Here is a 50,971-nt window from a genome sequence, read left to right on the forward strand (position 1 = left end):
CAATCATACTTACTTGAGTGCCGGGAAACTTAGCAAGCTCAAAAGACGGAGGCGGGGCTGGAGCCACGGATGGCGGAAGCTGCCACCTGAGACAAGGGAGAAATCCCTTTTTTTTGTAGACAGAGGTAGGGGTGATAAGAGGGCTTAATTAGATAGAATAAATATATACATAAGGACATATATTTTATTTAGTAGTTCACAATCGGAGGGGAAAAATGAAATATGCCATTTATGGAATTTCTTTAATATTTTTTAGTTTAATAATTTTACCTTCTATAATAGTTTTTGGTTTTAATTCTCACAAAACTTCCTCAACACCTGCGAGTGAGGTCAAGCTTATTGATGGAGGGAAGCTAGTAAAATTAGACAATTTAGATAATACAGATTTGTACCATACAGTGAATGTCTTTATAACAAATCAAAACAAAATCCAGAAAATGGATTTAGAAGAGTATGTAAAAGGAGTAGTTGCTGCAGAAATGCCTGCAGAATTTGAAATGGAAGCTTTAAAGGCACAAGCTGTTGCAGCGAGGACTTATGCGCTCTCAAAAGAAATAGCTTTGGGAGGTAAGGGCTGCGAGTTACATCCGGGGGCTGATGTGTGCACCGATTCTGAACATTGCCAAGCATGGCAATCTGAGGGGGAGCTGAAGGAAAAATGGGTAGAAAATTTTGATAAATACTATGCTAAAATATCTCAAGCAGTAGAAGATACAAAAGGGCTTGTATTAGTTTACGATGATGCTTTAATTGTGCCAGCTTATCATGCTATAAGTGGAGGAAAAACAGAAAATTCTGAGGAGGTATGGCATAGCAAAATTCCCTATTTAAGAAGTGTTGTTTCTCCTGGAGAAGAAGTAGCATCAAAATATAAAACTACTGTTGTGGTATCAAAAGAGGAATTTATAAATAAATTAAAACAAAAAGAGCCTTCTTTGAAGTTGAATAGTAGCAATATTTTAAATCAAGTAAAAGATGTAGAAAAAACACAAGCTGGGCACGTTAAAACGTTGAAAATAGGGAATATAACCTTTAGCGGAGAAGAAATAAGGGAGGTATTTAATCTAAACTCTACAAATTTTAGCTTTGAGGCACAAGGAAATAACATTGTAATAACTGTCATAGGTTATGGTCACGGAGTGGGAATGAGTCAATATGGGGCAAATGCATTGGCAAAACAGGGTAAAAAATTTGATGAAATATTGAAATACTATTATACAGGAGTAGAAATAGTAAAAATCGAAAATTTATTAAAAATACAGCACTGATAAAGTGCTGTACAGACTGTAGACAAACTTTCGTAAAGTAGATATTTTGCATAAGGAGCGACTTGTTACAAAGCGGTAACAAAACTTAACAAGACCGAGGGTGGAGGCAGGGCCGAAGCCATGGATGGCGAAGGCGGGCACCTTAAGGCATGGATGCCGATTGTGCCCGGTACCCTGCCGGAACCTAAAGGTCGAGCTTTAGTTTTGTCACTTTGGAACATCGGAGCGCCGATGCAAAATATCTACTTTGAATATTTTTTAACTTTGTCAACAAACTGTACAGCACTGATAAAGTGCTGTATTTTTTGTATAAATAATTAAGTTAGTGGTTAAAATACCATTTGGAGGTGAAAATGTGAGAATAAACAGGGAAAATTTAATAAGATTTTTTGATAGAAAGGGTTTTTACATAGTATTATTTTTATCCATAGTAGTGATAGCCGCTACATCAATATATGTTACTAATAATAATTTAAAAAAATTAGAAGAACTCAAAAAAGCACAGCAAGAAGAAATTAATTCGGCTATTGAAAGTGATTGGGGTTATAAAAGAGAACTAGCGCAAGCTCAGGGAAAAAAAGAACAGCAAAATAATTCTACAACTGTTATCAGTCAACAAGAAGAAAGTAACGTATCTGACAAAAAAGAAAATCTTCAACCAGTAACAAAAAATAGTGACGAAGTTAAAAGTTCAGGGAAAAATGATAGTTTAACAAACAGTAAAGTAACAACTGCTATGGCAAGTAATACCTCTACTATAAAAAAGGATAATAGTTTATCTTCTGCGAAATTAGTTTTACTGAAGCCTGTAAATGGAGACATAATATTAGAATTTGCCAAAGATAAGCTTGTATTTTCAAAAACCCTTCAAGAATGGACAACTCATAAAGGTGTAGATATTGGATCAAACTTAGGAGAACCTGTATTGTCAGCTATGGATGGAATTGTGACAAAAGTATATAAAGATCCAAAATTAGGGAATACTGTTGTTATAAAAAATGGAAAATGGGAAACGCGGTATGCAAATTTAGACGATGAGATTTTAGTAAAGGAACAAGAAAAAGTAGTAAGAGGACAGCAAATAGGGAAAATAGGAGTATCGGCAAAGTTTGAAGTTGGAGAAGGCCCCCACTTACATTTTGAACTTTTAGAAAATGGAATACCTTTTGACCCAATAGCATATTTTAAATAAGAACACCTGTTTAAGAAAGACTTGAATATTTTCCGTATTCAAGTCTTTTTTGTTTTTATAAATATTCTAATGGCTTTGTTTTGGCATATACATATTAATGAGATTTGAAAAATTTAAAGGGGGTTTTGGTTTTGAAAGATTACATAGAAGAAAGAACTTTGGAAATATCAAAATACATAATAGAACACAAAGCAACGGTAAGAGAAGCTGCAAAGGTTTTTGGAGTTAGCAAAAGCACAGTTCACAAAGATGTGACAGAAAGGCTTCCTGATATAAATTTTGAATTATATAAAGAAGTGAGAGAGATTCTGAGTAAAAATAAAGCAGAAAGGCATATAAGAGGAGGAAAAGCCACCAAAATAAAATATCAAAAACTGAACAATAAATTTTAAGAAAATAAAAGAGGATTTTGTAAATTTGTAGCGAATTAATAAATTGATAATAAATTAAACATTTCGGCATTAATGTCGATAATTTAAATGGATGCCATTTTTGTCGAAATACATAAGAAAGGTGTGTTTGGATGTTTGCGATCTCTAAGGATATCGGAATTGACCTTGGCACGGCATCTGTCCTGGTCTACATCAAAGGGGAAGGGATTGTTTTAAAAGAACCATCAGTTGTAGCAATTGATAGAACTACTAATAAAATTCTTGCAGTTGGCGAAGAAGCACAAAGAATGGTAGGCAGGACGCCAGGGAATATATTAGCTATAAAGCCTCTAAGGGCGGGAGTAATTTCTGACTACGAGATTACAGAGAAAATGCTTCGGTATTTTATAAACAAATCCTGTGGGGGAAGGTTTTTATTAAGACCGAAAATAATGATTAGTATTCCAAGTGGCGTAACACAGGTAGAAAAAAGAGCTGTCATTGATGCAGCATTACAAGCAGGAGCGCGAAAAGCTTATCTCATCGAAGAACCTATTGCAGCAGCCATAGGAGCAGGATTAGATATATCACAGCCAAGTGGAAATATGATTGTAGATATTGGAGGAGGCACCACTGACATAGCTGTAATTTCTTTGGGGAGTTCAGTGGTGTCTAAAAATATTAAAGTAGCAGGTGATAATTTTGATGGGGCAATTATCCGTTACATGAGGAAAAAGTATCACATCATAATAGGAGAAAGAATGGCAGAAGAAATAAAAATAAATATAGGTACTGCCTATTTTGATGGCAAAGAAGAGAAAATGCTAGTAAAAGGGAGAAGCTTAATATCTGGTTTGCCTCAAAATGTAGAAGTGACTTCCAGTGAAATATGTGAAGCATTAAAAGAGCCTCTTGAAGAAATTGTTGAAGCTGTACACAGTGTATTAGAAAGAACACCTCCTGAATTAGCGGCGGACATAAGTGACAAAGGGATAGTACTCACGGGGGGCGGAGCGTTGCTAAAAGGAATGGACAGGCTTTTAAGGGAAAGGATGAATACACCTGTGTATCTTGCAAATGACCCTATAAGTTGTGTGGTTTTAGGTACGGGGAAAGCATTGGATTCTCTTGAATTATTAGAAAAATCAGAAACTGTAATTGATGTATACAAAATCGATAAATAAGAAGGTGATTTTATGTTAAGAGGGCTTTACACTGCCTCTTCGGGGATGATTACCCAAACTAAGATAATGGATGTTTTGGCGAATAATCTTGCAAATGTTAATACAGTAGGATATAAAAGAGATGTGGTAGTTACTTCCTCTTTTCCAAATTTTGAAGTAACAAGACATGGGGGCGATAACATACCGCCTAACGGGAAAATTGGAAGAATGGATTACGGGGTGTTAGTTGATACTTTTCATACAAATTTTGAAGAAGGGGCTTTTTCTCAAACCAATGGTAAGTTAGACTTTGCGATAGATGGCAATGGCTTTTTTGTGATAGATACCCCTAATGGTCAAAGATACACAAGGGATGGTTCTTTTACTTTATCAAAAGATGGATATTTAGTTACACAAGAAGGATATATTGTAGAAGGGGAAAATGGGCCTATACAGTTGTCACAAGGAGACATTTCTGTTGATGAGATGGGTAATATAATAAACAATGGTCAATTTGTGGACAGGCTTAGAATTGTGGATTTTGATAATTATGATGGTTTAAGAAAAGAGGGCAATAATTTATTTTTTATAGATAACAGTACCAATGTACAGGTTATTCCTGCAACAGGGAAAATAAAACAAGGTTTTTTAGAACAGTCAAATGTGAATTCAGTTAAAGAAATGGTAAATATGATAAGCGTGATGAGAAATTATGAATCAAATCAGAAGGTTGTAATTGCTTTTGATGAGACTCTTGGAAAAGCTGTTAACGAAGTTGGAAAAGTATAAGGAGGGTAAAAGCTTATGATGAGAGCATTGTGGTCTGCGGCATCTGGTATGACTGCTCAGCAACTTAATGTAGATGTCATTGCGAATAATCTAGCAAATGTAAATACTACTGCTTTTAAAAGGGATAGAGCAGAGTTTAAAGATTTAATATACCAAACTTTACAAAGAGAAAATGTTTATGGTGGCCAAGGTAAACCTGTCAATATGCAAGTAGGGGTAGGAGTAAGGCTATCAGCAATTGTAAAAGATTTTACTGGAGGAAGTCTCCAGCAGACAGACAATCCTTTGGATTTGGCATTAGATGGAGAAGGCTTTTTTGCAGTTTTAGGACCTGATGGCAAGGTTTATTATACAAGAGATGGAAGCTTTAAATTGAGTCCTAATGGGAATAATTTGATGCTTGTAACAGCAGATGGGTATCCCGTACTAGATGACAGCGGTAATCCCATAGTTTTTGACAGCACTGAAAAAGATATATCGGTATCACCTATGGGTGTGATAAGCGTAAAAAATCCTGACGGAACTACTCAAGAAGTAGCTACTTTAGGAATCTATAATTTTGTCAATACTCAGGGACTTTTAAGTGTGGGTAGTAATCTCTATGAGCCAACAGAAGCATCAGGACAGCCTGGTACAAGAGATGACTTTGAAGGAAGAATGGGTAAAGTCATGCAAGGATTTTTAGAAACCTCCAATATTCAAATTGTTAAAGAAATGGTGGATATGATTGCGGCACAAAGAGCTTATGAGATAAATTCAAAGGCTATACAAGCAGCTGATGAAATGCTGGGAATTGCAAATAATCTGAGAAGATAGTTATAATTGAAAGGAATGACATTGCATGGAAATAAATCCTATAAGTAATAATGCTGTAAATAAACTGCAAATTGATTTGCGAAAAGATGGAAGTGATTTTGAACGAATAATACAACAGGCAATAAAAGACAAAGACAAGCAAAAACTTAAAGAAGTATGTCAGCAATTAGAGGCGACTTTTATAGGGCTTATGTTAAATGAGATGAGAAAGACAATTCCAGAAGATTCATTGACCGGAAATAGCCTGGCGAAGGATGTTTTTACTTCTATGTTATACGATAAATATGCTGAAATGTTGGCGCAAAATGGTTCTTTTGGACTGGCTGACCAAATATATAATCAACTTTCTAAGAAAGTTTGAAAGGGTGCTTGCCCTTTTTATTTTTCATTTTTTTGTGATATAATCAATGATAAGCCACTGTTTTGTCATATCTTCTAATTCCGCTAAAAAGAGGTGGTTAAAACAGTTGACAAAAATATATAAAAATATATAAAAACCTATTGGATACGTTATATACCTTCCTTATCCCAATTTCTCAAAGTTTGTATTGATACTCCTAATTTTTTAGAAAACTCACCTATTGAATACATTACAATCACCTCAATCATATTATATCTCAAATGTAGTAGAAGTTATAAACAAAAAAAGTTAAAAAAAGTGGTAAAGGAAGTGCTTGAGCGTGAGATTCAAGAAGAATGAAGAAAAAATTATACTATGCAAAAAGATAGCTATACACCCAACAAAAGAACAAATAGAGTGTATAGAGAGGGATAGTAACTTATGTAAAATACTTTACAACACCTATCTACGCCAGAGGATTGAATATTATAACTGTTATGGTAAAACTATAACAATGTCAGAGCAAAGAAGTCAGATTAAATTATTAAGAGAGCAAAATACAGAGTATGCTAAAGTATATGCAAAACATTTACACGCAGTTTGCATAGATTTAGATACAGATTATAAGAATTGTTTAAAGAAAAGAGCAAATGGTAAAAAATCTAAACTTCCAAGATATAAAAATAAAGATTACTTTTACCCATTAAAAACACCGAAAGAATATGTAAAAATAAATGACAATAAAATTAAGTTGGGTTTTTATGAGTTTGATATAGATATTAATGAAATACCTAAAAATTATGGTGAAGTATGGATAATAAAGTCAAGAAATAAGTATATGCTTTCAATAACCTATGAAGTAGAGAAAATAGAAAACAATTCAAACAATATTTTAGCAGTTGATTTAGGTATTTCTAAATTTATAACAGGAATAAGCCAAGATGGTAAAGTTATTGAGATTATAAATCCAAGATACGATAAATACTGGAACAAGAAGATAGATAAAGTAAGGTCAATGAGAGATAAAAAGAAAAAAGGAAGTAGAAGATATAAAAAACTTACAAAAACATTAAACAGGTTGTATGAAAAGAGAAGAAAACAGCAGGAACACTTCATTCATGCAATAACAAAGTATTTAGTATTAAACAATAAAGAAATAATATTAGGCAATCTGTCTCAAGAACAGATGGTAAAAAAATCTAAAATGAAAGCTCTAAACAGAAGTATAAAGGAAAATTGGGGAGTGGGTAAATTTAAGACAGTATTAACATACAAGGCAAAATTGCATGGTGTTAATATTGTCTATATCGATGAAGCCTATACTTCTAAAACATGCTCAAATTGTGGTAGAAAACAAGATATGAATTTATCCAAAAGAGTGTATAAGTGCCAATGTGGTATGGAATTAGATAGAGATATAAACTCAAGCATAAACATATTTAACAAGTATAAAGGGAATAAAGAGTTAAATTACAAAGAAATAAGTCAAGTAACTACTCTACATTTCCGATATGGGAAATTAGTTGCTTGACTTAAAGAAAGGAGTGAACAAAAGTACCGTTGGCTCACGGTATGGCATTGTAGAGAGATGCCATTATGTACACTAAGCCATAAAGGCTTGAGTGTATGAGTAAAACCTATAAATATTGTAGATAATTTTAGATCTTTATAGGTTTTACAGAGCTGAAACATAGGGTGGAAAATAAAGACATAAGAAAAATTCTTCCTCATAGATATCCTTTTTTATTAGTGGATAGAATAATAGAAATTGAAGAAGGTAAAAAAGCTGTTGGAATAAAAAATGTGACAGCTAATGAACCTTTTTTTCAAGGGCATTTTCCAGACAATCCTATAATGCCAGGAGTTCTTATTGTTGAGGCATTGGCACAAGTAGCAGGTATTGCTGTTATGAATATAGAAGAATTCAAAGGTAAATTAGGGCTTTTCACAGGGATTGATAAGTGCCGCTTCAAAAAAGTAGTAAGGCCGGGAGACCAACTTGTTTTAGAAGTTTTAATAGATTCTATAAAGATGGGGCTTGTTAAAGCTAAAGGTGTTGCAAAAGTTGGAGATGAAGTTGCAGCTACTGCAGAGCTTATGTTTATAATGACTGAAGAAGGATAGGAGGCTTAATATATGTCGACGGCTAAAAAAGCTGTAAAAGCAGCTAGCGTCATAATGATAATAACTTTATTAAGTAAAGTATCTGGATTTTTGAGAGAAATAACTTTTGCTGCTAAATTTGGTACTTCTGTTTCCATGGATGCCTACAATATAGCAACTGTTATACCTATGACACTTTTTGTGGCGGTAACTGCCGCAATAGCTACCACTGTTGTGCCAATATTTACCGAATACTTTCAAAAAGAAGGAAAGCAAAAGGCATTTGATTTTATAAATAACCTTTTAGGTGTTGTATTGGTTGCAACAGTAATTTTAACTTTCTTGGGTTTTACATTCGCACCTTATCTTGTAAAATTTGTGGCGCCAGCTTTTACTGGAGAAAAATTTGAGTTGACAGTAAAGATTACGACTATATTATTGCCTACAATGGTGTTGATAGCTGCATCTAATATTTTTACTGGTGCTCTTCAGGCGATGGAACATTTCACTGTTCCTGCCATGATTGGTATACCTTACAATATTATTGTAATAACAGTAGCAATTTTATATGGGGGCAAATTTGGAATTACTGCAGTAGCTTATTCTACAATTATCGCCACTTTTATACAAACATTAGTTCATTTGCCTGTTTTATATAAATTAGGTTACAGATTCAAGTTGAGAGTGAATTTTAAAGATGAAGGAGTAAAAAGAGTCATTTTATTAGCAATGCCTGTGCTTGTGGGGACAGGGGTGCAGACTATAAATGTTTATGTGGATAGAGTGATAGCTTCTTTTTTGCCTGACGGAAGTATTGCGGCATTGAGTTATGCCAATAGGCTTAAGACGTTTGCATTAGGTGTTTTTTCAACATCAATTGCAACTGCTATATATCCTGTTTTATCGCAACATTCAGTAGCAGACGACAAAGAAGGTTTTCTAAAAAGTTTAAATTTTGTAGTAAGTGGTATTTTATATGTATTAATACCTGTATCAGTTGGTGCAATGGTACTCCGAGTGCCTATAATAAAAGTATTATTTGAAAGAGGAGCTTTTGATGAGAAGTCCACATATCTTACCTCAATCGCCCTTTTTTATTATGCCATAGGAATGACTGCGTATGGCCTTAGAGATGTCTTAAGTAGAAGTTTTTACTCTATGAAAGACACAAAAACTCCCATGATAAATGGTGCCATGGCTGTATTATTAAATATTGCACTTAATTTAATTTTGGTAAGATATTTAAAATTAGGAGGACTTGCTCTTTCTACTTCTATTGCAGCCATATTTGCTACTTTTCTTTTATTTACTTCTTTAAAAAGAAAACTTGGTAAAATAGGCGGGAAATACATGTTTATGAGTTTTATAAGGGCAATGTTTGCATCAGTTGTAATGGGGGTTGTAGTGCATTTTGTGTATAATAATATGATTATTAAGATGCCGTCAGATAAAAGAATTTATGAGGTTATAGTCTTGTTTATGACCATATTAATTGGAACTATAATTTACTCTGCCATTGTATTAATCACTGACAAATCTGCCCTCTCTTATTTTAAAAAAGGCATAAAATTTGTAAATTCTAAACTTGTAAGAAATTAATTTAAAAATGAGGTGATATCATGAAATCAAAGGTATATTTTTACAATCTGAGAGCGAATAAAGCCAGCAGTAGTTTGTCTTCCAAAGTAGCGAGAATTTTTGATGTAGCAGGTTTTAAAAACATTATTGATAAAAATGACTTGGTAGCTATAAAAATTCATTTTGGAGAAAAGGGAAACAACGCTTACATCAACCCTATATATGTAAGAAAAGTGGTTGACAAAATTAAAAGTCATGGGGGAAAGCCCTTTTTAACAGATACAAATACTCTTTACAAAGGTAGTCGTTCAAATGCAGTTGACCATTTGACAACAGCAATTGAAAATGGTTTTGCATATGCTGTTGTAAATGCACCAATAATAATTGCTGACGGCATTTTAAGTAAAGATTCTGTAGAAGTGAAAATTGACAAAAAACATTTTGATACTGTAAAAATTGCTTCAAATATTTTTTTTGCAAACTCAATGATTGTAATGTCACACTTTAAAGGTCATGAATTGGCTGGTTTTGGAGGAGCCATCAAAAACTTAGCTATGGGGTGTGCACCTGCGGCAGGAAAACAACAGCAGCATTCAACAGTGCAGCCTGTTGTAGGAAAGGGATGTACCGCATGTCAAATGTGTATCAGGAATTGCCCCGTAAATGCGATATCTTTGGTCAATGGTTCAGCTTATATTGACCCTTCTATATGTATAGGGTGTGGAGAATGCGTGTCCATTTGTCAATATGGCGTGATAAAGCCTCAATGGGGAACTGATATGGATGCTTTTGTAGAGAGAATGACGGAATACGCATATGGCGCTTATTCTACAAAAAAAGACAAAATTGCTTTTATAAATTTTGTCATGAATGTTACACCACTTTGCGATTGTACGCCTTGGAGCGATGCGCCGATTGTCCCTGACATAGGAATATTGGCTTCCTTTGACCCTGTTGCCATAGATCAGGCAAGCTATGACCTTGTGAATCAGCAATTTGGCCACAAAGGCACAGCTTTAGAAGAAGCGGGATATGGCATGAATCCTGGAGAAGACAAATTTAAAGCTTTGCACCCTGAAACAAAAGGAGAACTACAATTAAAATACGGCGAAGAAATTGGCTTGGGTACAAGAGATTATGAACTTATTGAACTAAAATAGCAGGTTAATCCTGCTATTTTTTTTAAAATTTTTAATGATTTTTGACAACGTTTATAGTATTATATTATTAGAGAAATCAACGGGAGATAAAGGAGAGAAATTTAATGGAAAAGTATTTTGTTATAATTTCCATAATTTCGGTGGTAACTCTAATATTGCTTTTATTAGTTCTGATAGCTTTTGTTAAATGGACGGATAAAATTTTTGGAATTGAAAATGAGAAAAAAGGGAAAAATGACAAAGATAAAAAAGAAAAAAATAATTAATATGGCATAAAAAGGAGTGATACTTTGGAAATAGGTTTTAAAAGGAATGAGGTAAAAGGAGTAGTTTTTTACACAATACCTTCTTTTGAAAAGACAGGGCTAGTCAAACACCTTTTTACTACTAGAATTGGCGGTGTAAGCAAAGGCAAATACGCTTTCTTGAATTTAAGCTTAAAAAGATATGACACTAAAGAGGAAGTCTATGAAAATTTTAAAATAATATGTGATATTGGCGGTTTTTCATATGAAGATATGGTTTTTTCAGAGCAAGTTCATGGTGATGTTATAAAAAAGGTGACTTACGAAGATAAAGGCAAAAACTTTGGTGGAAGTGATATCTCTGGTGTAGATGCCCTTATGACTAATGAAAGAGGCATTCCTCTTGTTACATTTTATGCCGACTGTGTGCCTTTGTTTTTCTTAGACCCTGTCAAAAAAGTTATTGCCCTTGCACACGCAGGATGGAGAGGCACAGTAGCCTACATTGGGCCTAAAACAGTTAATGCCATGAAAGAAGAATACGGCTCAAATCCCAAAGATATACTTGTAGGGATAGGCCCTTCTATATACAAATGCTGCTATGAAGTAGGTGATGATGTTGCGAATAAAATTAAAGATGTTATTGATGAATGGGAAAAAGTTCTTGTGAAAAAGGCGGAGGGCAAATGGATGTTGGATTTACAGCTTACCAACTACATTGAACTTATAAATACTGGCATACCAGATGAAAACATTACAGTAAGCCAAATGTGCACCCATTGCAATAGTGAATTTTATTCCTATAGAAGAGACAAAGGCATGACAGGCAGTATGGCAGCTTTTATGGAACTTAAGTAGTTTTTCTTTTATGATATTTGTTCTAGTGTATAAATTAAAGAAATGGTTATTTTTGTTTTTTGTATATTGACTATTTCTATATTGGGTAATATAATCAAATTGAATAATATGATAATATAGTAAATGAAAATAGTGAAAGAGGTGATAAGAATGAGAGTAAATGCTACAGAATTCAAAACAAGAGTTGGTAAATACTTGGAATTAGTTGATAAAGAAGAAATTATTATAACGAAAAATGGACGTGAAGTTGCAAAACTTATTCCAGCAAAAAAAGAAGGTACTCCAAATGCAGATTTTTTGTATGGAATTTTATCTGACTATCCTAACAAAAATATATCTGCTGAGCAAATACGGGAAGAAAGAATAAGAAATAAATACAATTAAAGGGGAGGGAAGATTACCCGTTAAATAACAATATGGATATAATAGGTTAAATGATGAAAGTGTTAATTGATACTAATGTTATTCTTGATGTTTTATTAAAAAGAACTCCCTTTGACGTAGATGCTTATAACATATTAAAATTAGCGGAAGAAAAAAAGATAGATGCTTATTTAGCTGCTTTTTCAATTACAGATATATATTATTTCATAAATAAAAACCTTTCTCACAATGATAGCATAAAAACATTAGAGGCTTTGTTAAGTATAGTAGAAGTAGTGAGTATAACAAAACATGACATAAAGAGAGCAATGAATTTTAAGGAGTTTAGAGATTTAGAAGATGCTCTACAAATGCAATGTTTGAAAAAATTAAAAGGTGATTTGATTATTACAAGAGATGATGAATTCCAAAAAATAACTAATAAAGCAATATCACCAAAAGATTTTTTATCCAATGAGGGCTTAACTTAAAAACCAATACAAATGCTACCATACTTTTTATGCCATAAGACCTATTAAGGTCTTTTTTATTTTATCTAAAAACTTTTGTTCACAACTTATGCAATTTACTAAATATTCCGCTACAATTCCTGCCATATTTATGGTATATTTTTTGCATAATATACATTGAAGGGAGGCTTGTCACTATGATTGAAAGGATTTTTGAAATTATACAAAAAGAGGATAAAAAGAATCCTTTAACAGATGACCAAATAGCCGCAATTCTCAATATTAAAAGAGAAGATGTGACACAATTTAGACTGAAAAATAATATTCCTGACTCAAGAGAAAGAAGAAAACCTTACCTTTTAGAAGATGCAAAAAAAATAATTTCAAAGCACCCAAATATTTCAGATAGAAATTTGACAAAACAATTAAATAATTTAGGATATAATATTTCTCGTTTTGTAGCTACACAAATAAAAAAGGAAATTTTGAAAGATAAAATTGCAGATAATTTAGTGCAACGAAGTACTATTAAAAACGATACTGTAAATTTTGAAACTCCTAAAACAGCTAAAAGCTTACTCTCATTTAAAGAGATTATTGGAAGCGAAGGAAGTCTTAAAGTGCAGATAAGCCTTGCAAAAGCTGCAGTACTTTATCCTCCCCATGGATTGCATACTTTAATAGTAGGACCATCTGGATCTGGAAAAAGCCAGCTGGCTGAAGCAATGTACAACTATGCAATAGAGTCTGGAAGATTTAATGAAAATGCGCCTTTTGTAGTTTTTAACTGTGCTGATTATGCGGATAATCCACAACTACTCATGGCGCAACTTTTTGGTTATGTAAAAGGCGCTTTCACAGGGGCTGATACTGCAAAAGCGGGATTGGTAGAAAAAGCTGATGGTGGAATTTTGTTTTTGGACGAAGTCCACAGACTCCCCAGTGAAGGACAAGAGATACTCTTTTATTTGTTGGACAAAGGAAAATTCAGACGATTAGGGGAAACAGAAAGTACTAGAGAGGCACAAATTATGCTTATTGCTGCTACTACTGAAAATCCTGAATCTTCGCTATTACTTACTTTTAGGAGAAGAATTCCTATGGTGATAGAACTTCCTTCTCTTTCAGAAAGACCTCCCCAAGAAAGATATGAAATTATACATCATTTTTTCTCAAAAGAGTCTTTTAGAATTAATAAATCGATTATTGTAAAAAAAGAGGCAGTAAGAGCTCTTATGCTTTATGACTGTCCGGGGAATATAGGGCAGCTAAGGAGCGATATTCAAGTTGCTTGTGCGAGGAGCTTTTTAAATTCATTAGGGAGTAAAAGCTCTTCATTGACAATAGACCTTTCAGATTTACCTAACCACGTAAAAATGGGGATAATCAGAGTAAATAAAAGAGATCCCGAAATAGAAAGATATTCAAATGAAGACATTATGGTGTATCCTGACAAGGAAATTAAGTTATATCCAAAAGAAGATAGATATATGCTGCCTGATGAAATATATCAATTTATAGAAGAAAGGTTTATTGACTTAAAAAGACAAGGACTTACAAAAGAGGAGATAGATAAAATTCTCGGGAAAGAGATAGAGGCGGAGCTGAAGAAATTTGCTGTAAATGTAAAATCTAACATAACAATTTCAAAAAAAGAATTGACAAACATAGTAGGAGAAAAAATTGTAAATGCTGTTGAAAAAGCATACGAGATTGCTAAAAAAAGTTTTAAAAACTTAGAGGATAATCTCTTTTATTCCCTTGCTATACACTTAAGTGCTGCTTATGAAAGAATATTAAGCGGCAAACCAATAATTAATCCTCAACTTGAAAACATAGTGAAAGAATATCCTGTTGAGTATTCTATTGCTAAAATTATGGCAAAACAAATTAACAAAGAATTAGAAATACAGCTGCCTGATGAAGAAGTGGGCTTTATTGCTATGTATCTAAGGACATTCTCAGGGGACAAAGAAATAACTAAAGGCAGAGTGGGCGTAGTTGTGCTTACGCACGGCCATGTTGCAAGTGGCATGGCAGAGGTGGCAAATAAACTCTTAGGGGTAAATCATGCAGTCGGTATAGATATGGCTCTTGATGAAAGCCCAGAATCTGTTCTTGAGAGGACAATTGAAGTAGTGAAAAGAATAGACGAAGGCAAAGGCTGCATTATTTTGGTTGACATGGGTTCACTTATTACCTTTGGCGAAATTATAACCAAAAGGACAGGGATACCTACAAGAGTGGTAGGAAGAGTAGATACGGTTATGGTGTTGGAAGCTGTCAGAAGAGCTATTATACCTGATACTAATTTAGATGAAATAGCAGATGCGTTAGACGTAGATAAAACATATATAGGAAGAGTTGAAGGTATAAAGAGTAAAGATAAGCTTCCAAAAGCAATTGTAACTGTATGTATTACAGGAGAGGGAACAGCGTTAAAAATAAAGAAATATATTGAAGATGTCTTACCACAACTAAAAGATGATTACAAAATAATACCTGTTGGAATGCTCAGGCAGGAAGATATTGAAAAAGAAATTTCAAAAATAAGAGAAGAAAATGAAGTGGTAGCTTTTGTTGGTACAATAAATCCCGGCATAAAAAGTATACCTTTTATATCTGTTGAAGATATTTTACATGGCACAGGGATTGAAAAATTCAAAAAAATTGTCAATTTAGAGAAAGAAAATCCTTTACAAGAAGTAATACAGGAAGACCTTATTTTTCATGATTTAGATATTTCTATGAAAAGTGATGTCATAGATAAATTAGTGGAGATATTGCAAGATAAAGGCTATGTAGATGAAAGGTTTTTACTAAGTGTATACAAAAGAGAATCAATGGGGGCGACTTTTTTAAAAGGAGGAATTGCGATACCTCACGGTTATCCAGAACATGTCATAAAACCTGCCATTGCAATTGCTAAACTAAAAGAACCTATTTATTGGGAAGGAGAATTTAAGGCAGATTTGGTCTTCATGATAGCGCTAAAGGAAGATTCAAAGGATTATTTTATGTATTTGTATCAAATTTTAACTAATGAAAAAATATTAAATGCTATGAAGAATGCTAAAAATCCTGGCGAAATAAAAAATATTCTTACAAGATAGTACAAAAGATGCCAAATTATTGGCACGGATTTTGCAAAAGAAATATAGTGACTCAACGAGGAGGTAATATTCAATGAAGCTTACAGAGTTTTTTCATAAAGAATTAATCGTAACTAACCTAGAAGCTAAAAACAAAGAAGAAGTATTTGAGATACTTTATAGAAAGTTGCTAGAAAATGGCTATGTTAAAGAGAGTTTTTTGGAAGGAATTGTAAATAGAGAAAGAACTTTTCCTACAGGATTGCTTCTTAATGGTAATAACGTAGCAATACCTCATACTGATGCGGAACACGTTTTAAAGCCAGCAATTGCTGTAGCGACACTCTCTAAACCAGTGGTATTTAAGAATATGGCTAATCCACAAGAAGATGTAAACATAAGGATAGTATTTATGATAGCTTTAAACTCAGCTCACAGTCAAGTGAAATTACTGCAGCAGCTTGTAGAATTAATACAAAGCGAAGAGTTACTGCAAAAAATTTTAAGTGTGAAGGGTGGTGAAGAGGTAATAGAGGTAATAGAAAGTTATGAATTAAAAAATCAAGTAGGGAAGGTGAATTAACATCATGGGAGTAGATAAAAAGAAGACTATTCTAGTGGCCTGTGGGACAGGAATTGCAACTTCAACGGTTGTTACAGAAAAGATTTTAGACGCATGTAAAAAAGAAAAATTAGATGTAAATGTGATTCAATGCAAAGTTTCAGAGATTAAAAGTTATGCAGAAAATGCTGACTTTATAGTCACAACAACCATTTTAAAGGATAGTTTTGGGAAAAAGAGCATTAATGCACTTCCTTTGATAACTGGCATTGGAGAAGAACAAGTTTTAAAAGAAATTATTGAAGAAATAAAAAAGTGAGGTGTGTAATATGAGTGTAATTAAGTATTTGTTAGATTTAGGGGCAACAGTAATGCTCCCAATAATAATTTTTATACTTGGCCTTATCTTAGGAGAAAAACCGGGAAGAGCATTTCGTGCAGCTCTTACCATAGGAATAGGCTTTATAGGAATAAATTTAGTAATAGGTTTACTCGTTAATAATTTGGGCCCTGCAGCTCAAGCGATGGTAAAAAACATGGGAGTGAAATTAAACGTAATAGATGTTGGTTGGCCGGCTTCGGCAGCAATTGCTTTTGCTTCAAAAGTGGGTGCTTTGGTAATTCCAATAGGACTTGTTGTTAATATTATAATGTTGGCTACAAGGCTTACCAAAACTGTAAACGTAGATTTTTGGAATTATTGGCACTTTGCTTTTACAGGAGCACTTGTAACGGCTGCCACAGGAAGTTTGACACTAGGATTAATAGCGGCAGCAATTAATGCAGCTATTGTATTATTCCTTGCTGATTGGACAGCTAAAATGGTTCAAGATTTCTATGGTTTGCCAGGCATCTCGTTACCCCATGGCTTTTCTGCAGCTTATGTCCCTATAGCAATTCCATTGAACAAGCTAATTGATAAAATACCCTATATCAATAAAATAGAGGCAGATCCCGATACTATTAGTAAAAGATTTGGTATATTTGGTGAACCAGTTGTAATTGGATTAATTTTAGGTTTAGTTTTAGGTGTGTTGGCTAAATACGATGTAAAAGCTACTCTTAACTTAGGTATGTCAATGGCGGGTGTAATGTTTTTAATGCCCAGAATGGTTAGGATACTTATGGAGGGACTTATCCCGATTTCAGAAGCGGCAAAAGTTTTTATGCAAAAAAGATTTAAAGGAAAAGAATTTTATATTGGCCTTGACTCAGCGGTGGCAGTAGGACATCCCGCTGCTATATCTACAGCATTGATTTTAGTGCCTATTACAATTTTCCTTGCGGTTATATTGCCGGGCAACAATGTTTTACCGTTTGGAGACTTAGCTACAATACCTTTTATGATAGCAATGATTGCACCAATTACAAAAGGGAATGTATTTCGTTCAGTTGTGATTGGAACAATAGTAATAGCTGTAGGATTATGGATTGCGACAAATGTTGCACCACTGCTTACACAAGCTGCAGCCGAGGCGGCCTTCAAGTTCCCTACAGGTGCTACAGAAATTTCAAGTATATGTGATGGTGCTAATCCTTTAACATGGGTAATTTTACAGATAATGAAATTATTCTAATATAAATCAAAGTTTTAATGGGTAAAAATTAAGGAAAGGAGTTTTAGGTGATGATTGTTTCAAATAAAAAACATGTAAAAGGGATAGAAATTAAAGATGACAATATGAAAAATGTCATAAAAAGAGTATTAATTACACCAAAAGAAGGCTGGGAAGGATATGTGATGAGGTTATTTGAGATAGGTTACGGCGGCTATACTTTAAGGCATAGTCATCCATGGCCACACATCAACTATGTAATAAAGGGTAAAGGGAAACTTCATATTGATGGTACAGATTATGATATAGAAGAAGGTTCATTTGCATATATTTCCTCCAATAAACTTCATCAATTTATAAATACAGGAGAGGAAACATTAGAACTTATTTGTATAGTACCTGAGGAAGGCGATACGAAGAGGTAATTTAGATAATATTATAAAGGAGGTTTTAAACTATGGAACTATCAAAAGAAAAATTGCTATGGATGTATCAAAAGATGGTAGAAATAAGGCAATTTGAATTAAAAGTAGACGAACTTTTTAAGAAAAATATGATATGGGGGACATGCCATCTATACGTAGGAGAAGAGGCAACGGCAGTAGGAGCATGTGCAGCTTTAAACCCAGATGACTATATAACAAGTACTCATAGAGGACATGGACATACAATCGCAAAAGGAGCAGACCTTAAAAAAATGATGGCAGAACTATTGGGCAAAGAGACAGGCTACTGCAAAGGAAGAGGAGGCTCCATGCATATAGTAGATGTTTCTACTGGTAATTTAGGAGCCAATGGAATAGTAGCGGGAGGAATACCAATAGCAACAGGAGCCGCTTTAGCATCAAAATTGAAAAAGGACAACAAAGTCACCATTTGCTTTTTTGGAGATGGGGCAGCAAACGAAGGAGTGTTTCACGAATCGCTAAACATGGCGGGTTTATGGAAACTTCCAGTTGTGTATATATGCGAAAACAACCTTTATGGAATGTCAAATCCAGTGTCTAAATCCACAGCAGTAAAAGATATAGCCCAAAGAGCAGAGTCCTACAACATGCCTGGTGTAATAGTAGATGGCAATGACATAGTAGAAGTATACAAAGCAGTAAAAGAGGCGGTAGATAGAGCAAGAAGAGGTGAAGGGGCTACACTAATAGAGAGCAAAACATACAGATGGTTAGGCCATTCCAAGAGCGATCCAAGGGTTTATAGGACAAGAGAAGAGGAAGAAGAATGGAAGAAAAAGGACCCAATAAAGAGATTTGAAAAATACCTCGAAGAAACGACAGATATAACAAAAGATGAACTAGAAGAGATAAACAAAAAAGTAGAGCAGGAAATAGAAGAAGCGTATCAATTTGCAATAAATAGTCCTGATCCACGAGTAGAAGACCTAGCAAAATATGTTTATGCATAAGGAGGGAGAAACAATGACAGAAAAGCTATATATAGATGCATTAGCAGAAGCCATAAGAGAAGAATTTGATAGAGACCCTAATGTCTTTATGATGGGAGAAGATATTGGGATATACGGAGGAGCTTTTGGTGTTACCAAAGGAATGTATGAAAAATACAAAGACAAACTAATAGAAACCCCAATATCTGAAGCAGGAATAGTAGGGGCAGCGGTAGGTGCGGCACTAGTAGGAATGCGACCAATAGTAGAAATAATGTTTTCGGATTTTTTAACTCTTCCTATGGAATGGATAGTAAACCAAGCGGCTAAACTGAGGTACATGACAGGAGGGCAATTAAAAGTACCTATGGTAATAAGGACACCTATGGGTTCAGGCACGGGGGCAGCAGCCCAACACTCTCAAAGTTTTCCTGCAATATTTGCACATATTCCAGGGTTGAAAGTAGTAATGCCAGCAACACCTTATGACGTAAAAGGGTTGCTGAAAGCAGCTGTAAGAGATGATAATCCAGTACTATTTTTCGAGCATAAACTCTTATACTGGACAAAAGGAGAAGTGCCAGAAGAGGACTACATTGTACCCATAGGAAAAGCCGAAATAAAAAGAGAAGGAAAAGACATAACCATAATAGCTGGGTCTATAACAGTTCCAAGGTCTTTGGAAGCGGCAGAAGAACTCAAAACCTATGGAATAGACGCAGAAGTCATAGACATAAAAAGTCTGTCTCCATTGGATGAAGAAACAATAGTTAAATCAGTAATAAAGACAGGTAAAATACTAATAGTAGAAGATGACAACAAAAATTACGGTTGGGGAGCAGAAGTATTATCAAAATTAGTAGAAAGTGAAGCCTTTGACTATTTAGATTATCCAATACAAAGATTAGCAGGTAAAAATGTACCAATACCCTACAACCCACAATTAGAAAGAGCGGCTGTACCTCAAACAGAAGATATAGTACAGAAAGTAAGAAGCATATTTGATAAATAGAGGTGATACAATGGCAAACATAGTCACAATGCCCAAATTAGGAATGACAATGACAAGTGGCAAAATAACAAAATGGTTAAAGAATGAAGGGGAACGAGTAGCACAAGGAGAACCGCTTTTAGAAATAGAAACAGATAAAGTCACAATGGAAGAAGAAGCCTCCTTCAGTGGAGTTCTTTTAAAAATACTTGCAAAAGAAGGAGAAACAGTGCAAGTAAACCAGCCAATAGCAATAATAGGACAACAAGGCGAAAACATAGAAGACCTATTAAAACAATCAAACGTTATAGAAGAACAAAAAGAGCCTCAACAAAAAGAAGCAGTAGAAGCCAAAGAACCTATCTTAGAACAACAGCAAACCTTAAAACCTACAAAACCAAGAGCAACCCCTGTAGCAAGGAAAATAGCAAAAGAACACGGAATAGACCTAACACAAATAAAAGGAGGTGGCCCTTCTGGCAGGATTCAGAGAAAAGATGTAGAAGAATACCTTAAAAACTTACAACAAAAACAATTGCCAATTCAAGAAGAACCAAAGTCTCAACCAGTTACCTATACAAAAACAATACCACTTGTAGGTATGCGCGGGATAATAGCCAACAAAATGAAACAAAGCGTAAACACTGCTCCTCACTATTATGTGACAATGGAGATAAACATGGAAGAAATATTAAAACTAAAAGACACATTGAATCAAAAACTACAAGATACAAAAATAACTATAAACACAATTCTCATAAAAGCCTCCAGCATCGCAATAAAAGAATACCCGATAATCAACTCCTTTGTCCAAGATGACCAAATAATACTGAAAGACCAAATAAACATAGGACTTGCTGTAGCATTAGAAGAAGGTTTAATAGTTCCAGTGATAAGAGAAGCTGACAAAAAAGGTTTAAGCGAAATAGCATATGAAGAAAGGCAACTTATAGAAAAAGCAAGAGAAGGAAAACTCACCCCAGACGAATACAGTGGTGGCAGTTTTACAATATCAAATCTTGGAATGTTTGATGTAACAAGATTTACGGCAATAATAAACCAACCGGAAGTGGCAATACTTGCTGTAGGCAAAATAAAAGACACGCCGATAGTACAAAACGGACAAATTGGAATAAAGCCAATAATGGAAGTGACATTGTCATCAGACCATAGAGTAATTGATGGGGCTGTTGCAGCAAAATTTTCAAAGAGAATAAAAGAAATATTAGAAGATCCACTACAACTTATGCTATAATTATGAAAAAAATAGGAAGTGATAAACATGTACACTTATATGAAAGCGATGCTTTATTGCCTTCACTGCAATGAAGAGACAGAACATACTATAACGTATGAAGATGGTATGATAAAAAGTATAAGATGTGAAAAGTGCGGTACTGAACTAGAAATAAATAAAGAAAACCTTAAAAAGAACTATGCAGAGGATTTTATAGAAAGGATATTGACAAAACCACAAAGAATGACAAAAGAGTTAGAGGAAGATATTGGCTTTTTTCTGTTTTCACTGCCTGTAAGAATAATTACAAAACCTTATAGGATCTTAGAAGAAGTAAAAGAAGATATAAAAAAATCTAAGACAAAAAACCGTGATACCAAGTAAAATTTGTTTTTCCTCCCTTGTTTTCTGTATAATTATTATACACAGTAAAAACAAGGGAGGTATTTTTATTGAACAAAAATACATACACAATCGTTATAATTTACCTCTTGATGATGCTCATAGGAATAATAGAAAATGTCAAAGGACCCCTTATACTGAGCATTAAAACCTTTTATAGTATCGACTATACAATGATGGGTTTGTTTTTATCTGTAGGAAGTTTAGGGTTTATTTTGTCAACTTTTTTTGGAGGGTTTTTAACAGAGAAGATAGGGAGAAAATTAGTTCTTTTAAGTGGTTTATTACTTATACTACTAGGTATAATTGGAATTTCAATGGCACCCAATTTTATTTTATTCCTTCTTTTTGCCTTTATTATGAATATGGGGATGGGTTCTGTGGAAATAGGCATAAATGCCATTGCTGCATTGGTATTTATAATGAATCAGGCAATAATGATGAATTTGCTTCATTTTTTTTATGGAGTGGGAGCTATTATATCCCCTAATATAACTGTGAAATTGCTTCATTTTAACTTTACGTGGCAGTTGGTATATTTGAGTGTAGCAGCTTTAGCTTTCACTCTTATACTGGCTACTTTGGCTATTAAAATACAAGAGGGACAACATATAATAAAAGAAAAAATAAATTATGGCGAAATATTAGGGAATAAAAGAATGTGGCTTTTTGCAATTATGTTAGGTTTTTATGTTGCTTCTGAACTTGGTGTAGGAAATTGGGCTGTTACATTTTTAAGGGAATGGTATAAGATGGATAACACAATAAGTTCTCTATACCTTTCCATTTTCTTTGCAACTTTCACATTAGGGAGATTATTTGGCGGTTTTATTGTCGAAAAGGTTGGATGTCTTAAAAGCCTTTCAGTTTTTTCGCTTTGTGCTGCAGTGTTTATTGCAATAGGCATGTTGTCGAAAAGCTTAGCCTTTTCAATTTCTATTTCAGGCTTTTTTTATTCAATAATTTTTCCAACCGTCATTGCCACAATTATGAAAGAATTTAAAAAGCACGTCAGTGCTATAATTGGTATTACTGTAACCATAGCCTCAACCATAAATATGTTTGCAAATTTTTTGATTGGCAAACTAAACGACCTCTTTGGCGTTTTTGTAGGTTTTTCTGCAATATTGGTATTTATGATTGTAGTAGTTTTTATGTCGTTGATTTTATCTCAAACAATTAAAAAAGAGGTTAGTGAATAATTACTTTTAAAAATTTTTGTTTTTATGTGATATACTTATAATAAGATTAGATTAATACGATAATTTACAAAAGTTTTGAAATCTTAAAGGGGAGACCATCCTTGACAAACAAAGAAAGAGTATTTAATTTAGTAAAGGATTTATCAAAAGAAATAAATATTAAAGAAAAGAAGGGATTGACTGCCCAAGAAATTGCCAAAAAATTGAATTTGAGAAGGAATGTGGCAAGCCATTTATTAAATGAACTTTATAAAGAGGGCAAAATAATAAAAATAAACACAAGGCCTGTCTATTTTTTAGACAAAGAAGTTTATGAAAAGAAGGCAAAAGAATTCAAAGAAACGGCTAAAACTTTGGATTCAACTGTAAAGGTTTCAAACGATGACCCTTTTACAAAGCTTATAGGATATAACGGCAGTCTTAAAACACAAGTGAAATTATGCAAATCTGCTGCTTCCTATCCTCCCAATGGACTACCTATTTTGCTTATTGGAAATACAGGAGTAGGTAAAAGCTTCATTGCTCAACTTATTTACGAATATGCAAAATCGATCAATGCCATAGATGAAAATGCTCCATATGTGATATTTAATTGCGCTGAGTATGCTAACAATCCTGAACTACTTTCCGCAAACCTTTTTGGCTATGTAAAAGGAGCATTTACAGGTGCTGATAAAGATAAACCCGGCCTTTTAGAAGAAGCGGATGGAGGATATTTGTTTTTGGATGAAGTTCACAGATTGCCGCCAGAAGGGCAGGAAAAACTGTTTCTATTTTTGGACAAGGGAATATTTAGAAGGCTTGGTGAGACAGGCAATTGGAGAACGGCGAAAGTGAGGTTTATTTTTGCTACAACAGAAGACCCTGAGCAAACTCTTACAAAGACTTTTTTAAGAAGAATCCCATTAGTTGTAAATATTCCTTCCCTTTATGACAGACCTTTACATGAAAGGTTACAACTTATCTATAACTTTTACAAAAATGAGGCAAAAAATCTGGGAATGGATATTTTAATAAGCAAGCAAGTATTGAATGTTCTTCTTAAGACCAAAATATCCGGCAACATTGGCCAGCTTATGAATGTCATAAAATACAGCTGTGCTCAAGCCTATAACCATGTCATAAGAGAGAAGACAAATATATTGCGAATCCATCTATATGACCTGCCGAGAGAAATGCAGGCTGATTTAGATATAATAAAAAGTAATTTTCACTTTAACGGCATGTTAATTTCTCACAATAGGAAAGATGAAGATTTAACATGGGATAAAGGAGACGATAGAGAGGTTTATGAGGTAGTGAACAAGCTATTTGAACTATTTGAGAGATATAGCAGCAAAGAAATAAGTGAGGATACTTTTAAAAAAGACGCTTTAATTTATTTGAATGAATTTACAGATAAAATAATTTTTAAAAATGACAATACTTATATAGATTCGATAGTTTTCAATGCTATCAAAAGCGTAGTGGAGAATGTGTTAAATATAATACAAAATATGTATGGGATTAAATATTATGGTAATTCAGTTTTAGTATTGACGCATTTTATTAATTATTTATTAAGCGATGTAACTTACGAGAAGTATTCTGAGAATATAAAAATGGTATACAGAGTTTTGAAAAATGTTTTTCCCAAAGAGTTTATAATAGCTAATAAAATGGTAGAACTTATTGAAGTTAACCTGGACGTCAAGCTCAACCAAATAGCTGTAATTTATTTTACGCTTTATATTAAAAGTTTAAATAAAAGTGACAATACAAATCTCATAAATTCTATAATAATAGCCCATGGTTATTCAACTGCCAGTAGCATAGCCAGCGTCGCCAATAGGCTTTTGGGACAGTTTGTTTTTGAAGCTTTTGATATGCCAATTGAGATGTCAACACAGGAAATTATGCTAAAAGTTCAAGATTATTTAAAGAATATAGATACCTCCAAAGGAATCATTATATTGGTTGATATGGGTTCTTTAGAGGAGATATACAAGTCTTTGACTGACATTGTCGAGGGAGACATAGCAATTATTAATAATATTACTACTCAATTGGCTTTAGACGTTGGCAACAAGATAATGCAAAATCAGCCTATAGAACAAATTGTTACAGAATCAATCCAAAGAAATAGCAGTAGTTATAAACTCATTAAGTCGCAAAAAAATAAAAGAAATGCTATTATTGCTACTTGTATAACGGGAATAGGAACTGCTGTAAAAATAAAAGAACTTTTAAAAGAATGCTTTGTAAATGAAGATATTGAAATAATTGCGTACGATTATAATAGACTTAAAGGTAATGGTGTAAAAGACGAGATATTTAAAGACTTTAATGTTAAATTAATTATTGGTACAGCAGATCCTGGCATAAAAGAAATACCTTATTTGTCGTTAGAAGATTTGATTGCTGGAAAGGGCGATGTACTATTGAGTAAAGTTTTAAGAGGGGTTGCGGATGCTGAAAAAATTCAGCGAATCAATCAAACGATAGTCAGACTTTTTTCTTTGCAAAATGTGTTACATCATTTGACAATATTAAATCCTGATAAAATAATTGCTCAAGTTGAAAAAGCTATTTCCGATTTAGAAAGATTCATTGGTGTGAGGCTTTCAAATGATTTAAAAATAAGCTTATATATACACGTTAGTGTAATGATTGAAAGATTAGTAATGAAAGAGCCCATTGTGTTTTACAGTAGTTTAGAAGAGTTTGAACAGTGTCATAGACAGTTCATAAATTTCGTTAAATCTTCTTTTAGTGTCATAGAAGAGATGTACAAAATTGAAATTCCTACATCAGAAATAAGGCTGATATATGATATTATAAAAGATAGAGTAGCAGAGTTAAATGTGTAATTAATCAAAGCATGCTGAATAGTTAGTACACTATTTGGCATGCTTTTTGCATTATAAAGAAGCAGATAAAAATTTAAAATAAAGTATAGTTAACATCAACTTTTAAAAAAGTTTCAAAGAAGTATTTTAAAATTCAAAGTTAAAGATATTAGCAAAGCGGAGGTGTAGTAGTGAAAGAAAAATTCGTACTAATTATTACACATGGAAATTTTGGGAAAGGATTATTAAACGGAATTGAGGTGATTATGGGAAAACAGGAAAATGTGTTAGCCTTGGGACTTAATTTAGGGGATAATATCGAGCTTTTAAGAGCTGAAGTTGAAAAGATTGTTAGAGAAAAGCTAAGAGAGAACAAGGAAGTGATAATTGCTGTAGATTTATTTGGGGGAAGTCCATTCAATATCGCGCTTTATGTTATGAAAAACTATGATGTAAAAGTTATAACAGGAATTAATATGCCTATGCTGATAGAATTATTATCATCTATTAATATGTATGATATTGATGAATTATTAAAAAATATTCACAAGTCAGCTGTTGATGGAATTAAAGTAATAGAAAAAAGTTCACTTAAGTTTTAGAGAAGAAAGGAAGGAAGAGCATGTGGAAAGTGGTATTTGCAAGAGTCGATGACCGATTGATTCATGGTCAAATAATGACAAGATGGATGAAAGGATTTCCAGGAGCTTCCATTGTGATTGTAGATGATAGTTTAGCTGTTGACAATTTTATGAAAAACATTTATACGATGGCTGCACCGCCAGGTGTAAAAGTAAAAGTGGTAAGTGTTGATACCGCATTAAAGGAATGGAATCAAAAAGCTAACATTGATGAAAAGGTATTCTTACTTTTTAAGGACATTCAAACGGTAGAAAGAACGATAAAAGAAGGAATTCCTATTAAAACTCTCAATATTGGTGGTGTTGCAAAGATGCCAGACAAAAAAGCTATAACACAAAGTGTAAATTTAAATTCTCAAGAAGCAGAGATTTTATGGAATTTACACCGGAATTTTGGCATAGAGATATATTTACAAATGGTGCCAGATAGTGAAAAGCTAAGTATAAATACTGTTATAGAAAAGTATTTTCCGCAGTTGAAATAAAATTTTGATTCACTATAACAATGTATATGCTCTATTAAAAAAGAATAGCTTCAATATTATTCAAGTTTTTAAATTGTTATAGTGGATCGTTTTAAATAAAAAATTTCTAAAAGGAGGGTAATGGTTTATGGGTCAAATAACTGTTTTGCAAGCTGCGTTAATAGCTGCATGGGTAGCTGTAGTAGAGTCAAGAATTATTGGTTATACTTTATCTGGTTTTCTTCGTTTTACGGCTGTAGGAACTGGATTTGTAGTTGGACTTATTATGGGTAATGTACCTCAAGCAATGGTTATAGCAGCAACAATACAATTGGTTTATATGGGTATTATTGCACCTGGAGGTACAACACCAAGTGAAACAGTTGTTGCAACTGCTGTAGCAGTTCCTGTGGCATTGGCATCAGGAATGACACCAGAGCAGTCTATTGCTGTGGCAGTGCCAGTAGGTCTTTTAGCAGCATACTTAGTAAGTTTTAGGTTTTTTATTAACTCTCTTATAACTCACTGGGTTGATAGATTAGCTGAGGAATTAAATGATAGAGGTATTACCTTTGCATCTGTAGTTCTAACTACTATTATAACAATGGTTTTATTTTTCCCTTCAGTGTTTGTTGCAGTTTACTATGGAGCACCTTTAATAGATTCATTTTTAAAAACAATACCTCAAAGTGTGTTACATGCTTTAACTGTTGTTGGAGGAAGTTTACCTGCTCTAGGTATTGCGTTAACATTAGCAGTAATTGGGCGTAGAGAATTAATGGTATTTTATCTTCTTGCATATTTTGTCTCTTTAATATTGAAACCTCTTAATGTAAATGCGCTTATCTACGCTATCTTTGGAGGAATTGCAGCATATATATATGTGATTCTATATTATAAAAATGTTTTTGAAAATGATACAAATGCAGATTATGAGACAAAAAATAGCGAAGATAATGATACCCGCAGAAAAATGGATACCACAATCTCCAACAGCGATATAAAAGTTACAGAAAAAGACTTGAAATCTACCTGGTTTAGATGGTGGCTTACCACAGAAGTTCCACATTCTTTTGAAAGATTGCAAGCTTTAGCGTTCCAATGGAGTATAATGCCTGTTCTAAGAAAATTATATAAGAACAATTTAAATGAATTAAAAGAGGCTTATAAGAGACATCTTGTATTTTTCAACACTCAGGGAACGTGGGGTGGAGCACCAATTTTAGGAATTACTCTTTCACTTGAAGAACAAAGAGCAAGAGCTATTGCCGACGGGAAAGAAGCTCCTGATCCCAATATCATTAATGCTACAAAAGTTGGTTTAATGGGACCTTTAGCAGGTATTGGTGATTCTGTAGAATGGTCTACGATTATGTATTTATTAATAGCAATTGCGCTTCCTTGGGCAAAGTCAGGTAGTGCGATGGGAGCATTATTCCCTTTAATTCTCTTCCCAGTAATTACTTATACTTATGGTTATTATTTCTTAAGACTTGGGTATAGACTAGGTAGGGAGTCAGTAAACGTGTTACTTGGAGGAGAAAAATTAAAAGCTCTTATTACAGGTCTTTCAACCTTAGGACTTTTTATGATGGGTGTATTAACAAGCTCATATGTATCAATTTCTACTCCTCTTAAATGGACAATTTCTGGAAAAGCATTTGAATTGCAAGCAATATTAGATAAAATACTCCCAGGTATGTTGCCGCTTCTTACCGTATTGCTGGTATATTGGTATTTTACCAAGAAAGGATTAAAGGTTCTAAAAGTTCTTGGATGGATGGTAGTTATATTCTTCATATTAGGTTGGATAGGAATCCTATAATTCTTATCAATCGATTCCACCCAAAATAAGGGTGGAATCGATGTTTAAAAACTTGACTAGTTGGAGGGAGTAAAAATGAAGAATGATGTAGGTCTAATAGGACTTGCGGTAATGGGGCAAAACTTTGTTTTGAACATGGCCAGAAATGGTTATAGTGTTTCAGTGTACAACAGGACAGAAGAGAAAACGAAGAAATTTATTGAGGAAAAAGTAAAAGATGAAAAAATTTATCCTTTTTATGCCTTAAAAAATTTTGTAGAAAGCTTGGAAAGACCGAGAAAAATTATATTAATGATAAAAGCCGGGGAACCGGTAGATAATATGATTAATGAACTTTTGACGTATTTAGAACCTGGAGACCTTGTGGTAGATAGTGGTAATTCTAATTTTAGAGATACTTCTAGAAGATTAAAGTATTTGTCAGAGAAGGGAATTTTATTTTTAGGGATGGGGATTTCAGGTGGAGAATATGGAGCATTACATGGTCCATCTTTAATGCCAGGAGGGACAAAAGAAGCATATGATTTAATAAAAGATGTACTTTTAAAAGTATCTGCAAAAACTGAAAATGGAGCATGTTGCACATATGTAGGAAACGATTCTGCAGGTCATTTTGTGAAAATGGTTCATAATGGTATTGAATATGCTATTATGCAGTTAATTGCTGAAGTATATGATTTTATGAAAAAGGTATTGAATATAACTAATGAACAAATAAGCGATGTCTTTGAAAAATGGAATAAGGAAGAACTTAATTCCTATTTAATGGAAATTTCTTATAAGATTATGAGATATAAAGACAAGGAGACAGGAGGATTTTTGATAGATTACATTTTAGATAAAGCAGAACAAAAAGGCACTGGAAAGTGGACTGCTCAAACTTCTTTGGATTTAGGAGTTCCTACACCAACATTGAATTTGGCGGTAGAGGCCAGAGTTATTTCTCATTACAAGGAAGAAAGAAAAACTTTATCAAAATTATATTCGAAAGAAAAGAATACAATCTCTGTGAATAAAGAAGAAATGATAGAGCATTTAAAAAAGACACTGCTTTTTGGAGTATTCATGTCATTTTCACAAGGATTATGGCTCATTTATGAAGCTTCAAAACAATATAATTATGGAGTAGACCTTAGCGAAATATTAAGAATTTGGAAAGGAGGCTGTATTATAAGAGCAAAAATTTTAGACTTTTTGAGGGATATCATCAGAGAAAATGAAGAATATGCAAATCTTTTGCATAGTGATAAGTCTATAGAATTTATTAAGGATAAATTAAATTCTGTCTATCAAGTTCTAGAAATTGGAAGAAATTATAGAATACCTCTCATGATAATAAATTCTGCAGTTGATTATTATTTTGCTTTAACAGAGGAAAATCTTCCTGCAAATCTTATTCAAGCCCAACGTGACTTTTTTGGAGCTCATACTTATGAAAGAGTCGATAAAGAAGGAATATTCCACACAGAGTGGGAAAAATAAGCCATGGAGAAGTTGCTCCATGGCTTTATAACTAAAAGAAATAGCATGATTGACTCGATGACAGTAATCTGCTATAATTTAAGCGTTGAAAATTTGACTTAGATATTTTAAAGAAGAAGTGGTTCCATAGGCTTCTTGCTTTTTTCATGGGAAGGTGATTTTTATAATAAAAATAAAACTAACACCTACTCAAGTACTTGCTTTAGGATTTGCGACTATTATATTAATTGGAACTTTATTACTAATGCTACCTGTGGCAACTAAAAGTGGAGAGAGAACAGATTTTTTAACTGCGCTTTTTACGGCTACATCAGCTACATGTGTTACTGGCCTTGTAGTTGTTGACACAAAAACATATTGGTCTGTTTTTGGGCAAATAGTGATAATGTTGCTGATACAAGTTGGCGGTTTAGGTATTATGACCATGTCAACGCTTTTCGCGTTGATCCTTGGTAGGAAGATAACCTTTAAAGAGAGATTGGTGATGCAAGAAGCTTTCAATACAAATAGCCTCGGAGGCATTGTGAAATTTGCTAGGTATATATTAATGTTTTCTTTTTTATTTGAAAGTATTGGGGCAGTTATATTGACTCTGAGATTTTTACCACAGATGGGATTAAAAAAAGCGGTGTATTATGGCTTTTTCCATTCTATTTCTGCATTTAATAATGCTGGCTTTGATCTTATGGGGAATTTTAAGAGTCTAACGGGTTATGTTTCTGACTGGGTGGTAAACCTGGTCGTAATGGGTTTGATAATATTTGGTGGATTAGGATTTTACGTTTTGCTTGATATATACGAACATAGACATTTTAACAAATTTACACTGCATTCAAAAATTGTTATAACTATCACGTTGCTTTTAATTGCCATCGGTACACTGCTTATATTTTTATTTGAATACAATAATCCAAAAACATTAGGACCACTGGATTTTCCTACAAAAATACTTGCAGCATTATTTCAAGCTGTGACACCAAGGACAGCTGGCTTTAATACGTTATCGCTTTCTGACATGACTATAGCGTCTAAATTTTTGACAATAATACTTATGTTTATTGGAGCTTCTCCAGCTGGAACAGGTGGAGGCATCAAGACAACTACTTTCGCGGTTATACTATATACTGTGTTATCAGTTATACAAGGTGAAGAAGAGACAGTACTTTATAAGCGCACTATTAGCAGAAACATAGTCTATAAAGCTGTAGCTATATCTTTTATAAGTGTTTTTATTATTTTCTCCGTGACTATGGTTTTATCTATTACTGAAACATCCAACTTTTTGACTGTATTATACGAGACGACTTCAGCTTTTGGAACTGTAGGACTATCACTTGGGCTTACCCCCGAATTGAGTACAGTTGGCAAAATTATTATAATATTTACAATGTATACTGGCAGAGTTGGTCCTTTAACATTGGCGCTGGCATTGGCACAAAGGCAGAAAAAACCTAAACCTATTATGAAGTACGCTGAAGAAAAGATTATGGTAGGCTAAAACAGAGGTGAGAATGTGAAACAGTTTATTGTTATCGGATTGGGGAGTTTTGGTATAAGTCTGGCTAAGACTTTATATGAAATGGGCAATGACGTACTGGTTATAGATGAAGATGAAGAATTGGTGCAAGCTATGAATGGCTTGGTTACACATGCAGTGAGGGCTGATGCTACTGATGAAAATGTACTTAAGTCCCTAGGTGTGAAAAATTTTGATGTGGCTATAGTTGCTATAGGAAAGAACATGGAATCAAGCATTATGGTAACAATGTTGGTCAAAGAATTGGGTGTAAAATATGTAGTAGCAAAAGCTCACAATGAATTACACGCAAGAGTTCTTTATAAGGTTGGAGCAGATAGAGTTGTAATGCCTGAAAAAGATATGGGCATAAGGGTTGCCAGAAATGTTTTTTCTAGCAATTTAATAGACCTTATTGAGTTTTCTAAGGAATACAGCATAGCAGAAATTCTTCCAATTGAAGAATGGTTTGGCAAAACGTTAAAGGAAATAAACGTGAGAGAAAAATATGGATTAAATGTCGTAGCGGTAAAAAAATTTAATGATGAAATCATTGTATCACCAGGGCCGGACTATGAGATTAATGAAGGTGATGTATTAGCTGTTTGCGGGAAAAATACAGATATTAAAAGATTTGAGATAAAAACATAGGATATAGGAAGAATTGTAGAAAAATAAAGCCATTGGAGTATATGTCACTCCGTGGCTTTATTTTTTTTATTTTTTTACTCAAAAAGGAGGATTTTTTTAATATACGTCGAATATATATAATATAAGTTTGTTGAATCAATAAACTATTGGGGTGGTTATATAAATGAAAAGAAAATTAAAAAACAGTGTCGGAATATGGGCATTTGGCCCTGCTGCTACAAGATTCGATCCTGCAGGATACCACACGGAGCTTTCAAATGAGACAATGGAAGCATATATTGCATGGCACTTGGAGCAAAGTTTTAAATAATTATATTTTCAAAAAGGAGGAAAATGACATGGAATACTTCAAAAATGTACCACAAATAAAATATGAAGGACCAAAATCAAACAATCCATATGCATTTAAATTTTACAATCCAGATGAAATAATAGACGGAAAACCTTTAAAAGAACACTTGCGTTTTTCAGTAGCGTACTGGCACACATTTACAGCCAATGGGACAGATCCATTTGGAGCACCCACAATGCAAAGGCCATGGGACCATTTTACTGACCCTATGGATATTGCCAAAGCGAGAGTAGAAGCAGCCTTTGAACTATTTGAAAAACTCGACGTACCATTTTTCTGTTTCCATGACAGAGATATAGCTCCGGAAGGAGAGACATTAAGGGAGACGAACAAAAATTTAGATACAATAGTTGCAATGATAAAAGACTACTTAAAGACGAGCAAAACAAAAGTATTATGGGGCACAGCGAACCTTTTTTCAAATCCGAGATTTGTACATGGAGCAGCTACTTCCTGTAATGCAGATGTATTTGCATATGCAGCAGCGCAAGTAAAAAAAGCACTTGAGATAACAAAAGAACTTGGAGGACAGAACTATGTATTTTGGGGTGGAAGAGAAGGATATGAAACATTACTTAACACAGATATGGAATTGGAACTTGATAACTTAGCAAGATTTTTGCACATGGCAGTAGAATATGCAAAAGAGATAGGATTTGAAGGGCAGCTTTTAATTGAGCCAAAACCAAAGGAACCGACAAAACACCAATATGATTTTGACGCAGCGAACGTATATGCATTTTTGAAGAAATATGACCTTGATAAATACTTCAAATTAAACATAGAAGCAAACCATACGACACTTGCAGGACATGACTTTCAACATGAATTAAGATATGCAAGAATTAACAATATGTTAGGCTCTATAGATGCAAATATGGGAGATATGCTTTTAGGATGGGATACAGACCAATTTCCAACAGATATACGAATGACAACCCTTGCAATGTATGAAGTCATTAAGATGGGTGGTTTTGACAAAGGAGGACTTAACTTTGATGCAAAAGTAAGACGTGCTTCATTTGAACCAGAAGACCTATTTTTAGGACATATTGCAGGAATGGATGCTTTTGCAAAAGGATTTAAAGTAGCCTATAAGCTTGTTAAAGATGGTGTATTTGATAGATTTATAGAAGAAAGATACAAAAGTTATCGAGAAGGCATAGGAGCAGAAATAGTAAATGGAAAAGCGAACTTTAAAACTCTTGAAGAATATGCATTAAACAATCCAAAGATTGAGAACAAATCAGGCAAGCAAGAGTTGTTAGAGTCAATATTAAATCAGTATTTATTTAGTGAATGACGGAGGGCTAAAATATGTATTTTCTTGGGATAGATTTGGGTACATCAGCTGTAAAGATAATTTTAGTAGAGGAAAAAGGAAATGTAATAGGAAGCACATCAAAAGAATATCCAGTATATTACCCTCAGCCAGGCTGGTCAGAACAAAACCCTGAAGACTGGTGGAATGCCACAAAAGATGGCATACGTGAGTTAATAATTAAAACTGGTGTAAAAAATGATGATATAAAAGGCATAGGGCTAAGTGGACAAATGCATGGCCTTGTGCTTTTAGATGAGAACAACAATGTACTATTGCCTGCTATACTTTGGAATGACCAAAGAACGCAAGAGGAATGTGATTATATTACCCAAAAATTAGGTAAAGAAAGATTGACAAAATACACAGGGAACAAAGCTTTAACCGGATTTACAGCCCCAAAGATATTATGGGTAAGAAAACATCGCCCTGATGTATATAAAAAGATTCATCGTATACTTTTACCTAAAGATTACATCAGATTCAAACTTACAGGGGAATATGCAACAGATGTATCAGATGCATCAGGTACATTGTTGTTTGATGTAGAAAATAGAAAATGGTCAAAAGAGATGCTAGATGCGTTAGAGATACCCTATAATTGGATGCCAAAATGTTATGAATCTACGGAGGTAACTGGATATGTCACAAAAGAGGCAGCAGATTTGACAGGATTAAAAGAAGGGACAATAGTTGTAGGCGGAGGAGGAGATCAAGCAAGTGGAGCAGTAGGGACAGGAACAGTAAAAAGTGGCATAGTATCAGTTGCACTTGGCACTTCAGGAGTTGTATTTGCAAGTCAAGACAAATATGTAGTAGATGAAGAAAACAGATTACACTCTTTCTGTCATGCTAATGGCAAATGGCATGTAATGGGAGTAATGCTCTCAGCAGCCGCTTGTTTAAAATGGTGGATAGATAACATAATCAACTTTAATGGTTCTTCTATAACATATGAAAAGCTTTTAGAAGAAGCAGAAAAAGTAACACCAGGCAGTGGTGGATTAATATTTCTGCCTTATCTCATGGGTGAGAGGACTCCACATAGTGACCCTTATGCAAGAGGAAGCTTTATAGGATTAAACATGACTCACAAGAGAGAACACATGACAAGAGCAATACTTGAAGGTGTAGCATTTGGGCTTAGAGACTCACTTGAGATAATAAAAGAACTCAATATACCGATAAATGAAGTCAGAGTAAGCGGTGGCGGTGCAAAAAGTGTGTTGTGGAGACAAATACTTGCAGACATTTTTGGCGTCAGAGTAGACATGGTAAATGCGACTGAAGGACCAGCTTTTGGCGCAGCAATAATGGCAGCAGTGGGATATGGAATATTTAAAGATGTTGAAGAGGCATGTAGTACACTCATCAAAGTGACTGATAGTGTTTACCCAATAGGAGAAAATGTAAGTAAATATGATGAAATATATGCTATCTACAAGGACTTGTATTACTTACTAAAAAATACATTTAAAAGAATCTCAAAAAATGGTTAAAAGGGGGTGTCCAAAAATATCACAAGACAAAAACCTTTTACAGCAAAAATATTATAGAAATATATTATTTTGAGGAGGGGAATAGGTATGTCATGGAAATTTTCTAGAAAAATTGTTTTGATGTTTGTGGCTATGTTTGTTTTAGGAATTGTTCTTTCTGGGTGTGCTACTACACAGAATAATCAACCAAATAGTTCTTCTACAACTCCATCTTCTAACGAATCGACAAAAGCCCCGGAAAAAATAAAAATAGGATTTAGCATGGACAATTTGGCGTTAGAAAGATGGCAAAAAGATAGAGATTTATTTGTGAAAAAAGCACAAGAATTAGGGGCAGAAGTATTAGTTCAGTCTGCCAATAGTGATTCACAATTGCAATATTCACAATGCCAAAATTTAATTGCTCAAGGAATACAGGTTTTAGTTATATTACCTACAGATGGAAGTGCAATAGCGCCTATAGTGGAAGAAGCTCATAAAGCAGGTGTAAAGGTTTTAGCCTATGATAGATTAATAATGAATTCTGACCTTGATTACTATGTTTCTTTTGACAATGTAAAAGTAGGAGAATTGCAAGCAGAAGCAATTACCAAATTAGTACCAAAGGGAAGGTATTTCTTACTTGAAGGTTCTCCGACAGATAATAATGCAAAACTATTTTATGAAGGACAGATGAAAGTATTAAAGCCATTAGTTGACAAGGGGGATATTAAAATTGTAGGAGAACAATGGGCTAAAAATTGGGATACTAATGAGGCTTATAAAATTATGCAGAATGCTTTAGTTGCTAATAATAATAAGATTGATGCAGTAGTTGATGCGAACGATAGTACTGCATTAGGGGCAATTAGGGCTTTAGAAGAGCAAGGATTAGCTGGCAAAATTCCAATTTCTGGGCAAGATGCCGACTTAGCTAATTGCCAATTGATTGTAGAAGGAAAACAGACAATGACTGTATACAAACCAATTGTATTGGAAGCTACAAAAGCAGCTGAAATGGCAGTTGCTATGGCGAAAGGAGAAAAAGTAGAAACTAATGGTACAGTGAATAATGGGAAAATAGATGTACCTTCCATGTTGTTAACTCCTATTGCAGTAGATAAGAGTAATATGGTAGATACAGTTATAAAAGACGGATTCCAGAAATTAGAAGATGTTTACAAAAATGTTCCCAAAGATCAATGGCCAAAACAGTAAATAAATTAAGTAGGGGAAGAATCTCTTCCCCTACTTATTCCAAGATTTAAAGGAAAACTGCAATTGGAGGGTTTTTATGAGTGAATATATATTGGAAATGTACAATATTACAAAAGAATTTCCAGGAATTAAAGCATTGGATAATGTTTCTTTCAAGGTAAAAAGAGGTGAAATCCATGCTCTTTGTGGAGAAAACGGTGCTGGTAAATCTACATTGATGAAAATATTGAGTGGTGTATACCCTTATGGTACTTATTCTGGCGAAATATTTTATAATGGTGAAAAATTGATTTTACACTCAATTAGAGATGCTGAAAGAAAAGGTATAGCTATTATATATCAAGAATTAGCTTTAATTAAGGAGCTTTCAGTAAAAGAGAATATTTTTATGGGCAATGAGCCGAATAAAAATGGAATAGTAGATTTTGACCAAATGTACATTAATGCTAAAAAAATCTTACAACAATTTAATTTAGATATTGATCCTAACACGTTAGTGAAAAATTTAGGAGTTGGGCAACAACAATTAGTGGAAATTGCGAAAGCATTATCTAAGAGTGCAAGCTTATTGATCTTGGATGAACCTACATCTTCTCTAACAGAAGCAGATGTTGAAATTCTACTAAAAATATTAAAGAAATTAAAAGAAAATGGAGTTACATGTATCTATATTTCCCATAAATTAGATGAAGTAATGGAAATTGCGGATACTGTAACTGTGATTAGGGATGGTAAAACTATAGGGACTGATTCTGCAAAAAATTTAACAAAAGAAAAGATTATAAGTATGATGGTAGGGCGAGAATTATCTCAACTTTATCCAAGAGAAAAACACTTTATAGGAGAGGTATTTTTTGAAGTAAAAGATTTCAATGTTTATGACACAAAAATTCAGAACAGAAGAATAGTAAAAAATGTGAGTTTTAAACTTAGGAAAGGAGAAATTTTAGGAATTGCAGGTCTGATTGGTGCAGGACGTACAGAGCTTGTTTCGAGTATTTTTGGTTCTTATCCTGGAAAATGGACAGGAGATGTATATTTGGAAGGGAAGAAGATTATTATCAGAAATCCAAGTGATGCATTAAAATATGGTATTGCAATGGTACCGGAAGACAGGAAAAAAGAGGGGCTTATTAGTTTGATGTCAGTAAAAGAAAATATGACTATATCAAATTTAGAAAATTATAAAAAAAATCTGATAGGTACAATAAATGAGAACAGGGAACTATTAGATGTAAAAGACTATATAAAGAAGATAAATATAAAAACATCGCATTTTAGTACACAAGTAAAAAACTTAAGCGGTGGCAATCAACAAAAAGTGGTATTGGCAAAAAACCTATTAAGTAAACCTAAAATATTAATTTTAGATGAGCCTACAAGAGGTATTGATGTTGGAGCAAAATATGAGATTTATAAATTGATGTTTTCGCTTGCTAAAGAAGGTATTTCAATAATAATGATTTCTTCAGAATTGCCGGAAATACTAGGTATAAGCGACAGAATAATTGTAATGCATGAGGGGGAAAAGAAGGGAGAATTTGAAAACAAAAATGTAACTCAAGAAATGATAATGCAATGTGCAATAGGAGGTAGAAGTAATAATGATTAAAAGCGACAAAACAGAAAAAGATATCATAAAGAGATTTAGTGGTTTAAATTTAAATATAAAATTGTATACAATGGTATTAGCTTTAGTAGCGATATGGATTATATTTTCTGTTGCTACCGATGGGAATTTTATTACACCCAGAAACATATCTAATCTTTTGAGACAAACAACTGTTACTGGTATATTAGCGATTGGAATGGTTTTTGTAATTATCGCAGGACAAATCGATTTGTCGGTTGGTTCTTTGTTGGGATTGACAGGTGGAATAGCTGCTATACTAAATGTATGGTATAACTTGAATGGGTTAGTTTCTATTTTTGTAGCTTTGATAATAGGAATATTATTAGGCTTATGGAATGGATGGTGGGTAGCATATAGAAATGTTCCGGCTTTTATTGTTACCCTTGCAGGCTTGCTTGTTTTCAGGGGAATTTTAATTGGTATAAGTAAAGGGTATACTATTGCTCCTTTAAGTACAGATTTTCAATTTATTGGACAAGCTTATTTAACACCTAGCAGTGGATATATATTAGGAGTTGTAGCAGTTTTTTTGGTAATTTATTTGGTATTAAATAGTAGAAAAACGAAAGCTAAGTATAATTTGGAATTACCTCCTTTGTGGATTGATATGCTTAAGATAGCGATTTTAATATTTTTTATAGGTTTATTCATCTTCATTTTAAACTTATATATAGGGGTGCCACTATCTGTACTAATTCTATTGATATTAATGTTAGTTTTTTCATATATTTCATCAAAAACGGTATTTGGGAGAAGAGTGTATGCTATTGGTGGCAATGTAGAGGCTGCTAAATTATCAGGAATTGATGTTAAGAAAATTACATTGATTTTATTTGCTTTGAATGGCTTACTTGCTGCATTTGCTGGGGTACTATTGACATCAACCTTGAATGCTGCATCTGTGTCAGCAGGGCAAAATGCAGAGTTAGATGCTATCGCTGCAAGTGTTATTGGAGGTGCTAGTTTAAGTGGAGGTGTAGGAACTGTATTTGGAGCAGTAATAGGTGCACTGGTTATGGCTAGTATAGATAATGGAATGAGCATGCTTAACTCACCGCCATTTTGGCAATTTGTAGTAAAAGGAATGATTTTACTTATAGCTGTATGGGTAGATGTAATCTCTAAAAACAAATAACAGTTTAAATAAATTTTGGACCCATACAAAATTTAGAGGAGAGATTATATGATTTTTAAAATAAAAAATTATAAAAAATTATTTTAATTTTTTCTCGAGAGTTTAATATGGTATAATTTACACTAGAAAATAATAATGGCAATAGAAGGGTGAAGAAATGATAACAGCGGATCAATTATTAGTTAAGCAAATAAATAAATCAATAGTACTAAATACTATTCGCAAAAAAGGCAATATTTCGAGGGCAGAAATTGCAGGTATAACAGGTTTAAACAAGTCAACTGTATCTTTCCTTGTTGATGAACTTATAAACGAAGGGTTTGTGAAAGAAGAGGGGCCAGGAGAATCAAAAGGTGGCAGGAAGCCAATCATATTAAGCATAAATAACAAAGCTGGGTGCATAATAGGCATTGATTTAGATGTAAATTATATACTAATTGTCTTAACTGATTTGATGGCAAATGTTATTTGGGAAAAGAAAATAGATGTAAAAATTGGCGAGACCCAGCAAACGATTATTGAACGTTTGATAGAATTGATTGATGAAGCAATCTCAAATGCTCCTGAAACAATAAGAGGAATTTTAGGAATTGGGATTGGTGTTCCTGGCATTGTGGATTACAAGAAAGGCAGTATATTATTAGCGCCAAATTTAAAATGGGAAAATGTACCTCTTAAACAAATTATAGAAGATAAATTCAAAATTAAGGTACACATAGATAATGAGGCAAATGTAGGAGCTATAGGAGAAAAGTGGTTTGGGGCAGGTGCCAAATATAACAATCTTGTTTATGTGAGTGCTGGAATTGGTATTGGTACAGGAATAATAATTAATGGAGAATTATACAGAGGCACAGTAGGTCTTGCTGGAGAAATGGGACATATGACAATTGATATTCATGACCATCAGTGTAGGTGTGGCAATACAGGATGTTGGGAAAATTATGCTTCAGAAAAAGCATTGCTTGAATACTTAAATACACAATTGTTGATGGGAAAGTCTGATGAGTATATAAACAAAAATAACTTTTATACACTGAGTGCTATTGATATTATCGATTATGCGCGAAAGGGGAGCAAAATAGCGATAGAAGCTTTAAAAGAAATAGGAAGAAAATTAGGAGTAGGTGTAGTTAATATTATAAATACTTTTAATCCCGAACTTATAATTATTGGAAATACTTTGTCTTTAGCTGATGACTTAATTTTAAATGAAGTTTTAAAAGAAGTAGAGGAAAAAAGTCTTGTTTATAGATATTATAAAGTAAAAATAAAAACTTCCAAACTTCAATTCCATGCGGGGGCAATTGGAGCAGTATCTTTAGTTATTTCTGAATTGTTTGCATATCCTGGACTTTAATTATAATGAGGTGTTGACATGGGAAAATTAAAAGCAATTATTATAGGGCCAGGGAATATTTTTAATAAAGCCTATTTGCCTTTCATATTTAATTTAGATGAACTAAATATATTAGGTATTGTTGGAAGAAACAAAGAAAAGCTCCAAAAATATAAAGAAAGATATGGATGTGATGTTTACACAGAAATAGACGTTGTGATAAAACAAAAGCCAGATTGTGCTTTTGTACATGCGTCTACAGATAGCCATTATGAAATAGTAAAAGAACTACTAAAAAGCGGTATTCACGTATATGTTGATAAGCCTATAACTGAAGAGATAGATAAGACAAAAGAACTTATAGATTTGGCTATGGACAAATCTCTTATTTTGAAGGTAGGTTTTAACAGAAGATATGCGCCTATGTATCAAAAAGCCTTAGCTTTGTTTGAAGGCTTAAAACCTGAATTGTGCATTATGGTGAAAAATAGGAATAATGACATCAAAAATAGTGTTAAGTTTACAATTTATGACGATTTCATTCATATAATAGACACTTTATGCTATATAGTTAAAGATGTTGATGACATAGATGTAAATATTTCAAAAGAAGGAGATTCATTGATTCATAGAAGTATAAAATCTAATAGTTCTACAGCGATAGGAGTCATGCATAGAAATGGTGGAAAAGATTATGAAAGGTTAGAGATACACGGGCATGGCAAAAGTGCAGTTGTGGAAGATATGGAAAGTATAAGAATAATGGAAAATGGCAAAATATATGTGCATAATTTTGAAAGCTGGGATACTATATCTTATAGAAGGGGTTTTGAGACTGCTGTAAAAAGCTTTTTAAAGAACGTATTAGAAGGGAATTATGCAAATGACGAATTAAAATGTACTTTAAAATCTCATGAGATTATAGAGGAAATATTAAAAAAGACAGTATAAAATCAGGGCACAAAAAGCCCTGATTTTATAAATAATTAAATCACGTGAAAAGTTATAAAAAATTTTTATTTTTATTATTGACAAAATGTCATTTTTATTTTATTATATAGTTAAGCGTTTTACTAAAACGTTAAACCAAATTTAATAGGTTATGAATTTATGGCTGTAACAATAAAAGATATTGCAAAACTAGCGAATGTATCAATTACAACAGTATCGAGAGTTATAAACAATAAAAGTGAAGGAGTTAGTGAAGAAACTAGAAATAGGATTCTTCAATTAGTAAAAGAATTGGGTTATCAACCTAATGCAATAGCACGAGGCTTAGTTACTAAAAAAACTAAGACTATCGGCCTTATAATTCCCGATATTTCCAACCCATTCTTTCCTGATATTGCCCGTGGTGTAGAGGATAGTGCTCACATTTACGGTTACAACGTCTTCTTGTGCAATACAGATGACAATTTGGAGAAAGAAAGCGAGTATATAAATGCACTAAAAGAAAAATATGTCGATGGTATAATATTTACCAGCAGTTCTATTCCTAAACATGAACACATTATGGAACTTGTCAAGAGTGGTATTCCTATTGTCATAATGGATAGACGTGTTGATTCTGAAGACATTTACGGAGTTTTTCTTGATAACTATGAAGGTGGTTACATTGCGACAAAACATCTCATAGATTTAGGGCATAAAAAAATTGGTTGTATAACAGGACCGCTGTATATTAGTAATGCTATTGAAAGATTGGAGGGGTATAAAAGAGCTTTGGTAGATAATGAAATAGAAGTCGATAATAGGCTCATATTTGAAGGAGATTATAAGATAAATAGCGGCATAATTGGGGCGGAAAAATTGTTAGAGCATGAAGTAACAGCTATTTTTGCCTCTAATGATTTAATGGCATATGGAGCGTATAAAGCCATACGTTCATATGGGTACCAGATACCAGATGATATTTCGATAGTAGGGTTTGATGATATACAACTTTCACAAATACTAGAACCACAGCTTACAACTATAAGGCAACCTGCTTATGATATGGGACTGACTGCTGCTCGAATGCTAATAAAACTTGTAGAAGGGAAAAAGTTAAAGAAAAAAATTATTAATTTTAGACCCCAGTTGATAATACGCCAAAGCACAAAAAATATTGGCTAAAGGTGGTAAAAAAATGGAGAAAATAGTTGTTGTTGGAAGTATTAATATGGACGTTGTGATACGAGTTCCGCATATTCCTGTAGTTGGTGAGACAGTTATTGCTTATGATTTGAAAAATTACGGCGGTGGTAAAGGCGCAAATCAAGCGGTATCAATTGCAAGGTTGGGTGGAACGGTCTTTATGATCGGCAGAGTTGGAAATGATGAATATGGTAAGAAATTATATGAGGGTTTAAAAATTGATAGCATAGATGTTAAAGGAATAGAATTTGATTACGAAATACCGACGGGTACAGCTTATATTAATGTGAGTGAAAGAGGAGAAAATAACATAGTTGTTTATCAGGGAGCAAATAAAAGGCTTAATATAGAGCAAATAGAAAAACACGAAGATATTTTTGATGAAGCAAAAATGTGTGTAATTCAGTTAGAAATACCAGTTGAGACAGTAGAATTTGTAGTGGATTTATGTTACCGAAAGGGTATAAAAGTCATATTAAATCCTGCACCAGCATGTGAATTGCCTGATACGCTCTTAGAAAAGGTTTATATTTTAACTCCAAATGAAACAGAATTAGCTCTTTTATCTAGAAGTAAAACAGAAACAATTGCAGATATAAAAAAGGCCTCAAAATATTTGCTGGACAAAGGAGTTCAAAACGTTATAACAACTATTGGAGAAAAAGGAAGCTTTTTTATCAATAAGGATACAGAAAAACTATTTGATGCGATCAAAGTTACTGCTGTTGATACAACAGCAGCAGGTGATTCATTTACAGGAGCATTAGCAGTGGCATTAAGTGAAGGGAAAAATATTGAAAGTGCAATAGAATTTGCTACATACGTAGCAGCATTAACGGTTACTAAAGAAGGCGCTCAGTCATCCTTGCCTTATAGAGATGAGGTAGAAAAATTTATTAAAGAAAGGACATTCCAGTAATAGATAAAAATAGTATCTTCTCATAAAATACAGGGTGTAAATTCTAAAATTTACCTTATAAGGGGGAAGGAACCTATGTCAATGAAGGAAATAATAAAAATCATTCTAGATACTGATCCTGGAATTGATGACGCAGTAGCGATAGGTGCTGCGCTATTTGATGAACATATTGATTTACAGTTGATTACTACTGTTGCTGGCAACGTATCTGTCGATAAAACTACTCGCAATGTTTTAAAATTGCTTGATTTCTGGGATAAAGATGTTCCTGTTGCGCGAGGTGTTTCAAAACCGCTTGTCAGAAAATTAGAAAATGCTAGTCATATACACGGGCATTCTGGATTGGATGGTTATGAGTTTGGTAACATCCATAGGATGCCGCTTTCTAAACACGCTGTCGAAGCAATGAGAGATGTTTTAATCGAAAGTGATCAACCCATTACGCTTGTTGCAATTGGACCGCTAACCAATATTGCTCTCTTGCTTACACTTTATCCTGAATGTAAAAAAAATATCGAACGTATTGTGCTGATGGGTGGTTCGACATCTAGAGGCAATTATACACCAAACGCCGAGTTCAATATCTATGTTGATCCTGAAGCGGCTAAAATTGTCTTCGAGTCCGGACTTAAGATTGTAATGTGTGGACTAGATGTTACAAGCAAGGCCATGTTGATTCAAGAAAACATTGAAGAAATCAAGGAAATGAATAGGACAGGGAATATGTTGTACTCACTATTTCAACACTATCGTGCAGGTACTTTAAAGACAGGACTGATCATGCATGATCCATGCGCAATAGCTTATTTGGTAAAGCCAGATATCTTTACAACACAGGATTGTTTTGTAGACATTGAATTATGCGGAGCTTATACATTGGGTACAACGGTCGTTGACATTCGGGGCCAATTAAATAAACCCAATAACGCTACAGTATGTGTAGATATCGATGTAGCAAAATTTCGTACTTGGTTGATAAATACATTGAGAAAAGCCCCGTGACTTATTTGTTTATAAGATGTATAGAATTTTTTAAAATGAGTTGATTTTTGTGTACAAAATTTTTATTAGCATAAATTTTAAAGTGCGACGATTTATTAGTTCATGTGGAAAGGAGGGAATTTGGGAAAGAATGGGACAAGACCTTGTTTTTGTATTTCAACAATATCAAGGTCTGTAAAACAATAATAAATCTGTTTGGAGGGGAATAAAATGAAAAAGAATTTTATCGTATTGGTAATAGTGTTTTCACTAATTTTTCTTATGCTTCCAGCTTGTTCAAGTGAAAAGAAATCTCTGCAAACTAATGGTACATCTCAAGAGGTATCAGATAATAATCAACAAGTCGAAATTACAGTACTTGCGCTTGACCTGTGGTCAAAATCACTTGAAGAGGTTATTAATGCATTTGAAAAAGAAAACCCATCAATTAAAGTAAAAGTGGTAACGCAACCATTCAAACAAATTTTTGAAACAATTGAAGTACAAATGATGTCGAAAGCACCTGGATTTGATGTGTTTCCTGTTGATACACCGTTAGTAACTAATTATACAATTAAAGGATACTTAATTCCTTTAGATTCTTACTTTGACTCAAATTTAAAACAAAGTTGGATTGAAACGGCGCTAGATGGTGGAACTTATAATGGAAAATTAATGGCAGCTCCAATGAATACTTCCTCTCAGGTTTTGTATTACAACAAAGATATCTTCAAAGAGCGGGGAATTGATTTTCCTCCGAGCGACGTGAAAGACCGTTGGACATGGGAACAGTTAGTTGAAGTAGCTAAAAAACTTACTTATGACAAAAAAGATGGTCAACGTGTATATGGTTTTACTTTTGACCAAGTAGGTCGTCCATATCAATTAATCCCTTTGGGACAAAGTCTTGGAGCAAAAGTTATGAGTGATGATGGACTTGTATCAGTAGGATATACCAACTCACCGGAAATGGTTAAAGCAGCAAAATTCTATTATGATTTGTTTAATACATGGAAAGTAAGCCCTAAAATTGGTCAGGAGGTAACCAGAGAATATTTTGCTACAGGAAAAGTGGCTATGTTTCTTGGCCTTACCAATGCATTAAACGTTTTTAAAGACAAGATTAATCTCGGAATTTCTTGGCATCCTTACTTTGCAGGAGGGAAAGTTGTAACTCCGACAGGTAGCTGGTATCTGGGCATTTCAAGTTACTCACAGAAGAAAGAGGCGGCAGCTAAATTTATTAAATTTATTACTACAGGTAAAGGGGCAGAAATATGGTTTCACTCTTATAAACAACTACCAGTACAGAAGGACCTTTTAGAGTCTATAGAAAAAAATCAAAAAGATGATATTGAATCACAAGTCTTTAAAATTGCTGCATATGAAGCAACACACACGGCGGTACCCAGACCAAAAAGTCCTGGTTATTTAGAGTGGGAAAATGCGCTTTATCAAGCTTTTGAAGATATAAAAAACGGTACAGATCCGAAAACAGCATTGGATCAAGCTGTAGAAATAATCGACAAGCAACTAAAAAAATACGAGTCGGCAGTAAAATAATATCAAAGTTGAACTCTGAAAAAAGCGGTAAGCGTTGGTGTAATTGTTAATATTCTGTTCTATATTTTTAGCCTTAAAAAGTTTTATTTTTATTATGATACATAAGTTGCACTAATCTTTATTTGTGCTGTATTATTGCTTGCCGCTTGTTACTTATTTTACTATAAAACTTGGTTAATGTGGAAGGAGTAGTGAAACAACAATGAATAAAAAGGTTATTCATATAATTAAGCCGATTAGTTTTACTGTTATGTTAAAATTATTTTTCGAGAAAAACATTGTACCATATCTTTTTTTATTCCCGGCTTTTTTGCTAATTATAGTTTTTAAACTGTATCCTATTATTGAAGCATTAAAAGAAAGCATGTATGCTCCAACATTTTTAGTTAGTCAACCGCGATTTGTCGGATTAGAAAATTATATTTCCTTATTTACCGATTCTCAATTTTGGAATTCAGTACGGGTTACATTATTAATGAACGTTGTTATTAATCCTCTACAAATTATATTGGCTTTAGCCTTGGCTATTTTACTTAATTATAGAATTAAGGGGATCGAACTGTTTCGATCCATTCATTACATCCCAATTGCAGTTTCTCTTCCCATTGCCAGTACTTTATGGGGGATAATGCTAAGTCAAGAATACGGAATTGTAAACTCAATCCTCACTGCTATGGGGTTTGAACCGCAACCTTTCTTAGGGAGTAAAGATCAAGCTTTATGGGCGATTATTGCAATTGCCTCTTGGCGAGGAATTGGATATTGGGCTATTTTCTTATTAGCTGGACTTCAGGAAGTTCCGCAACATTTGTATGAAGCAGCTGCGATCGATGGAGCTGGAGGATGGCAAAAGTTTAGGAATGTTACATTACCTCTAATTAAGCGACCATTGCTGTTTGTTACCGTTGCAGATACCATAGCAAATTTCTTGTTATTTGCACCCATGTACATTTTAACCAAAGGGGGACCCGAGAAGAGCACCAATGTTCTTATGTATGAAAGTTTTAACAGTGCATTTGTATATTCAGATATGGGGAGGGCTTCTGCTATTGTAGTAATTCTACTTGTAGTTATTTTGCTAATAATTGCTTTACAGTTTCAGTTGTTAAAAGCACAACATTAAGGAGGAACCTTTTTATGAGATCTAATTGGAAAATTTATTTATTATATTTTACTCATATTATTATAGCACTACTTCTCATTTTTCCGCTGTTGTTTGCTATTATATCTTCGTTTAGACCATTGGATGACGTGTTTAGATATGTTTCGCCTGTTACTTGGAAGACATTTATACCATTAAACTTTACTTTGCAAGCATATATCAGTCTATTTATGGAACGAAACTTTGGAAGTGTTATCTTAAATACATTTTTTGTTTCTATTGTTACCGTAGTATTTGGTATATTCATCAATTCTATGGCGGCGTTTGCGTTTGCCAAATTTGAATTCAAAGGGAAAAGGTTGTTGTTTTTTATAGTACTTCTTACATTCATGCTTCCTTTTGAAATTATTTCAATACCGCTATATAATATAGTAAATAGATTAGGTTGGATTGATTCTTATTACGCATTGATTGTTCCATCTGTTGCTAATGGTATGGTAATCTTTTTATTCAGACAGTTTTTTTTAGACATTCCAGATTCATTGCTCGAGTCTGCTCGAATAGATGGTGCGACCTGGTTTTGGATATATTTCAGAATCATTATGCCTTTAAGTAAACCAGTGACAGTTAGCGCTGCTTTATTAATTTTTATTTACCAGTGGGAGTCTTTCTTATGGCCACTAATCGCAACTAGGACTGAAAAATACCGAGTAATTCAGATCGCTATCAGCTATTTAACTACTGAATTTGGGACTTATTGGAATGAAATATTTGCTGCAACTATAGTTGCTGTCATAGTTCCTGTGTTGTTATTATTGTTTTTGCAAAGATATTTTGTACAAGGGATAACAAGTACTGGGATGAAGGAAGGTTAAATTCTTTATAATACTTTAGTATCATGGTTTTAATAACAATATTACACTTTTTAGTGCATATTTACATTTCTAAAGTGATGAACAAACCTTTTCATGGCTATTTAAATAGTTGGTGCAGTTACTGAGAACTCCAGAAAGAATTTGGGTTTAAATGGCTAAAGGATGACAAATACATGTAATGTGGAACTATGAATAATGATTAAAAGGGAGATACGGTTGATTCTAACGTTGCATAACGACGGTTTTATTATCATTATCCTATAAAAAGGGAAAGTGTAGGTGGTTGAATTTACAAAGTTTGCTATATTTTAAGATGGGCTTTTAATGGCTCTTTGTCAATAGTTGGGGTGGGTATTTTTTCTGAATGCCCACCTATAAATCTTATCACGTTATATGGTAATATTTGTAATTATTAGTTACAATAAGAGATATAGCTAGAAGTATGGGTGGGTATTTATCTATGCCTTTTTATCAAAGCTCTATAATATACTTGAATATCTTTCATCACTAAAAATAGTATTACATCAAGCATTACAATATAATATCCTTTTCCTGAATCGATAAAAATTTCTGTATCCATATGCAAGCCTTTTTAGTACTTTAATTTTATTGTTATAACCTTCTGTTACAGAATTAGTGTAAGGTATATCAAAGGCATTTGTTATTTCTTCAAACCAACGGTTAAATACTTGCACACATCTTTTAAATTCATCAATTTTGCTTTCTTTAGCTAACTGTATCCATCTTTTTAATTCTATTTTTGCCTCCTTTGAATTTTTGCATTTTAATACTTTATCATTAAATTCTTCTTTTAAAAGGTATGCTATTCTTAAGTCGTCACTGTACCAGAACATTACTTCTAATTCTTCTTTTTGTTCTGTTGTTAAAGTATCATATTTTGCAAGAAGTAGCTTATAAATATCTAATATTTTTCTTTCTTTTGGGTCTACAATAATGCAATGATATTTCCTGCCTCCAGAGTTCTCTTTGAATTTGTATATACTGATAATTTCCGGTAATGTTTTATAATCAGGTTCTACTCCTATTGTGTCTAAAAGTCTCATCACAGTCGTAATTGATACCCCTGTAACTTCAGATATATCTTTCATGCTTTGCTGTTTTTTTAGTTGTTGTAGTATGTAAATAGATAATCTGTTAGTCATTCTATGGTAACGTGGTAAATAGTCTATATGTTCATAGAATTTCTTACCACAGTGTTTACAAACGTATCTCCTCTTTTTTAGTCCTATCACTGTTGGTTTGCCAAATAGCGGTACATCTTTTATTCTTTGTACTCTATAATCATGAATCTTAGATGTTATTTCCCCGCACCTTGGACAAATATGTGGTTTTTGTTTCATCTTAATATAAAGCTCTATTCTGTTGTCATTCTCTATTATATCTTCCCAAATTATATCTTCAGATTTTAAGAAATTTGTGATATAATTACCTTGCACTTATTCTGATGCCTCCTTTTGTTGGGTTGTTTTAACCACTTCTATTATAGCAGGCATTCAGAATAAGTGCTCTCTTTTTTATAGATTTCTTTTTCTCCACCCCAACATTTATTATAAAAACGAATTTACAAAGTCTGCTATATTTTAAGATGGGCTTTTTTATTAATAAAGGAATAAGTAAATGAGGAATATAGGCTTTAATAGAAATAATGGTATAATACTATTAATAGAGGATAAAAAATAGTAGGTGGTGATTATATGAATAAAATAGATTATCTTATAAATGAAATAAAGTCATTTCCCCGCAAAGGATTGGCTAAAACCTGAGGAGGACGAGGCATGGCAGAACTTATAAAAGGCGATGTGGTGTAAAAGTTCTAAAACATTTTATGAAAACAAATTACAAAGTCATAAAAAATACTTGAAATATTATTTCACAAGTAGTATAATATAAACTAGAAAGGAGTGTAAACATTAACATGCCAGGAGATATAGAAAAAATTAGAGCAGTTATTAATAATTTAAAACCATCAGAAAGAAAAATTGCTGAGTATATAATTGAAAATGCTGATAAGATTTCAGATTTATCTGTAGCTGAACTTGCAAAAAACAGCAATACTAGTGAAGCAAGTGTTGTGAGATTTTGCAAAAGTCTCGGATACAAAGGATATCAAGATTTAAAAATAAAAATTGCTGCAGACTACACATATAAGACAAAAAGTATTCAAGGTTTTGTTAATATAGATGATGATATTAATACCATAATTGTGAAAATATCTAAAAATAATATGGACTCAATAGAAAAAACAATGGATATGTTAGATAGGAACGAAGTAGAAAGAGCTGTTATTGCTATTTTAAATGCCAATAAAATAGACATTTATGGAGTTGGAGCATCTGC

Annotated in this window: 49 protein-coding genes; 47 read left to right on the plus strand and 2 right to left on the minus strand. The window is 33.4% G+C overall.

Features of this window, described 5'->3' with window-relative positions:
- Positions 1 to 215 precede the first annotated feature (215 nt).
- From spoIID to M663_RS0104945, 7 genes are all read left to right on the plus strand, one after another.
- The gene (gene spoIID, locus M663_RS0104910; protein ID WP_029688150.1) at positions 216 to 1,268 is read left to right on the plus strand and encodes a stage II sporulation protein D; all 1,053 of its coding nucleotides are present in this window, start codon (positions 216 to 218) and stop codon (positions 1,266 to 1,268) included.
- A gap of 355 nt (positions 1,269 to 1,623) precedes the next feature.
- Positions 1,624 to 2,460, plus strand: coding sequence for a M23 family metallopeptidase (locus M663_RS0104920; RefSeq protein ID WP_029688151.1), 837 nt, complete (start codon positions 1,624 to 1,626; stop codon positions 2,458 to 2,460).
- Between the two features lie 131 nt (positions 2,461 to 2,591).
- Complete coding sequence (spoIIID, locus tag M663_RS0104925) at positions 2,592 to 2,852, plus strand: sporulation transcriptional regulator SpoIIID (protein ID WP_029688152.1); 261 nt, start codon at positions 2,592 to 2,594, stop codon at positions 2,850 to 2,852.
- A 131-nt stretch (positions 2,853 to 2,983) separates the two neighbouring features.
- Positions 2,984 to 4,015 (plus strand): rod shape-determining protein, encoded by a 1,032-nt coding sequence (locus M663_RS0104930; RefSeq protein WP_029688153.1) that lies wholly within the window; start codon positions 2,984 to 2,986, stop codon positions 4,013 to 4,015.
- A 12-nt stretch (positions 4,016 to 4,027) separates the two neighbouring features.
- Complete coding sequence (flgF, locus tag M663_RS0104935) at positions 4,028 to 4,783, plus strand: flagellar basal-body rod protein FlgF (RefSeq protein ID WP_029688154.1); 756 nt, start codon at positions 4,028 to 4,030, stop codon at positions 4,781 to 4,783.
- 15 nt (positions 4,784 to 4,798) lie between these two features.
- The gene (gene flgG, locus M663_RS0104940) at positions 4,799 to 5,599 is read left to right on the plus strand and encodes a flagellar basal-body rod protein FlgG (RefSeq protein ID WP_003867294.1); all 801 of its coding nucleotides are present in this window, start codon (positions 4,799 to 4,801) and stop codon (positions 5,597 to 5,599) included.
- Between the two features lie 25 nt (positions 5,600 to 5,624).
- Complete coding sequence (locus M663_RS0104945) at positions 5,625 to 5,960, plus strand: rod-binding protein (protein WP_003867293.1); 336 nt, start codon at positions 5,625 to 5,627, stop codon at positions 5,958 to 5,960.
- Positions 5,961 to 6,109: 149 nt separating this feature from the next.
- Here M663_RS0104945 and M663_RS15260 read toward each other — a convergent pair whose 3' ends face one another.
- Positions 6,110 to 6,208: a MerR family DNA-binding transcriptional regulator gene (locus M663_RS15260; protein ID WP_003867292.1), complete on the minus strand. Its 99-nt coding sequence runs from the start codon at positions 6,206 to 6,208 to the stop codon at positions 6,110 to 6,112.
- 71 nt (positions 6,209 to 6,279) lie between these two features.
- Between M663_RS15260 and M663_RS0104955 the strand changes: the two genes are divergently transcribed.
- From M663_RS0104955 to M663_RS0105145, 39 genes are all read left to right on the plus strand, one after another.
- Positions 6,280 to 7,470: an RNA-guided endonuclease TnpB family protein gene (locus M663_RS0104955; protein WP_003867291.1), complete on the plus strand. Its 1,191-nt coding sequence runs from the start codon at positions 6,280 to 6,282 to the stop codon at positions 7,468 to 7,470.
- A gap of 164 nt (positions 7,471 to 7,634) precedes the next feature.
- Positions 7,635 to 8,063, plus strand: a complete 429-nt coding sequence (gene fabZ, locus M663_RS0104960) for a 3-hydroxyacyl-ACP dehydratase FabZ (RefSeq protein ID WP_003867290.1) — start codon at positions 7,635 to 7,637, stop codon at positions 8,061 to 8,063.
- Between the two features lie 12 nt (positions 8,064 to 8,075).
- Positions 8,076 to 9,641 carry a murein biosynthesis integral membrane protein MurJ gene (gene murJ / locus M663_RS0104965; RefSeq protein ID WP_009051975.1) on the plus strand — a complete coding sequence of 522 codons (1,566 nt, stop codon included), beginning with the start codon at positions 8,076 to 8,078 and terminating at the stop codon, positions 9,639 to 9,641.
- A 20-nt stretch (positions 9,642 to 9,661) separates the two neighbouring features.
- On the plus strand, positions 9,662 to 10,780 hold the full coding sequence (locus tag M663_RS0104970) for a DUF362 domain-containing protein (protein WP_029688155.1): 1,119 nt from the start codon (positions 9,662 to 9,664) through the stop codon (positions 10,778 to 10,780).
- Between the two features lie 104 nt (positions 10,781 to 10,884).
- Positions 10,885 to 11,046 carry a hypothetical protein gene (locus M663_RS15265; RefSeq protein WP_004399944.1) on the plus strand — a complete coding sequence of 54 codons (162 nt, stop codon included), beginning with the start codon at positions 10,885 to 10,887 and terminating at the stop codon, positions 11,044 to 11,046.
- 24 nt (positions 11,047 to 11,070) lie between these two features.
- Positions 11,071 to 11,883 carry a peptidoglycan editing factor PgeF gene (pgeF, locus tag M663_RS0104980; protein WP_004399943.1) on the plus strand — a complete coding sequence of 271 codons (813 nt, stop codon included), beginning with the start codon at positions 11,071 to 11,073 and terminating at the stop codon, positions 11,881 to 11,883.
- Positions 11,884 to 12,033: 150 nt separating this feature from the next.
- Positions 12,034 to 12,267: a type II toxin-antitoxin system prevent-host-death family antitoxin gene (locus tag M663_RS0104985; protein WP_003867285.1), complete on the plus strand. Its 234-nt coding sequence runs from the start codon at positions 12,034 to 12,036 to the stop codon at positions 12,265 to 12,267.
- A gap of 53 nt (positions 12,268 to 12,320) precedes the next feature.
- On the plus strand, positions 12,321 to 12,737 hold the full coding sequence (locus M663_RS0104990) for a PIN domain-containing protein (protein WP_029688156.1): 417 nt from the start codon (positions 12,321 to 12,323) through the stop codon (positions 12,735 to 12,737).
- Between the two features lie 176 nt (positions 12,738 to 12,913).
- Positions 12,914 to 15,829, plus strand: coding sequence for a sigma 54-interacting transcriptional regulator (locus M663_RS0104995; RefSeq protein ID WP_029688157.1), 2,916 nt, complete (start codon positions 12,914 to 12,916; stop codon positions 15,827 to 15,829).
- A 73-nt stretch (positions 15,830 to 15,902) separates the two neighbouring features.
- On the plus strand, positions 15,903 to 16,391 hold the full coding sequence (locus tag M663_RS0105000) for a PTS sugar transporter subunit IIA (RefSeq protein WP_029688158.1): 489 nt from the start codon (positions 15,903 to 15,905) through the stop codon (positions 16,389 to 16,391).
- 4 nt (positions 16,392 to 16,395) lie between these two features.
- Entirely contained in the window at positions 16,396 to 16,689 is a 294-nt protein-coding gene (locus M663_RS0105005; RefSeq protein WP_029688159.1) for a PTS sugar transporter subunit IIB, read from the plus strand.
- Between the two features lie 10 nt (positions 16,690 to 16,699).
- Positions 16,700 to 17,947, plus strand: coding sequence for a galactitol-specific PTS transporter subunit IIC (locus tag M663_RS0105010; RefSeq protein ID WP_042805152.1), 1,248 nt, complete (start codon positions 16,700 to 16,702; stop codon positions 17,945 to 17,947).
- Between the two features lie 50 nt (positions 17,948 to 17,997).
- Positions 17,998 to 18,351, plus strand: a complete 354-nt coding sequence (locus M663_RS0105015; RefSeq protein WP_029688161.1) for a cupin domain-containing protein — start codon at positions 17,998 to 18,000, stop codon at positions 18,349 to 18,351.
- A 32-nt stretch (positions 18,352 to 18,383) separates the two neighbouring features.
- Positions 18,384 to 19,343: a pyruvate dehydrogenase (acetyl-transferring) E1 component subunit alpha gene (gene pdhA, locus M663_RS0105020; protein ID WP_029688162.1), complete on the plus strand. Its 960-nt coding sequence runs from the start codon at positions 18,384 to 18,386 to the stop codon at positions 19,341 to 19,343.
- Positions 19,344 to 19,356: 13 nt separating this feature from the next.
- Positions 19,357 to 20,334 (plus strand): alpha-ketoacid dehydrogenase subunit beta, encoded by a 978-nt coding sequence (locus M663_RS0105025; protein WP_029688163.1) that lies wholly within the window; start codon positions 19,357 to 19,359, stop codon positions 20,332 to 20,334.
- Between the two features lie 10 nt (positions 20,335 to 20,344).
- Positions 20,345 to 21,568 (plus strand): dihydrolipoamide acetyltransferase family protein, encoded by a 1,224-nt coding sequence (locus tag M663_RS0105030; RefSeq protein ID WP_029688164.1) that lies wholly within the window; start codon positions 20,345 to 20,347, stop codon positions 21,566 to 21,568.
- Between the two features lie 27 nt (positions 21,569 to 21,595).
- On the plus strand, positions 21,596 to 21,934 hold the full coding sequence (locus M663_RS0105035) for a hypothetical protein (protein ID WP_029688165.1): 339 nt from the start codon (positions 21,596 to 21,598) through the stop codon (positions 21,932 to 21,934).
- A 68-nt stretch (positions 21,935 to 22,002) separates the two neighbouring features.
- The gene (locus tag M663_RS0105040; RefSeq protein WP_019907216.1) at positions 22,003 to 23,154 is read left to right on the plus strand and encodes an MFS transporter; all 1,152 of its coding nucleotides are present in this window, start codon (positions 22,003 to 22,005) and stop codon (positions 23,152 to 23,154) included.
- A 101-nt stretch (positions 23,155 to 23,255) separates the two neighbouring features.
- On the plus strand, positions 23,256 to 26,003 hold the full coding sequence (locus tag M663_RS0105045; RefSeq protein ID WP_029688166.1) for a sigma-54-dependent transcriptional regulator: 2,748 nt from the start codon (positions 23,256 to 23,258) through the stop codon (positions 26,001 to 26,003).
- Between the two features lie 170 nt (positions 26,004 to 26,173).
- The gene (locus tag M663_RS0105050) at positions 26,174 to 26,584 is read left to right on the plus strand and encodes a PTS sugar transporter subunit IIA (protein WP_029688167.1); all 411 of its coding nucleotides are present in this window, start codon (positions 26,174 to 26,176) and stop codon (positions 26,582 to 26,584) included.
- Between the two features lie 20 nt (positions 26,585 to 26,604).
- The gene (locus tag M663_RS0105055; protein WP_029688168.1) at positions 26,605 to 27,108 is read left to right on the plus strand and encodes a PTS sugar transporter subunit IIB; all 504 of its coding nucleotides are present in this window, start codon (positions 26,605 to 26,607) and stop codon (positions 27,106 to 27,108) included.
- 127 nt (positions 27,109 to 27,235) lie between these two features.
- Positions 27,236 to 28,912, plus strand: a complete 1,677-nt coding sequence (locus tag M663_RS15270; RefSeq protein ID WP_273702637.1) for a PTS system mannose/fructose/sorbose family transporter subunit IID — start codon at positions 27,236 to 27,238, stop codon at positions 28,910 to 28,912.
- A gap of 75 nt (positions 28,913 to 28,987) precedes the next feature.
- A complete protein-coding gene (gndA, locus tag M663_RS0105065) occupies positions 28,988 to 30,394 on the plus strand; it encodes an NADP-dependent phosphogluconate dehydrogenase (RefSeq protein ID WP_029688170.1) in 1,407 nt (468 codons plus the stop codon).
- A gap of 154 nt (positions 30,395 to 30,548) precedes the next feature.
- Positions 30,549 to 31,892, plus strand: coding sequence for a TrkH family potassium uptake protein (locus M663_RS0105070; protein ID WP_029688171.1), 1,344 nt, complete (start codon positions 30,549 to 30,551; stop codon positions 31,890 to 31,892).
- Between the two features lie 15 nt (positions 31,893 to 31,907).
- A complete protein-coding gene (locus M663_RS0105075; protein ID WP_029688172.1) occupies positions 31,908 to 32,561 on the plus strand; it encodes a TrkA family potassium uptake protein in 654 nt (217 codons plus the stop codon).
- 163 nt (positions 32,562 to 32,724) lie between these two features.
- Positions 32,725 to 32,871, plus strand: coding sequence for a hypothetical protein (locus M663_RS15275; protein ID WP_013149658.1), 147 nt, complete (start codon positions 32,725 to 32,727; stop codon positions 32,869 to 32,871).
- Positions 32,872 to 32,899: 28 nt separating this feature from the next.
- Complete coding sequence (xylA, locus tag M663_RS0105085; protein WP_029688173.1) at positions 32,900 to 34,216, plus strand: xylose isomerase; 1,317 nt, start codon at positions 32,900 to 32,902, stop codon at positions 34,214 to 34,216.
- A gap of 14 nt (positions 34,217 to 34,230) precedes the next feature.
- Positions 34,231 to 35,733 carry a xylulokinase gene (xylB, locus tag M663_RS0105090; protein ID WP_029688174.1) on the plus strand — a complete coding sequence of 501 codons (1,503 nt, stop codon included), beginning with the start codon at positions 34,231 to 34,233 and terminating at the stop codon, positions 35,731 to 35,733.
- Between the two features lie 87 nt (positions 35,734 to 35,820).
- Entirely contained in the window at positions 35,821 to 36,930 is a 1,110-nt protein-coding gene (gene xylF, locus M663_RS0105095) for a D-xylose ABC transporter substrate-binding protein (RefSeq protein WP_029688175.1), read from the plus strand.
- Positions 36,931 to 37,006: 76 nt separating this feature from the next.
- A complete protein-coding gene (locus M663_RS0105100) occupies positions 37,007 to 38,542 on the plus strand; it encodes a xylose ABC transporter ATP-binding protein (RefSeq protein WP_029688176.1) in 1,536 nt (511 codons plus the stop codon).
- A complete protein-coding gene (locus tag M663_RS0105105; protein WP_029688177.1) occupies positions 38,535 to 39,698 on the plus strand; it encodes a sugar ABC transporter permease in 1,164 nt (387 codons plus the stop codon). The genes M663_RS0105100 and M663_RS0105105 overlap by 8 nt, the downstream gene beginning before the upstream one ends.
- A gap of 157 nt (positions 39,699 to 39,855) precedes the next feature.
- Complete coding sequence (locus M663_RS0105110) at positions 39,856 to 41,058, plus strand: ROK family transcriptional regulator (RefSeq protein WP_029688178.1); 1,203 nt, start codon at positions 39,856 to 39,858, stop codon at positions 41,056 to 41,058.
- 18 nt (positions 41,059 to 41,076) lie between these two features.
- Positions 41,077 to 41,988 carry a Gfo/Idh/MocA family oxidoreductase gene (locus M663_RS0105115; protein ID WP_029688179.1) on the plus strand — a complete coding sequence of 304 codons (912 nt, stop codon included), beginning with the start codon at positions 41,077 to 41,079 and terminating at the stop codon, positions 41,986 to 41,988.
- 159 nt (positions 41,989 to 42,147) lie between these two features.
- On the plus strand, positions 42,148 to 43,152 hold the full coding sequence (locus M663_RS0105120) for a LacI family DNA-binding transcriptional regulator (RefSeq protein WP_029688180.1): 1,005 nt from the start codon (positions 42,148 to 42,150) through the stop codon (positions 43,150 to 43,152).
- Positions 43,153 to 43,165: 13 nt separating this feature from the next.
- A complete protein-coding gene (gene rbsK, locus M663_RS0105125) occupies positions 43,166 to 44,092 on the plus strand; it encodes a ribokinase (RefSeq protein ID WP_029688181.1) in 927 nt (308 codons plus the stop codon).
- A gap of 75 nt (positions 44,093 to 44,167) precedes the next feature.
- Complete coding sequence (gene rihC, locus M663_RS0105130) at positions 44,168 to 45,094, plus strand: ribonucleoside hydrolase RihC (protein ID WP_273702638.1); 927 nt, start codon at positions 44,168 to 44,170, stop codon at positions 45,092 to 45,094.
- A 210-nt stretch (positions 45,095 to 45,304) separates the two neighbouring features.
- Positions 45,305 to 46,636, plus strand: a complete 1,332-nt coding sequence (locus M663_RS0105135; RefSeq protein ID WP_273702639.1) for a sugar ABC transporter substrate-binding protein — start codon at positions 45,305 to 45,307, stop codon at positions 46,634 to 46,636.
- Positions 46,637 to 46,838: 202 nt separating this feature from the next.
- Positions 46,839 to 47,759 (plus strand): sugar ABC transporter permease, encoded by a 921-nt coding sequence (locus M663_RS0105140; protein WP_273702640.1) that lies wholly within the window; start codon positions 46,839 to 46,841, stop codon positions 47,757 to 47,759.
- Positions 47,760 to 47,773: 14 nt separating this feature from the next.
- Positions 47,774 to 48,613, plus strand: a complete 840-nt coding sequence (locus M663_RS0105145; RefSeq protein ID WP_029688185.1) for a carbohydrate ABC transporter permease — start codon at positions 47,774 to 47,776, stop codon at positions 48,611 to 48,613.
- Positions 48,614 to 49,137: 524 nt separating this feature from the next.
- Here the strand turns inward: M663_RS0105145 and M663_RS0105150 are convergent.
- Complete coding sequence (locus M663_RS0105150) at positions 49,138 to 50,070, minus strand: transposase (RefSeq protein ID WP_029688186.1); 933 nt, start codon at positions 50,068 to 50,070, stop codon at positions 49,138 to 49,140.
- 479 nt (positions 50,071 to 50,549) lie between these two features.
- Between M663_RS0105150 and M663_RS0105155 the strand changes: the two genes are divergently transcribed.
- Positions 50,550 to 50,971, plus strand: a 422-nt coding sequence (locus M663_RS0105155; protein WP_029688187.1) for a MurR/RpiR family transcriptional regulator, incomplete at its 3' end; no start/stop codon positions are given.

Source organism: Thermoanaerobacter sp. A7A, assembly GCF_000445185.1.
Taxonomy (GTDB): Bacteria; Bacillota; Thermoanaerobacteria; order Thermoanaerobacterales; family Thermoanaerobacteraceae; genus Thermoanaerobacter.

Bases quoted from the DNA above. Each gene is read 5' to 3' on its own strand.
- M663_RS0105105 (WP_029688177.1), top strand. From the start codon at position 38,535: ATGATTAAAAGCGACAAAACAGAAAAAGATATCATAAAGAGATTTAGT.
- rbsK (WP_029688181.1), top strand. From the start codon at position 43,166: ATGGAGAAAATAGTTGTTGTTGGAAGTATTAATATGGACGTTGTGATA.
- M663_RS0105135 (WP_273702639.1), top strand. From the start codon at position 45,305: ATGAAAAAGAATTTTATCGTATTGGTAATAGTGTTTTCACTAATTTTT.
- M663_RS0104985 (WP_003867285.1), top strand. From the start codon at position 12,034: ATGAGAGTAAATGCTACAGAATTCAAAACAAGAGTTGGTAAATACTTG.
- M663_RS0105035 (WP_029688165.1), top strand. From the start codon at position 21,596: ATGTACACTTATATGAAAGCGATGCTTTATTGCCTTCACTGCAATGAA.
- spoIID (WP_029688150.1), top strand. From the start codon at position 216: ATGAAATATGCCATTTATGGAATTTCTTTAATATTTTTTAGTTTAATA.
- M663_RS0105005 (WP_029688159.1), top strand. From the start codon at position 16,396: ATGGGAGTAGATAAAAAGAAGACTATTCTAGTGGCCTGTGGGACAGGA.
- M663_RS0105100 (WP_029688176.1), top strand. From the start codon at position 37,007: ATGAGTGAATATATATTGGAAATGTACAATATTACAAAAGAATTTCCA.
- M663_RS0105015 (WP_029688161.1), top strand. From the start codon at position 17,998: ATGATTGTTTCAAATAAAAAACATGTAAAAGGGATAGAAATTAAAGAT.
- M663_RS15270 (WP_273702637.1), top strand. From the start codon at position 27,236: ATGGGTCAAATAACTGTTTTGCAAGCTGCGTTAATAGCTGCATGGGTA.
- M663_RS0104995 (WP_029688157.1), top strand. From the start codon at position 12,914: ATGATTGAAAGGATTTTTGAAATTATACAAAAAGAGGATAAAAAGAAT.
- pdhA (WP_029688162.1), top strand. From the start codon at position 18,384: ATGGAACTATCAAAAGAAAAATTGCTATGGATGTATCAAAAGATGGTA.
- M663_RS0105030 (WP_029688164.1), top strand. From the start codon at position 20,345: ATGGCAAACATAGTCACAATGCCCAAATTAGGAATGACAATGACAAGT.
- M663_RS0105010 (WP_042805152.1), top strand. From the start codon at position 16,700: ATGAGTGTAATTAAGTATTTGTTAGATTTAGGGGCAACAGTAATGCTC.
- xylA (WP_029688173.1), top strand. From the start codon at position 32,900: ATGGAATACTTCAAAAATGTACCACAAATAAAATATGAAGGACCAAAA.
- gndA (WP_029688170.1), top strand. From the start codon at position 28,988: ATGAAGAATGATGTAGGTCTAATAGGACTTGCGGTAATGGGGCAAAAC.
- xylB (WP_029688174.1), top strand. From the start codon at position 34,231: ATGTATTTTCTTGGGATAGATTTGGGTACATCAGCTGTAAAGATAATT.
- M663_RS0104990 (WP_029688156.1), top strand. From the start codon at position 12,321: ATGAAAGTGTTAATTGATACTAATGTTATTCTTGATGTTTTATTAAAA.
- M663_RS0104945 (WP_003867293.1), top strand. From the start codon at position 5,625: ATGGAAATAAATCCTATAAGTAATAATGCTGTAAATAAACTGCAAATT.
- M663_RS0105140 (WP_273702640.1), top strand. From the start codon at position 46,839: ATGAATAAAAAGGTTATTCATATAATTAAGCCGATTAGTTTTACTGTT.
- M663_RS0105000 (WP_029688158.1), top strand. From the start codon at position 15,903: ATGAAGCTTACAGAGTTTTTTCATAAAGAATTAATCGTAACTAACCTA.
- M663_RS0104970 (WP_029688155.1), top strand. From the start codon at position 9,662: ATGAAATCAAAGGTATATTTTTACAATCTGAGAGCGAATAAAGCCAGC.
- M663_RS0105145 (WP_029688185.1), top strand. From the start codon at position 47,774: ATGAGATCTAATTGGAAAATTTATTTATTATATTTTACTCATATTATT.
- murJ (WP_009051975.1), top strand. From the start codon at position 8,076: ATGTCGACGGCTAAAAAAGCTGTAAAAGCAGCTAGCGTCATAATGATA.
- flgF (WP_029688154.1), top strand. From the start codon at position 4,028: ATGTTAAGAGGGCTTTACACTGCCTCTTCGGGGATGATTACCCAAACT.
- flgG (WP_003867294.1), top strand. From the start codon at position 4,799: ATGATGAGAGCATTGTGGTCTGCGGCATCTGGTATGACTGCTCAGCAA.
- M663_RS0105120 (WP_029688180.1), top strand. From the start codon at position 42,148: ATGGCTGTAACAATAAAAGATATTGCAAAACTAGCGAATGTATCAATT.
- xylF (WP_029688175.1), top strand. From the start codon at position 35,821: ATGTCATGGAAATTTTCTAGAAAAATTGTTTTGATGTTTGTGGCTATG.
- rihC (WP_273702638.1), top strand. From the start codon at position 44,168: ATGTCAATGAAGGAAATAATAAAAATCATTCTAGATACTGATCCTGGA.
- M663_RS0104930 (WP_029688153.1), top strand. From the start codon at position 2,984: ATGTTTGCGATCTCTAAGGATATCGGAATTGACCTTGGCACGGCATCT.
- M663_RS15265 (WP_004399944.1), top strand. From the start codon at position 10,885: ATGGAAAAGTATTTTGTTATAATTTCCATAATTTCGGTGGTAACTCTA.
- M663_RS15275 (WP_013149658.1), top strand. From the start codon at position 32,725: ATGAAAAGAAAATTAAAAAACAGTGTCGGAATATGGGCATTTGGCCCT.
- M663_RS0105055 (WP_029688168.1), top strand. From the start codon at position 26,605: ATGTGGAAAGTGGTATTTGCAAGAGTCGATGACCGATTGATTCATGGT.
- M663_RS0105025 (WP_029688163.1), top strand. From the start codon at position 19,357: ATGACAGAAAAGCTATATATAGATGCATTAGCAGAAGCCATAAGAGAA.
- M663_RS15260 (WP_003867292.1), bottom strand. From the start codon at position 6,208: ATGATTGAGGTGATTGTAATGTATTCAATAGGTGAGTTTTCTAAAAAA.
- M663_RS0105110 (WP_029688178.1), top strand. From the start codon at position 39,856: ATGATAACAGCGGATCAATTATTAGTTAAGCAAATAAATAAATCAATA.
- M663_RS0105115 (WP_029688179.1), top strand. From the start codon at position 41,077: ATGGGAAAATTAAAAGCAATTATTATAGGGCCAGGGAATATTTTTAAT.